The 57671-nt window shown below is 74.3% G+C and carries 45 protein-coding genes and 1 rRNA gene (1 of these 46 running past the window's edge); 35 read left to right on the forward strand and 11 right to left on the reverse strand.

From position 1 onward, the window contains the following. The 10 genes from rrf to AB0O82_RS26860 all read left to right on the forward strand — a co-directional run. Positions 1-87: ribosomal RNA gene (rrf, locus tag AB0O82_RS26815) — 5S ribosomal RNA — on the forward strand; the annotation flags it as partial. A 202-nt stretch (positions 88-289) separates the two neighbouring features. Further along, the gene (locus AB0O82_RS26820; protein WP_363586499.1) at positions 290-1699 is read left to right on the forward strand and encodes a histidine kinase; all 1410 of its coding nucleotides are present in this window, start codon (positions 290-292) and stop codon (positions 1697-1699) included. Continuing rightward, positions 1651-2316, forward strand: coding sequence for a response regulator transcription factor (locus AB0O82_RS26825; protein ID WP_063347646.1), 666 nt, complete (start codon positions 1651-1653; stop codon positions 2314-2316). Before AB0O82_RS26820 ends, AB0O82_RS26825 begins: the two co-directional genes overlap by 49 nt. Before the next feature lie 201 nt (positions 2317-2517). Further along, positions 2518-4095, forward strand: a complete 1578-nt coding sequence (locus AB0O82_RS26830; protein ID WP_363586500.1) for a DUF2637 domain-containing protein — start codon at positions 2518-2520, stop codon at positions 4093-4095. A 137-nt stretch (positions 4096-4232) separates the two neighbouring features. Continuing rightward, positions 4233-5522: an aldolase/citrate lyase family protein gene (locus AB0O82_RS26835; protein WP_363586501.1), complete on the forward strand. Its 1290-nt coding sequence runs from the start codon at positions 4233-4235 to the stop codon at positions 5520-5522. 165 nt (positions 5523-5687) lie between these two features. Then, positions 5688-6344, forward strand: a complete 657-nt coding sequence (locus AB0O82_RS26840; RefSeq protein WP_363586502.1) for a YigZ family protein — start codon at positions 5688-5690, stop codon at positions 6342-6344. Between the two features lie 124 nt (positions 6345-6468). Next, a complete protein-coding gene (locus AB0O82_RS26845) occupies positions 6469-6783 on the forward strand; it encodes a cupin domain-containing protein (RefSeq protein WP_363586503.1) in 315 nt (104 codons plus the stop codon). A gap of 270 nt (positions 6784-7053) precedes the next feature. Beyond that, complete coding sequence (locus tag AB0O82_RS26850; protein ID WP_363586504.1) at positions 7054-8961, forward strand: hypothetical protein; 1908 nt, start codon at positions 7054-7056, stop codon at positions 8959-8961. A gap of 114 nt (positions 8962-9075) precedes the next feature. Continuing rightward, the gene (locus AB0O82_RS26855; protein WP_363586505.1) at positions 9076-10791 is read left to right on the forward strand and encodes a restriction endonuclease; all 1716 of its coding nucleotides are present in this window, start codon (positions 9076-9078) and stop codon (positions 10789-10791) included. Positions 10792-11119: 328 nt separating this feature from the next. After that, positions 11120-11848, forward strand: coding sequence for a ZIP family metal transporter (locus AB0O82_RS26860; protein WP_363586539.1), 729 nt, complete (start codon positions 11120-11122; stop codon positions 11846-11848). Between the two features lie 79 nt (positions 11849-11927). Here AB0O82_RS26860 and AB0O82_RS26865 read toward each other — a convergent pair whose 3' ends face one another. Next, positions 11928-12560 carry a MarR family transcriptional regulator gene (locus tag AB0O82_RS26865; RefSeq protein ID WP_363586506.1) on the reverse strand — a complete coding sequence of 211 codons (633 nt, stop codon included), beginning with the start codon at positions 12558-12560 and terminating at the stop codon, positions 11928-11930. 167 nt (positions 12561-12727) lie between these two features. Here AB0O82_RS26865 and AB0O82_RS26870 point away from each other — a divergent pair, with 167 nt between their 5' ends. After that, complete coding sequence (locus AB0O82_RS26870; RefSeq protein ID WP_363586507.1) at positions 12728-13060, forward strand: DUF2218 domain-containing protein; 333 nt, start codon at positions 12728-12730, stop codon at positions 13058-13060. Here AB0O82_RS26870 and AB0O82_RS26875 read toward each other — a convergent pair. Both AB0O82_RS26875 and gabT read right to left on the reverse strand, forming a co-directional pair. Beyond that, positions 13033-13701 (reverse strand): phosphatase PAP2 family protein, encoded by a 669-nt coding sequence (locus AB0O82_RS26875; protein ID WP_363586508.1) that lies wholly within the window; start codon positions 13699-13701, stop codon positions 13033-13035. The two genes, AB0O82_RS26870 and AB0O82_RS26875, sit on opposite strands and share 28 nt — an antisense overlap. 490 nt (positions 13702-14191) lie before the next feature. Beyond that, positions 14192-15532, reverse strand: a complete 1341-nt coding sequence (gene gabT, locus AB0O82_RS26880) for a 4-aminobutyrate--2-oxoglutarate transaminase (protein ID WP_363586509.1) — start codon at positions 15530-15532, stop codon at positions 14192-14194. A gap of 240 nt (positions 15533-15772) precedes the next feature. On the opposite strand from gabT, the gene AB0O82_RS26885 reads away from it, so the two are divergent. The 3 genes from AB0O82_RS26885 to AB0O82_RS26895 all read left to right on the forward strand — a co-directional run bounded on the left by AB0O82_RS26885 (position 15773) and on the right by AB0O82_RS26895 (position 21245). Then, entirely contained in the window at positions 15773-17869 is a 2097-nt protein-coding gene (locus AB0O82_RS26885) for an ATP-binding protein (RefSeq protein WP_363586510.1), read from the forward strand. 153 nt (positions 17870-18022) lie between these two features. Beyond that, entirely contained in the window at positions 18023-19588 is a 1566-nt protein-coding gene (locus AB0O82_RS26890) for a PucR family transcriptional regulator (RefSeq protein ID WP_363586511.1), read from the forward strand. A gap of 214 nt (positions 19589-19802) precedes the next feature. Further along, positions 19803-21245, forward strand: coding sequence for an aldehyde dehydrogenase family protein (locus AB0O82_RS26895; protein WP_063347635.1), 1443 nt, complete (start codon positions 19803-19805; stop codon positions 21243-21245). 89 nt (positions 21246-21334) lie between these two features. On the opposite strand, the gene AB0O82_RS26900 is transcribed toward AB0O82_RS26895, so the two are convergent. After that, a complete protein-coding gene (locus AB0O82_RS26900) occupies positions 21335-22003 on the reverse strand; it encodes an NAD(P)-binding oxidoreductase (RefSeq protein WP_363586512.1) in 669 nt (222 codons plus the stop codon). Positions 22004-22087: 84 nt separating this feature from the next. Between AB0O82_RS26900 and dxr the strand changes: the two genes are divergently transcribed. From dxr to AB0O82_RS26925, 5 genes are all read left to right on the forward strand, one after another. Next, positions 22088-23317, forward strand: coding sequence for a 1-deoxy-D-xylulose-5-phosphate reductoisomerase (dxr, locus tag AB0O82_RS26905; RefSeq protein ID WP_350885642.1), 1230 nt, complete (start codon positions 22088-22090; stop codon positions 23315-23317). Between the two features lie 119 nt (positions 23318-23436). Continuing rightward, positions 23437-24741 (forward strand): site-2 protease family protein, encoded by a 1305-nt coding sequence (locus AB0O82_RS26910; RefSeq protein ID WP_363586513.1) that lies wholly within the window; start codon positions 23437-23439, stop codon positions 24739-24741. A gap of 143 nt (positions 24742-24884) precedes the next feature. Next, on the forward strand, positions 24885-26045 hold the full coding sequence (gene ispG / locus AB0O82_RS26915; protein ID WP_363586514.1) for a flavodoxin-dependent (E)-4-hydroxy-3-methylbut-2-enyl-diphosphate synthase: 1161 nt from the start codon (positions 24885-24887) through the stop codon (positions 26043-26045). Between the two features lie 157 nt (positions 26046-26202). Beyond that, the gene (locus AB0O82_RS26920; RefSeq protein ID WP_350885688.1) at positions 26203-27078 is read left to right on the forward strand and encodes a GNAT family N-acetyltransferase; all 876 of its coding nucleotides are present in this window, start codon (positions 26203-26205) and stop codon (positions 27076-27078) included. A gap of 70 nt (positions 27079-27148) precedes the next feature. Beyond that, positions 27149-27700, forward strand: coding sequence for a GNAT family N-acetyltransferase (locus AB0O82_RS26925; protein ID WP_063347629.1), 552 nt, complete (start codon positions 27149-27151; stop codon positions 27698-27700). A gap of 8 nt (positions 27701-27708) precedes the next feature. Here the strand turns inward: AB0O82_RS26925 and AB0O82_RS26930 are convergent, their stop codons facing one another. Beyond that, positions 27709-28632: an aminoglycoside phosphotransferase family protein gene (locus AB0O82_RS26930; RefSeq protein ID WP_363586515.1), complete on the reverse strand. Its 924-nt coding sequence runs from the start codon at positions 28630-28632 to the stop codon at positions 27709-27711. Between the two features lie 87 nt (positions 28633-28719). Then, positions 28720-29823 (reverse strand): ferritin-like domain-containing protein, encoded by a 1104-nt coding sequence (locus AB0O82_RS26935; RefSeq protein ID WP_363586516.1) that lies wholly within the window; start codon positions 29821-29823, stop codon positions 28720-28722. A 305-nt stretch (positions 29824-30128) separates the two neighbouring features. Here AB0O82_RS26935 and rimP point away from each other — a divergent pair, with 305 nt between their 5' ends. From rimP to AB0O82_RS26985, 10 genes are all read left to right on the forward strand, one after another. Next, positions 30129-30683 carry a ribosome maturation factor RimP gene (rimP, locus tag AB0O82_RS26940; RefSeq protein ID WP_350885651.1) on the forward strand — a complete coding sequence of 185 codons (555 nt, stop codon included), beginning with the start codon at positions 30129-30131 and terminating at the stop codon, positions 30681-30683. A gap of 57 nt (positions 30684-30740) precedes the next feature. Next, positions 30741-31751 carry a transcription termination factor NusA gene (nusA, locus tag AB0O82_RS26945; protein ID WP_063347626.1) on the forward strand — a complete coding sequence of 337 codons (1011 nt, stop codon included), beginning with the start codon at positions 30741-30743 and terminating at the stop codon, positions 31749-31751. A 145-nt stretch (positions 31752-31896) separates the two neighbouring features. Then, positions 31897-32145, forward strand: coding sequence for a YlxR family protein (locus AB0O82_RS26950; RefSeq protein WP_063347625.1), 249 nt, complete (start codon positions 31897-31899; stop codon positions 32143-32145). A gap of 249 nt (positions 32146-32394) precedes the next feature. Further along, positions 32395-35538: a translation initiation factor IF-2 gene (gene infB / locus AB0O82_RS26955; RefSeq protein WP_363586517.1), complete on the forward strand. Its 3144-nt coding sequence runs from the start codon at positions 32395-32397 to the stop codon at positions 35536-35538. Between the two features lie 167 nt (positions 35539-35705). Beyond that, positions 35706-36002, forward strand: coding sequence for a DUF503 domain-containing protein (locus AB0O82_RS26960; protein ID WP_063347622.1), 297 nt, complete (start codon positions 35706-35708; stop codon positions 36000-36002). A gap of 153 nt (positions 36003-36155) precedes the next feature. Next, complete coding sequence (rbfA, locus tag AB0O82_RS26965; protein ID WP_350885658.1) at positions 36156-36596, forward strand: 30S ribosome-binding factor RbfA; 441 nt, start codon at positions 36156-36158, stop codon at positions 36594-36596. Between the two features lie 2 nt (positions 36597-36598). Next, the gene (locus tag AB0O82_RS26970; protein ID WP_363586518.1) at positions 36599-37702 is read left to right on the forward strand and encodes a bifunctional oligoribonuclease/PAP phosphatase NrnA; all 1104 of its coding nucleotides are present in this window, start codon (positions 36599-36601) and stop codon (positions 37700-37702) included. A gap of 34 nt (positions 37703-37736) precedes the next feature. Further along, positions 37737-38666, forward strand: a complete 930-nt coding sequence (gene truB / locus AB0O82_RS26975) for a tRNA pseudouridine(55) synthase TruB (RefSeq protein WP_363586519.1) — start codon at positions 37737-37739, stop codon at positions 38664-38666. 295 nt (positions 38667-38961) lie between these two features. After that, positions 38962-42582, forward strand: coding sequence for a serine protease (locus tag AB0O82_RS26980; RefSeq protein ID WP_363586520.1), 3621 nt, complete (start codon positions 38962-38964; stop codon positions 42580-42582). 65 nt (positions 42583-42647) lie between these two features. Beyond that, positions 42648-43592, forward strand: coding sequence for a bifunctional riboflavin kinase/FAD synthetase (locus tag AB0O82_RS26985; RefSeq protein WP_363586521.1), 945 nt, complete (start codon positions 42648-42650; stop codon positions 43590-43592). Positions 43593-43647: 55 nt separating this feature from the next. On the opposite strand, the gene AB0O82_RS26990 is transcribed toward AB0O82_RS26985, so the two are convergent. The 3 genes from AB0O82_RS26990 to eccE all read right to left on the reverse strand — a co-directional run bounded on the left by AB0O82_RS26990 (position 43648) and on the right by eccE (position 48134). Beyond that, a complete protein-coding gene (locus AB0O82_RS26990) occupies positions 43648-45807 on the reverse strand; it encodes a MinD/ParA family protein (RefSeq protein WP_363586522.1) in 2160 nt (719 codons plus the stop codon). 129 nt (positions 45808-45936) lie between these two features. Continuing rightward, positions 45937-46704: a hypothetical protein gene (locus AB0O82_RS26995; RefSeq protein WP_363586523.1), complete on the reverse strand. Its 768-nt coding sequence runs from the start codon at positions 46702-46704 to the stop codon at positions 45937-45939. Next, a complete protein-coding gene (gene eccE / locus AB0O82_RS27000; protein WP_363586524.1) occupies positions 46704-48134 on the reverse strand; it encodes a type VII secretion protein EccE in 1431 nt (476 codons plus the stop codon). The genes AB0O82_RS26995 and eccE overlap by 1 nt, the downstream gene beginning before the upstream one ends. A gap of 179 nt (positions 48135-48313) precedes the next feature. On the opposite strand from eccE, the gene AB0O82_RS27005 reads away from it, so the two are divergent. The 6 genes from AB0O82_RS27005 to AB0O82_RS27030 all read left to right on the forward strand — a co-directional run bounded on the left by AB0O82_RS27005 (position 48314) and on the right by AB0O82_RS27030 (position 54239). After that, positions 48314-50029, forward strand: a complete 1716-nt coding sequence (locus AB0O82_RS27005; RefSeq protein ID WP_363586525.1) for a type VII secretion protein EccB — start codon at positions 48314-48316, stop codon at positions 50027-50029. 181 nt (positions 50030-50210) lie between these two features. Further along, complete coding sequence (locus tag AB0O82_RS27010) at positions 50211-50516, forward strand: WXG100 family type VII secretion target (RefSeq protein ID WP_350885676.1); 306 nt, start codon at positions 50211-50213, stop codon at positions 50514-50516. A 102-nt stretch (positions 50517-50618) separates the two neighbouring features. After that, a complete protein-coding gene (locus AB0O82_RS27015) occupies positions 50619-50915 on the forward strand; it encodes a WXG100 family type VII secretion target (RefSeq protein WP_363586526.1) in 297 nt (98 codons plus the stop codon). 100 nt (positions 50916-51015) lie between these two features. Then, positions 51016-52248, forward strand: a complete 1233-nt coding sequence (gene mycP / locus AB0O82_RS27020; RefSeq protein WP_363586527.1) for a type VII secretion-associated serine protease mycosin — start codon at positions 51016-51018, stop codon at positions 52246-52248. Between the two features lie 130 nt (positions 52249-52378). Next, positions 52379-52921, forward strand: coding sequence for a SigE family RNA polymerase sigma factor (locus AB0O82_RS27025; protein ID WP_363586528.1), 543 nt, complete (start codon positions 52379-52381; stop codon positions 52919-52921). A gap of 79 nt (positions 52922-53000) precedes the next feature. Further along, entirely contained in the window at positions 53001-54239 is a 1239-nt protein-coding gene (locus AB0O82_RS27030) for a hypothetical protein (RefSeq protein ID WP_363586529.1), read from the forward strand. Positions 54240-54309: 70 nt separating this feature from the next. Here the strand turns inward: AB0O82_RS27030 and AB0O82_RS27035 are convergent, their stop codons facing one another. Both AB0O82_RS27035 and eccCa read right to left on the reverse strand, forming a co-directional pair. Then, a complete protein-coding gene (locus AB0O82_RS27035) occupies positions 54310-55719 on the reverse strand; it encodes an APC family permease (RefSeq protein ID WP_363586530.1) in 1410 nt (469 codons plus the stop codon). A gap of 482 nt (positions 55720-56201) precedes the next feature. Beyond that, positions 56202-57671, reverse strand: partial view of a type VII secretion protein EccCa gene (gene eccCa / locus AB0O82_RS27040; RefSeq protein WP_363586531.1) — the final stretch only. Its footprint extends 2475 nt past the window's final position; 1470 of the gene's 3945 nt are visible here — the last part of the coding sequence; its start codon lies beyond the right edge, outside the window; it ends in the stop codon at positions 56202-56204.

Here is a 57671-nt window from a genome sequence, read left to right on the forward strand (position 1 = left end):
GGTTACATTCCGAACCCGGAAGCTAAGCCTTACAGCGCCGATGGTACTGCAGGGGGGACCCTGTGGGAGAGTAGGACGCCGCCGAACAATCATTCACAGAGAACCCCCATCCGGGAAACCGGATGGGGGTTCTTTGCATTTCCGGATAATCTCAACAATCCGCTCGGGCTATGTCCACCCGCAGGTGGTGCTAGGACCACCTCGCAATTGGGGTGGCATGGCCAGTGCCTGGAGCGGGTCGTTCGTGAACACTTGTGGAGGACGATCGAGACCGGCATCAGGAGTTTCCGTGGCAACAGCGAGTCGAACGAGCGGCGTGACCGTGCGCGCGCAGGCCGAGGCGGCCGTCGCGTCGGGCGGCCAGGGGCTGGTGCGGCTGGCCCTCCTGGTGGTGGGCGCGGTGCCGGGGCTGGTGCTGCCGGTGGGAGCGGCGGTGGCGGCAGGTGGGGTCACGGCCTCGGTCTTCCAGGATTCCTACTACCCGGTGGTCCTGTTCGGCCTCGCGGTGGCGGCCGTCGCCGGCGCCCTGGTGGCGGTCCTGTTCGTGCGCCGGACGGCGAGCCGGACGCGCCAGCAGCTGGAGCGCTGGTACGGCATCCGCCTGCCGGCCGTGTACCAGCCCCGGCCCGCGTTGGAGCTGGACGAACGTGGGCATTGGTGGACGGGCTACTCGTACCACCGTTCCCGGACGGTCGCGAAGTACGCGCAACTGCTGCACTGGGGCGCCCGGGACCGGACCACCCGGTCGGAGGTGGCCTGGCTGGCCATCAGCCCCGTCCTGGTGGTGGCGCTGGCGGGTCCGGTGGCCATTCTGATGGTGCTGGGCGTGGCCTGCATCCTGACGCCGCTGCCTGTGGACGGGTTCGGGCCGGTGCCCGCACGCCTGGTGTCGGTCCTGCTGAGCGCCGCGCTCGGGCTCGGCATGGTTGCGGTCGGGGTGCTCGTGGCGCCGTACGCGGTGCGCGGGTACGCCGAGGTGGCCCGCCGGGTACTGGACCAGGACGGCCGGGCGACGCACGCCCAGCTGACCAGGCGGGTGGCCGAGCTGACCGAGACCAGGGCGGACGCGGTCGGCGACCAGGCGGCGGAGCTGCGGCGGATCGAGCGGGACCTGCACGACGGCGCGCAGGCGCGACTGGTTGCGATAGGGATGACGCTGGGCACGATCGAGCACCTGATGGACACCGATCAGGCAGCAGCTCGGGAGTTGCTCTCCGAGGCGCGGCAGTCCTCGGCCCGGGCGCTCCAGGAACTGCGGGACCTCGTTCGCGGCATTCACCCACCGGTGCTCGCCGAGCGTGGACTGGGCGACGCCGTGCGCGCCTTGGCGCTGGACAGCGCCCTGCCGACCGAGGTGTGCGTGAGCCTGCCGGACCGTCCACCGGCGCCGGTGGAGGCGGCGGCCTACTTCAGCATCTGCGAGCTGCTGGCCAATGCGGCCAAGCACTCCGGGGCGGAGCAGGTGTGGGTGGACATCCTGTACCGGGCCGGGCTCCTGCGGATCACGGTGACGGACGACGGGGTGGGCGTGGCGGATCCGTCCCGGGGCACCGGCCTGCGCGGGATCGAGCGGCGATTGGGTACCTTCGACGGTGTCCTCGCCATCGACAGCACGTCGGGCGGTCCGACCACCATCACCTTGGAGCTGCCGTGCGAGTTGTCCTCGCCGAGGACCTCTACCTCCTTCGCGAAGGCCTGATCCGACTGCTGGAAGCGCACGGTTTCACCATCGCCGCGGCCGTGGAGACGGGCCCCGAACTGCTGGAGGCGTTGCTGACCCACCGGCCGGACGTGGCCGTGGTCGACGTCCGGCTGCCCCCGACGCTCACCGACGAGGGGCTGCAGGCGGCGCTGAAGGCCCGCAAGGAGATCCAGGGCCTGCCGGTGCTGGTGCTGTCGCAGCACGTCCAGCAGCTGTACGCGCGGGAACTGCTGGCCGACGGCACCGGCGGGATCGGATACCTGCTGAAGGACCGGGTGTTCAACGCCGACCAGTTCATCGACGCGGTCCGCCGGGTGGCGGCCGGCGGAACGGCGATGGACCCGGACGTGATCGCGAAGCTGATGCAGATCACCTCGCGTCGGCCCGGCCCGTTGCTGCGGCTGTCCCCGCGCGAGCGCGAGGTACTGGAGCTGATGGCCGAGGGCTGCTCCAACTCGGCGATCGCCGCCCGCCTGGCGGTCAGCGACGGCGCGGTGGCCAAGCACATCGCCAACATCTTCACCAAGCTCGAACTGGCCCCGGCCGAGGACGCCAACCGCCGGGTGCTCGCGGTGCTGACCTACCTCAACGGAACGGCCGGGCCGAAGGGCTGACGATCCGCCCGGTCCACGGCGGGCCGGTCGTCAGCCCCGGACGGTGACACGCCAGGCTGCGGAAACGCTGAAACAGGTGTACGAGTAAACTCCGGTGGGCCGAGCCCGGAGGTCGCTCAGCCGTCCGGCGCCCCGACAAGCGGGAACCGGCAGCCGAGGCAGCGTACGGCAGCAGCCGACATCCAGGGGTTGATAGACGTAATGGCACGCCCAACGCTCACCAAGGCCCATCGGGGCCTGCTCGGCCTGGTCGCGGCCGGCGCCTGCATCATTTCGGGCATCGGCTTCGCGGGCTCGTACAACGCGGTGCGCGAACTGGCCCAGGAGAAGGGCTTCGGGGCCTTCTCCTACGCCTTTCCGATCGGCGTCGACGCCGGCATCGTCGTGCTCCTCTCGCTCGACCTGGTACTGACCTGGCTGCGGATTCCCTTCCCGATGCTGCGGCAGACCGCCTGGGTGCTGACCGTCGCCACCATCGCCTTCAACGCGGCCGCCTCCTGGGGCGATCCACTTGGCATGGGGATGCACGCCGTCATCCCGGTGCTCTTCGTGGTCGTGGTCGAGGCCTCCCGGCACGCGGTCGGCCGAATCGCGGCGATCACGGCCGACCGGCACATGGACTCGGTCCGGGTGATGCGCTGGCTGCTCTCCCCGGTGCCGACCTTCAAGCTCTGGCGCCGGATGAAGCTCTGGGAGCTGCGCTCCTACGACGAGGTCGTCCGGCTGGAGCAGAACCGCCTGGTCTACCGGGCGCAGCTGCGCTTCCGGTACGGCCGCGGCTGGCGCCGCTCGGCGCCGATCCAGGCCCTGCTGCCGCTCAAGCTGGCCAAGTACGGGGTACCGCTGGACCCGACGCTGTTCGACCGTCTGGACGAGGAGGCGCGCGAGCGCGAGGCTCGGGAGGTTCTGGCGGAGAAGGAGGCGCTGGAGCTCCAGCGGCAGGACGGCCGCGCCGCCACGGCCATCGCCCAGGCCGAGGCCGCCGCGCCCGCGGCTCCCGTCGCCGCCGCCCCGGCTCCCGCTTCGGCCCGCCCGGAGCCGGTCCAGCAGCCGCAGCAGATACAGCAGGTCCAACCCCAGGCCCAGACCCAACCCCAGCCCGAACCGGCCCCGGCTCCGGTCGCCGTCGCGCCGATGTCCGCCGAGGTGGCCGCGCCGATGCTGGCGAAGCTGGCGGCCGTCCGGCTGCGCGCCGCGCAGGAGCCGGACGGAGTGGCGCAGGAGGCCCCGCAGCCGCACCGCGAGGAGCTGAACGTGTGGACCGAGCGCCCGGTGCGCACCACGGGCCACCCGTCCGACGCCGCCCCCGGCGGGCGGGTGCCCGGCCAGGCCTCGCCGTGGTTCAAGCCCCCGCGCCCGGTCGCCGAGGAGCCGGTCCTCCCGCAGCAGCCCCAGGCCCAGGTCGCTCAGGCGGCGGGGCTCGCCGCCGAGCCGCAGCCCCGCCACCCCGGGCAGCCCGTCCCGGCCGGGCAGCCCGCTCAGGCCGGGCAGCCCGTCCACGGCGAGGAGTTCGTCGCGGCCGAGCAGTTCCCCGTCCACGACGAGGAGTCCGCGCCCCGCTCGGCTCCGTCCCGGCTGGATCCGGACCTGGCCTATGACGCCCTGGTCAGCTACATGGACAACCACGAGCACCAGCCCGACCCACAGCGCCTCGCCGAGTGGCTGACCAAGCAGTACGGCGTCACCGGCAACCGCCCGGACGGCTCGGTCCACCCCAAGGACGTCGCCGAGCTCTACCCGCAGCTGCGCGACCGCTACGCCGCCGCCGGGAGGGACTGACCCGGGCCGCCTCGGCCGGACGCTCCGTCGAATGCTCCTCCGCCCACCGCTCGGTCGGCCATTGACGCCCGGTCCGACCGGAGCTACCTTCGCCTCAACAAACTGTTGAAGTGCTGGTCCGGCGTGGAGGAGTGCGGATGTCGCAGGTCGAGGTCGACGGTAACGGACCGACGGGCGGGGCCTCCTTCTCCGCCGCCGCCCGCGCCGCCGTGGAGGCGCTGCTCGCCCCGGTCGACGCCGACCTGGCGCGCCGCTACCCCGGCGACACCGGGACCAGGCAGCCGGTGCACACCGTCTACGTCCCGGCCGACGCCTTCGCCGTCGACACCGTAAGGGAGTGGGGCCGCCAGGCCCTGGAGGCCTTCGACACCCACGCCGGCACCCCCGCCGAGCTGGCCCGTGCCCTCGGCGTGGCCGACGACGAACTGCTCGCCGACGTGCACGCCCGGGTCCGCGCCAAGCTGGAGCGCGAGCCGGTCGAGGACCTGCGGATCGACTTCGAGGACGGCTACGGACCCCGCCCGGACGCCGAGGAGGACGCCGCCGCCGTCCGCGCCGCCGAACTGGTCGCCGCCGCCGTGGCCGAGGGCACCGCACCGCCGTACCTCGGCATCCGGATCAAGTGCATGGAGGCGGCCGTCCGCGACCGCGGCATCCGCACCCTGGAACTGTTCCTGGCCACCCTGCTGGCCGGCGGCGGCCTGCCGGACGGCCTGGTCCTCACCCTGCCCAAGGTGACCTACGCCGAGCAGGTCACCGCGCTGGTCCGGCTGCTGGAGGACTTCGAGCGCCGTGCCGGGCTGCCCGCCGGCCGGATCGGCTTCGAGATCCAGATCGAGACCACCCAGGCCATCCTCGGCCCGGACGGCCGGGCCACCGTGGCCCGGATGATCGAGGCGGCCGAGGGCCGCGCCACCGGGCTGCACTACGGCACCTTCGACTACAGCGCCTCCTGCGGCGTCAGCGCGGCCCACCAGAGCATGGACCACCCGGTCGCCGACCACGCGAAGGCGGTCATGCAGGTGGCCGCGGCCGGCACCGGCGTCCGGCTCTCCGACGGCTCGACCAACGTCATCCCGACCGGCTCCACCGAACAGGTGCACGTCGCCTGGAAGCTCCACCACGACCTGGTCCGCCGCTCGCTGGCCCGCGCCTACCACCAGGGCTGGGACATGCACCCGGCGCACCTGCCGACCCGCTACGTCGCGGTGTACTCCTTCTACCGCGAGGGCCTGGCGGCCGCCGCCGCCCGGCTGGCCGCGTACGTCGCCAAGGCGGGTGGCGACGTGATGGACGAGCCGGCCACCGCCCGGGCGCTCAGCGGCTACCTGCTGCGCGGCCTGGACTGCGGCGCCGTCGACCCGGCCGAGGTCACCGCGCTGACCGGCCTGGACCGCGCCCGGTTGGACGCCCTGGCCGGGCGCTGACCCCGCGACCGGCCGACGAAGCCCGGCCAGGGCCTGTGGCGTGTCTTGTGGGTCAGGCCGGGACCGACCTGACCCACAAGACACGCCCTAAGCTGGCGGTGCCGCCCCGGGACGCCCGGGGTGTGCGCCGCCAGCCGTCGCCGTTTCCGGGAGAACCACCGCGTCATGTCCGCCACGCCGGAACCGACCGCCAGGCCGTACCTCACCATCCGGCGGGCCGGCAGTCACGAGACCGAGATCAAGAAGTCCCGGTTCATCTGCCACCTCGCCCGGGTCGCCGACGAGGAGGAGGCGCAGGCCTTCATCGCCGGCATCCGCAAGCAGTACTGGGACGCGCGGCACAACTGCACCGCCTTCGTGGTCGGCGACGAGCAGCGCCGCGAGCGTTCCAGCGACGACGGCGAGCCCGGCGGCACCGCCGGGGTGCCGATGCTGGAGGTGCTGCGCCGACGCGGCCTGACCGACACCGCCGCCGTGGTGACCAGGTACTTCGGCGGCATCAAGCTCGGCGCGGGCGGCCTGGTGCGGGCGTACGGGAACGCGGTGTCCGAGGCGGTGGACGAGGTCGGTCTGCTGGAGCGGCGGCCGGTGGCGCTGCTCGCGGTGACGGCCGACCACGTGCGCGCGGGGCGGGTGGAGAACGACCTGCGGGCGGCCGGGTACACGGTCAGCGACCTGGCCTACGAACCGGCCGGGGTGCGGATCGAGGTGGGCGTACCGCAGCCGGAGGTGCCGGCCTTCCACGCCTGGCTGGCCGAGGCGACCGGCGGTACCGCCGTCGCGGTCCCGGCCGGCCGGACGTACGTCGAGGTGCCGGTCTGATGCCGGAGCAGACGGGCGGCGGCGCTTTCGGCCACCTATTCGGCCAGATCGCGGCCGATCCGTTTCGGAGCCTTGCGGGGCGTGCCTAGCCTGGTCCGGTCGTCGAGCAGGAAGCCGCCCCGAGATGCCCGTCGTCCAGACCGTCACCCTGCCGCCGGGGGCCAGCACCGGCTGGCACTACCACCCGGGCCGGGTGGACGTGGTGGTGCTGTCCGGGACGCTGACCCGGACCCTGCACGACGGCCGGGTCGAGGTCAGCCGGGCCGGGGACTCGCTGGTCGAGGAGGCCGGACCGGTCCACGTCCACGTGGGGCGCAACCTCGGGGACGAGCCCGTGGTGCTGATCGCGAGCTACGCCGCCCCGGCCGGTTGCGCGTTGGCGGTGCCGGTCGCGGAGCCCGAGTGGAGTCGCAGCGGTGCCCGGCCCGCCGAGGCCTGACCCGCCGATGTCCGAGCAGGGCCGCTCCGGTGCTGTCGCTCGTCGCCCGTCGCCTGTCGCCCGCCGCCCGGCGATGAGGGCGGGTCGGACCGGGAGCCGCGCCACGCGGTGCGCGGCTTGAGCAGATTCACCCGAACGTATTGACGTGGCCCGGAGTTGGAACTTCCGCTCCGGGCCGTGGCGTTTCCTGGGCAAGGATCCGGCCGAACCGGACGAATAACCCATCGATGGAGGACACCAGACCCCACCCCGCACCACGGAGGTATGCGCATGACCTCAGACCGCTTTTCGTCGCCCGCCGGCGCCGACCTGACCGGCCCCGCGACGCCCTACCGGATGACCGTCACCACCACCCTCCCGCACCGCGAGGCCGTCGCCCTGGCTGACGAGCAGCTCGCCGCCTGGCTGAAACAGGAAGGCTGCGAGGAGCCCCCGCCGGCTCCCCGCGCCCTCACCGGGCCGCCCCCGGCCGGATCGGCCTCGACGGGGACGGCTCCAAGCCGACCGGAACCGCCCGAACTGACGCCCCCTGGACTGACGACGTCCGGACCGGCGCAGTCCCGATCGGCCCCCGCCGCCGAGCGACTGCGCCTGGGCGACCGCGTCCTGCTCGACCGAGACCGGGGCCCGCTGCGCGGCGGCCCGGCCGCCGGCCGCTACGACCGCCGACGCCTGCGCACCCCGACCCCGCACGGCACCCAGCAGCTCACCCTGACCGTGGCCACCGGGGCCGACGGCCCCACCTGGGTCCGGCTGGAGGCCGAGACGCACAGCACCGGCAACGGCGTGCGGACCCCCTGCCGGGTGCCGGTGCCCGAACTCGCCCGCACCCTCCTGCCGCTGCTCGACGCCACCGACGGCCCGGCCGCCGTCCACCCGGCTCCCCGGGTGATCACCGCCGGCGAGGTCGACGGCCTGATCGACGAGCTCTGCGACCCGGAGCGCCGGCTGCCCGTCGTGGTCGCCAGCGTCCCGGTGAACCTCCCGCTCGACCGCTGGGTCGAGGACGTCGTCCGCCCGCTCTGCCACCAGCTGCCCGGCCTGGCCACCGCCTACGTCCTGGACCCGGGCGCCCGGACGGGGTTCAACGTCGCGCTGGAGTACCACAGCGTCTACGGCGGAGCGGTGCGCACCTACCTGCCCGAGGTCGACCCCGCCTCCCGGTGCGACGGCGCCCGGCACCCGGTGCTCGCCCGGGGGCGAATAGAGCAGGACATCCGCCGTGCGGCCGGGCTGCTCGCCCGCGAGCCGCGCCGGCTCGCCGCCGACCTGCCGCTGCCGCCCCCGCTGGCGGCCGTCCCGGTGCTGCGGGTCGCCCCGGCGCCTCCCCGCGCGGCCGTCAGCCCGGCTGGGGACCCGGCCGTCGCCCGCGCCGAGCTGGCCGCGCTGGTCCGGGAGGAGCAGCAGGACCGGGCCGAGCAGCAGGCCAGGGCCGACGAGCTGGAGCGGGTCCGGCGCACCCTGCGCCACGAGCGCCGGGACAACCGCGTGGGTCGGGAGAACCGGGACAAGCAGGACGGCCGCGAGGGTCATGAGGGCCGCGACCGTCCGGAGCTCCGCGAGCGCCACGACGGTCGGGACAGCCGGGACGGCCACGTACGGGCCGGCTCCCGCGCCCTCACCGGGCGCCACTGCATCCTCCAGGGCGCCGCCGGGCACTTCGCCGCCAAGCCGTCCGCCCGGCCCGCGAAGCCGGAGACCTTCACCGAACTCATGGCCAGGATCGACGAGTTCCCGCTGCTGACCTTCACCGGTGACCAGAAGAACGCGCTCGCCCTGGACGGGCTCCGGTGCTCCGGCGCAGGCTGGGCCCGGCTCGCCTGGGACGGGCTGACCGCCCTTCAGGAGTACGCCGAGGCGGCGGTCCGCGGCGCGGCCGGCGGCGACTTCAAACAGTGGTGCGAGCACACCCCGGAGGGCTGCCACCACTTCCCGCCCCGCAAGGCGGTGCGCGGGGAGTCCCGGACGGTGTTCAGTCACACCAAGTGGAAGCGCGAACGGATGCTGCCCGTCCCGGAGAGCGTGGACGCCTCCCGGCGCGCCTTCATGGGCGCACACCTGCGGATCGGCGGCGGCCGTACCGCGCCCCGGCTGCACTACCTCGACGACTGCTCGGGCAGTGGCCGGATCTATGTCGGCTACATCGGCCTGCACCTGACCAACACCCGGACCAACTGAGAGGCTGGGCTGACCACTGCCGCCCGTTCGGTGGACAATGTCCGGCAGGGGCGGGCCGCAGGGTCGCCGGCCGCCCCGGGCAGGCGCCGGACGAGCATGGGGGAACGACGACCGATGCAGCACTCAGCAGACGGCCAGCCCGACGGCACCGCCACCGTCCAGTTCCCCCGGCCGGGCTTCCTCGCCTCGGTCTTCAGAGAGCTCAACACCGACCAGGGGCAGGGCCTGGACCCGGACGCCGCTGGCCCCGGCCCGGCCGCCCCCGGTACGTCCGGTGACGTCATGCCCGATGACGGTGCGTCCGGTGGTGACGTGTCCGATGACGGCACGTCCGGTGGTGCGGCGTCCGGCGGCGGCCCGGCCGAGCCCGAGGAGTCCATCGCCGCCCACGGCCGGGCCGCCGCCCTGACCCACCACCGCACGCTCACCGTCCAGGCCGAGCACGACCGGCTGGCCGACCTGCTCCGGCGGGCCGCACTGCCCGTCTCGGCCATGGACTTCGAGAGCCAGCTGCGCCACTACGAGCCCCGCCCCTACCCGGCCGACGGGCCGGAGACCGGCAGTGAGGCCGAGCCCCGCTGGGCGGACTTCGCGCCCGCCGGGCCGGCCACCGCCGACCCCGACGGCGCCCCGGCCCGCCGCCTGCTCGACTCCGGCTACCAGCGCGAACTCGCCCAGGCCCGGCTGGCCCACCAGCGTTCCCTGCGCGAGTGGCGCACCCGCCGGGCCGAGGCCGGCAACCCAGCCGCCGACGAGTCCCGGCGCGTCCACGAGGCGGCCGAGGAGGCCCGGGCCCGCGCCGTGCGGGAATACAACGAGAGCCTGGAGGAGTGCCGGCGGGCCTACCGGCTGTCCGAGCCGGCCGCCGTGGAGTCTCTGCTGGAGCGGGCGCTCGCCGCCGCCGAGACCGCCACCCAGGACCTGCCCGCCCCCTGCCGGGCGGTCTTCCGCCCGCTCACCCGCACCGCCGTGCTGGACCTCGACCTGCCGCCGCTCGACCTGGTGCCCTCGCTCACCGGCTACCGGCTCGCCCCGGACGGCGACATCGTCCCGGTCCCGCGCCCGCCGGCGGACCGGGCCACCGACTATCTGCGCCTGGTCGCCCGGCTCGCCCTGCGCGCCCTCCAGGCCGCCGACGCCGTCGACACCGACGAGATACTCGCGGGCGTCGTGCTCAACGGCTGGCTGCGCGAGCCCGGCGCCGCCGAGCCGCTCTGCCTGGTCAGCGTGGACGCCGACCGCGACGCACTGGCCCGCACCCGGCTGCTGCCGCCCGCCACCCCGTACGAGGAGCGCGACGACGAAGGCGTCTACGCCGACGCCGAGCAGGACGAGGCGCTCGTCCGGCTGCGCCAGCTCGGCGCCGCCGTCACCCCGGACCCGTACGGCCGCGTGGGCGTGCAGCCCGCCGCGCAGGCGGGTGCCGCCGTACCGGCCGCACCCGATCTGTCCGCGAACGAGTTCGCCCAGCTGGTGCGCGACCTGCTCACCCGCGGCGGGCTCGCCGAGTGGAGCGTGCGGCTGCGCGGCCCGGCCGGACTGGTCGCCACCGGCGAGGGGGCCCCGGGCAGCGCTCTGCCCGGCCGCTGGGTGGTCTGGGCCTCCCGGGGCGCCACGCCGGTCAGCGCGGAGGAGATCGCCACCCTGGCCGAGGCCGTTCAGGAGGAGTCCGCCGAGCGCGGCCTGCGGCTGACCACCGGCCGCTTCGCCGACGAGGCCCTCGACCTCACCGGCGAGGAGAGCCACCGGCACATCCACCTGGTCGACGGCGACGGCGTGAGCGAACTCGCCCGCACCCACCTCGGCCTGCCCCTCGCCGCCGGCCGCTGACCCCACCTCCGGTCCCCGCCCCCACCCTCGTCCCCTTCCCCGTCTTCGCAGCTCACCCCGACGGACCGCCCGGCGGGCGAGCCCCCGCACCCGACCCGAGGCTGGGGAACGGGCACCGGCGGAGCAGCGGCACCCCGGGCGATCACCGTCGAACGGTCGTCCGATACGGTCGGCGGTCGGCCCGGCCACGGGCGGACCCCAGGGGGAGAGGAATGGGCAGAGCGCCCGGCAGACCACACGGCGGCACCCGCCGGCGCCCGCACGGCGGATCGACCCACCCGGAGGCGGCCCGGTGACCGCCGTCCTGGTCGCCGCCGGGGCGTTCCTGATGACCCTGATCGGCGGCTTCGTCGCCCAGCGAACCGGTGACCGCCGCCACCTCGTGCTCGGCTTCGCCGCCGGCCTCATGCTCGGCGTGGTCGCCTTCGACCTGCTGCCCGAGGCCATGCGCCAGGCACCGGACGAGGTACACGGCGTGCCGCAGGCGCTGCTGATGTTCGCGGTCGGCTTCCTCACCATCCACGTGGTCGAACGCGCGGTCGCCATCCACCGCGGCCACGAGAGCGAGTACGCCGAGCACACCCACGGCCACCAGCACGCGCACGCCCACCACGCCGGGCGCCAGGGCGTCGGCCTGACCGCCGCGCTGGCCCTGGTCGGGCACAGCGTGATGGACGGCTTCGCGATCGGCGCCGCCTTCCAGGCCGGCACCACGGTCGGAACGGTCGTCGCCATCGCCGTCGTCGCCCACGACTTCGCCGACGGCTTCAACACGTACACGATCACCCGGCTCTACGGGAACAACCGGCGGCGGGCGCTGGCGCTGCTCGCGGCGGACGCGCTGGCCCCGGTGTCCGGCGCCGCGATCACCCTGGCCTTCACCATCCCCGAGCACCTGCTCGGCCTCTACCTCGGCTTCTTCTCCGGGTTCCTGCTCTACCTGGCCACCTCCGACATCCTCCCGGAGGCACACAGCCCGCACCCCTCCCGCAGCACCCTGCTCTGCACCGTCGCCGGGGTGGGGTTCATGTGGCTGGTGATCGGCCTCGCCAACTAGGCCTGGCTCGGCAGGGCCAGGGCAGGACGGGACGGGGCCTGACGCGGCGGACCGCCCGGCGCCGCCGACCGCTCCCGCATCACCGCGCCGCGCCCGGGGGCGCCGTCCGCGGTGGTGGACCGGCTGCGAGGAAGCGGGCCTCGGCGGCGCGCAGCACTCGTAGCAGCACTTCCTGCTCGTCGGGACTGACCTCGCCGAAGTACTCCTGGGCCACCTCGTGCCGGACCTGCCCGATCCGTTCGACCGCTGCGCGGCCCGCCTCGGTCAGCAGGATCCGGACCGCCCGCCGGTCGGCCGGGTCGGGCCTGCGCTCGACCAGGCCGGCCTCCTCCAGCGCGTCGACCACGGTGGTCGCCGAGCGCGGGGCGATGTGCAGCCGCTCGGCCAGGTCGCTCAGCCGCATCGGGTGGTCCGGCAGCTCGCAGCCGGGCGCGTGGGCCAGGGTGTTCAGCGCCCGGGCCTGGCCGGGGGTGATGCCGTACGGCTCCAACTGCCGCCCGGTCTGCCGACGGATCCGCTTGATCGCCCTGGTCATCGTGTCGGCCAGCTCGGCGGCGGTGTCCGAGGCGGTGGCGTCTGAGGCGGTGGTGTCTGAGGCGGTGGTGTCCGAAGCCGTGGTGCCCGAGCCTGCGGTGTCCGAGGCGGCCGCCTCGGCAGGGGCGCCGGGCGGGCCGGGGGAGGGGTCCGCCGGGTCGGTCGGTGTGGTGGTCATCGGCGGTCTCCTCGGCAGGCGTCCGCCCCAGGGTATCGGCCGGTCCGGGGCCGGTGGCCGACAGCGGACGGCGCCCGGAGAAAAATGTTGAGCTTGGCTCAGTATCTGGGTTAGCGTAGCCCCAACTGAGGGGACCCTAAGTTCCCTCCCCGGATCCTGGAGGGCCCGTGCCCCGCTCCGAAGCCCGCGTCACCACCGACCGCCCCGTCCGCTACGCCAAGCAGCTCGCCGCCCACATGGGCCGCAAGATCGAGGCCACCTTCTCCGAGGAGACCGGCCGCGGCACCCTGGTCTTCGGCGCCGGCACCGCCACCCTGGAAGCCCGGCCCGACGCGCTGCTGCTCACCGTCGAGGGCGAGCGGGAGAACCTGCCCGGCCTGGAGGACGTCGTCGGCCGCCACCTCGTCCGCTTCGGCGCCCGCGACGAACTCGTCATCGAATGGCACCGCGACAACGGCGAGACCGGCCTCGTTCACCGCAACGACGACCCCGAGGCCTGACCGCTGCCCCCGCCGCCCGGCCGGGGCAGTCGCCGGGCCAGCCCCCACAGCACCAGGGCGGCCAGGCACCAGCTGGCCACCACGTCCAGCAGCCAGTGGAAGTCGCTCCACACCAGCCCCGCGCCGACGCCCACCGCCAGCAGCACCGCGGCCGCCGTCAGCAGGCGTGCCGCCCACGGTCCCGCCACCCGCACCAGCAGCAGCGCCGCCACCCCGTACGAGAGCGACGCGGTGGCGGTGTGCCCGGACGGGTACCAGCCCCACTGTTCCGGCGTCAGCGGATCACCGAGCGGGCCCGGCCGGGCGAACGCGGCCTTGGCCGGCACCACCAGCAGCGGGATCAGTCCGGCGGTCAGCGCCGCCACCGGCAGCGGCAGCCACCAGCACCCCGCCGCCCCCGTCCGGCGCCACCGCCACGCGGCCAGCACGCCGGCCGCCAGCAGCACCGGGATCGCGGGCACGCTGTCGCCCAGGTCGGACAGGATCCGGCCCAGTTGGTCCAGCAGTGCGCTGGGGTGGTCCCGGTGGGCGGTCCGGACGGCTCCGCGGACCGCGCGGTCCCATCCGAGCAGCGGGCCGTCCACCGCCACCTGCCACGACACCAGCAGCAGGACGACCGCCGCCGTCAGCGGCACGGCCACCGAGCGGGCCACCCGGCCCGGAACGCCGGACAGCCGCCCCGGAGCAGGGGGGAGAGCTCCGGGGCGGCTCTGATGATCGCCGTTCCGTGCGCCCCGGGGGGTGTGGGTCGGACGGTCGGTCGATCGGTCTTCGGTGGGTGCCACCCCTCCCGGGGCGGCCTGGTCGTCCTCGCGGCACGCATGCGGACCCGCCGTCGGGGGCGACCCCGCAGGCGGCTCCGCCCATGGCTGCGGCTCGCTGTCCATCTGCGATGACACTACGTCAACAGCCTTTCCGCGCCGAGCGCCTTCAGCGATTCCCCACATCATCTTCACCCCGCTCCGGGCGGCCCTCCGGGAGCCCCGACGACCTGGCCCGACCGGGCGGCGGGTCCGTCCGACCGGCCGGTGACAACCGAACGGCCCGCGAGGACCAGAGGTCCCCACGGGCCGTTCAGCGCTGTCCGGACAACCCTCCGGAGGGGGTTCACGACCTGACGGGCGACACCGCTCAGACGGCGGCGAAAGCGCCCTCCAGGATGTCCAGGCCCTCGGCCAGGAGGTGCTCCGCGATGACCAGCGGCGGCAGGAAGCGCAGCACGTTGCCGTAGGTGCCGGCGGTCAGCACCACCAGGCCCTCGGCGTGGCAGGCCTTCGCGATGGCCGCGGTGGCCTCCGCGTTCGGCTCCTTGCCGCCCGGCTTCACCAGCTCGACGGCGATCATCGCGCCGCGGCCGCGGACCTCGCCGATGATGTCGAACTTCTCCTGCATCGCCCGCAGGCGGCCCAGCATGATCTCGCCGATCCGCTGCGCCTTGCCGTTGAGGTCCTGCTCCTTCATCGTCTCGATGGCGCCCAGCGCGGCCGCACAGGCCACCGGGTTGCCGCCGTAGGTGCCGCCCAGACCGCCCGCGTGCGCGGCGTCCATGATCTCGGCGCGACCGGTCACCGCCGCCAGCGGCAGACCGCCGGCGATGCCCTTCGCGGTGGTGATCAGGTCCGGGACGATGCCCTCGTCCTCACAGGCGAACCACTGGCCGGTACGGCAGAAACCGGTCTGGATCTCGTCCGCGACGAACACGATGCCGTTCGCCTTCGCGTACTCCACGATCGCCGGCAGGAAGCCCTTGGCCGGCTCGATGAAGCCGCCCTCGCCCTGGATCGGCTCGATGATGATCGCGGCGACGTTCTCGGCGCCGATCTGCTTGTTGATGACCTCGATCGCCTGCGCGGCGGCCTCGGCGGCGCAGTTCTCCGCACCCGTCAGCCAGCGGTACGGGTAGGCCACCGGCACCCGGTAGATCTCCGGGGCGAACGGGCCGAAGCCCTGCTTGTACGGCATGTTCTTCGCCGTCAGGCCCATGGTCAGGTTCGTACGGCCGTGGTAGCCGTGGTCGAACACCACGACGGCGGTGCGCTTGGTGTAGGCGCGGGCCACCTTCACCGCGTTCTCGACCGCCTCGGCGCCCGAGTTGAACAGCGCGGTGCGCTTGTCGTGGTCACCCGGGGTCAGCTCGTTCAGCTGCTCGGCGACCGCCACGTAACCCTCGTACGGGGTCACCATGAAACAGGTGTGGGTGAAGGCGGCCAGCTGCTCGCTCGCCTTCGCCACCACGGCCTCGGCGCTGTTGCCGACGTTCGTCACGGCGATGCCGGAGCCGAAGTCGATCAGCGAGTTGCCGTCCACGTCCTCCAGCACGCCGCCGTTGGCACGGGACACGTACACCGGCAGGGTGGTGCCGACACCGGCCGCCACCGCACCCAGCTTGCGGGCCTGCAGCTCCTGCGACTTCGGACCGGGGATCGCGGTGACCAGGCGGCGCTCCTGCGGGAGCGGCGTTGCGGCGCTCATGGTGTTCTCCAGACTTCTCGGCTCGGTGCTTCGCAGGCTACGGCCGCCCTCCCCGGCCGGGCATGCGCCACTCGGTAGCACTGAGCCGTCCGACTTGTCCGGCACGGCCAGCGCGGGTGGTGCGACTACCAGCAGGCCCCGCTCCACTACATTGAGCGCGGGCGTGTCGCCGGTACGGCGGCATGGGTATGGCGGCACCGACGGCGATCGGGCCGGGCGGGCGAGGGAGCGGGGCCGTACATGGCGCACGACGGGGCACACCACCACACCGATCGGACCACCACCAGACCCCCGGCCCCCATGCCGCACCAGCGGCCCGGCACCCGCACCGACGGGGCCCCCGCCTTCGACCTCCCCACCTGGGCCGCGGCCCCGCGCCCGGAAGCCGAACCCGGCGTCTACCGGCTGGGCTACCGCCCCATCGACCCGGAGCGGGCGGAGGCGGCCCAGGTCGCGGCCTGGCCGCTGCTCCTGCGGGCGGGACTCAACGCGGTGGTGGGGTGGTTCGCCTATCTCTACGGCACGCAGCTTCTGATGTACGTGCTCGTGTGGTTCGGCGGACAGGCCGGCATCGGTCCGCTCGCGTCGCCGTCCGAGTCCGAGGCCATGTTCACGCTGTTGGTGGTCAACGCGCTCGTGATCGGCGTCGTCATCAAGCTCTTCGGCCGGATGGGCCGTTGGCCCGAGGTGTGGCGGCGGTACGTGTCGCCGTTGCTGTCGCGGGCGGTGACGCAGGAGCAGCCCGCGGAGGAGGGCGTGGCGGTGGCCCAGGTGGTGCGGCGGCTGGACCCGTGGGGCGGGCTGCGGCAGGGCGGGGCGGCCGAGGCGGCGGGGCGGCTGGAGCGGGAGGCGGTCGGGGACGTCGACTACGTGCGGATCCAGCGGGCGTGGGAGTCGGCGCAGGCGGATCCGGCGTTCGTGCCGGCCTTCGTCGAGCAGGTGGTGGCGCGCGGTGGGGCGGCCTTCGCGCACCCTTCGGAGTCGCGGGAGCTGGCGGACCGGGGTGAGCGGCACGATCTGCTGCTGGGCCAGGTCTGCCTCGGGACCGCCCAGGACGTGCCGAAGAACCCGCTGAGTCATCGGGCGGCCGGTTTCGCGCTGGATCCGGCGCTGCTGGGCACGTCGCTGCTGGCGGTGGGTCCGGCGGGGACGGGGAAGACGGCGCGGCTGGCGCGGCCGGTGGCGGAGGCGCTGTGTCTGCAGGCGCTGGCCGGCACCGCGTGCGTGGTGGTGGTGGGGGCGGCGGACGCGGATCTCGGCCCGGACGCCTGGTACGACGTGGTGATCGCGCCCGGTGATCCGGCGTCGGTGTACGGGCTGGACCTCTACGGTGCGGCGCAGGATCCGGACGAGGCGGCCGCCCGGCTGGCCGAGGCGCTGCTGCCGGACGAGTTGACGGCGCGCGCGGAGAACGCCCGGACGGCGCTGCAGCAGGTGGTGGGCCCGTTCCACGCCGCGTACGCCCGCTATCCGGGGGTGCGGGAGCTGCGGGCGCTGCTGGCCGGTGAGCCGGACGTGCTGGCGGCCCTGGTGAAGGCGCTCGGGGTGGCGGGCCGGCTGGCCGTGTACGAGCGGGACCTGGAGCACCGGGAGCGTCAGCGCGGCCGGGCGGACGATCCCGGGGCGCTGCTGGCGGACCGGCTGGCGCTGCTGGACCGGCCGGCCTTCGAGGGCGCCTTCGCGACGGACGGCACCGGGCGGCCCCCGTTCGCGATGCGGGTGCTGGACCATCCGTTGCGGGTGCGGGTGAAGCTGCCGGAGCGCAGCCATCCGGAGGCCGCGCGGATGCTGTCCCGGTTGGTGGTGGGGCAGTTCGTGCAGGCGGCGGGGGCCCGTACGGACCGTTCGCTGTTCGCCGGCCTGGTGGTGGACGACGCCTCGGCGGCGCTGGACGCGACCGCCGTGCGCGGGGTGCAGCGGATGCGGGGGGCGAACGCGGGCGCGGTGCTGCTGCTGCGCACGCTGGTGGATCTGCCGGAGGCGCTGCGGGCGCCGTTGTTCGGCGCGGTCGGCTGCCGGATGGCGTTCCCGGGGATCGCGCCGTGGGACGGCCGGCTGTTCTCGGAGGCCTGGGGGACGCACCTGGTGCAGGAGACCGCGGTGACCCACACGCCCGACACCTCGGGCGGCGTGGTGCGGCGGGCCGGGCGGTTGGGGCGGCGGGCGTTGTCGGGGACGGCGGCGCAGACGGAGTCGGTGACGACGCGGGACGTGGAGCGCTTGCGCTGGTCGCCGTCGGATCTGGCGCACGCGCTGCCGGCGGGGCACGCGGTGGTGTCGTTGACCGCGGTGTCGGGGGAGCAGGTGCCGCCGTTGCTGGTGGATCTTCGGGGCTGACGGGGCGAGGGGCGGAAGCTCGCCGTCACGGTGGATTCGGCAGTGCCGGTTGTCCGGAGCGTCCATAATGAGGGGGAGAGACTCTCACTTGTCCCATTGCCCTCTCCTCGCCCGGCCGCAACGGCGCGGTCAGGTCGATCCCCCGAAGGTGCCATGCCCCCCACACTCGCCTCCGTTGTCCGCAACAGTTCGCTCCATCTGACGGTCCTCGCCGGCGCGGACCACCTGGAGCGGCCGGTCCGCTGGGTGCACACCAGCGAGCTGGACGACCCGACGCCGTTCCTGGAGGGTGGCGAGCTGCTGCTCACCACCGGGATCAAGCTGGGCCGTACGGCGGCCCAGTTGCAGGCGTACGTGCACCGGCTGGCCGATGCCGGGGTGGTGGGGCTGGGCCTGGGGGTGGGGCTGTCGCATACGGAGGTGCCGCAGCCGCTGGTGGACGCGGCCGCGCAGCGGGGGCTGCCGCTGCTGCGGGTGCCGGAGCCGACGCCGTTCATCGCGATCAGCAAGGTGGTGTCCGCGGCGCTGGCCGCGGAGCAGTACGAGGCGGTGACGACCTCCTTCGAGGCGCAGGAGGAGCTGACCCGGGCCGCGCTGGGCAAGGACGGTACGACGGCGGTGGTGCGCCGGCTGGCGGCCCGGCTGGGCGGCTGGGCGGCGCTGTACGACGGCTCGGGGGCGCTGTCGGTGGTGGCGCCGGACTGGGCGGCGCGCCGGGCGGGGCGGCTGGCGGCGGAGGTGGACCGGCTGCGCCGGCGTCCGGCGCCGTCGAGCGCCGCGTTGCAGGGGCGGGCGCCGGGGATCGACACGGCGGACGAGGACTACGTGGTGGTCCAGTCGCTGGGGGCGGACCGGCGGGCCCGGGGCTTCCTGGCGGTGGGCACCGAGGACCGGATCACCCCGACCGAGCGGTACGTGCTGAACGCGGCGGTGGCGCTGCTGACCCTGACGCTGGAGCGCTCGCGCGAGCTGCGCCAGGCCGAGGAGCGGATGGGCGCGGCGCTGCTGCGGATGGTGCTGGCGGGCGAGGTGGCGACGGCCCGCCAGGTGGCGGTGGGGCTGTTCGGCGGTATGCCGGAGGGGACGATACGGGTTCTGGTGGCCGGGGCCGGGCCGAACGCGGAGGCCGCGGAGGCGCTCGGGGAGCTGGGGGACCGGGCCGAGCAGGCGGGTGCCCGGGTGGGCGAGAAGCTGCTGGTGGCGCGGGAGGACGGCGCGCACGGGGCGCGGCTGATGGTGCTGGCGCTGGACAACGGGGCGGTGCACCGGGCCTGTCTGGGTGCGGTGGAGGAGCACGAGGGCCTGTCGCTGGGCGTGTCGGCGCCGGCCGCGCTGGAGGACGCGGGGACGGCGCACGCGCAGGCCGAGCGGGCGCTGGCGGTGGCGCTGCGCGGTGGCCGGCGGTCGGTGGACCACGAGGAGGTCGGTGCGGGGTCGCTGCTGCCGTTGCTCGGCGAGGACGCGGTGACGGCGTTCGCCGAGGGGCTGCTGCGGCCGCTGCGCGAGCACGACCGGACGGCCCGCGGCGATCTGGTGGCCTCGCTGCGGGCGTGGCTGTCCCGGCACGGGCAGTGGGACGCGGCGGCGGCCGATCTCGGGGTGCACCGGCACACGCTGCGCTACCGGATGCGGCGGGTCGAGGAGCTGCTGGGGCGTTCGCTGGACGACACCGACGTGCGGATGGAGCTGTGGCTGGCGTTGCGCTCCGGCGAGGAGTAGGTCGCACCCGAGCCGCACAGAGCCGCACCGCACCGGGCCGCACCGGACCGGGCCCCGTCCGGGCTCAGCCCGGGAGGCCCTGGACGGGATGGAGCAGCGTCGGGGGCGAACGCTCCGAGTCGGCCAATCCGGTCGGTGCGCCGGCCCACCTACCCTCGGGTTCGGGTCCCACACCCGTGGGCCCGATGACGACGAGGAGAGGGCCGGTACCACGGTGACCACCACGTACGATTTCTGGCTGGCCGGCCGGCGGGCGAGCGGCGACGCCGACTTCGAGGTGCACAACAGCTGGGACGGCCGTCTGGTCGGCAAGGTGAGCATCCCGACCGAGGCCCAGGTCGAGGAGGCGCTGGACGCCGCCGTCGCCGCGCTGCCGGTGTTCGCCGCCACCCCGGCGCACGTCCGTTCGGCCGCGCTGGACCACGTGGCCAAGCGCCTGGCCGAGCGCACCGAGGAGCTCGCCCAGCTGATCACCGCGGAGAACGGCAAGCCGATCAAGTGGGCCCGTGGTGAGGTCGGCCGCGCGGTGTCGGTCTTCCGCTGGGCGGCCGAGGAGGCCCGCCGGACCAACGGCGAGACGATGCGGCTGGACACCGACCCGGGCGGCGTGGGCCGTTTCGCGGTGGTGCGCCGCTTCCCGCGCGGTGTGGTGCTGGGGATCGCCCCGTTCAACTTCCCGCTGAACCTGGTCGCCCACAAGGTCGCCCCGGCGATCGCGGTCGGTGCCCCGATCATCCTGAAGCCGGCCCCGGCGACGCCGCTGTCGGCGATGGTGCTGGGCGAGATCCTGGCCGAGACCGACCTGCCGGCCGGTTCGTGGAGCATCCTGACGGTGCCGAACGACCGGATGCCGGCGCTGGTGCAGGACGAGCGCCTGCCGGTGATCTCGTTCACCGGTTCGGACAAGGTCGGCTACCAGATCATGGACTCGGTGCCGCGCAAGCACTGCACCCTGGAGCTGGGCGGCAACGCCGCGGCCGTGGTGCTCGCCGACTGGTCCTCGGAGGCCGACCTGGACTGGGCGGCCACCCGGATCGCGATGTTCGCCAACTACCAGGGCGGCCAGTCCTGCATCTCGGTGCAGCGCGTGATCGCCGACGCGTCGGTGTACGACGCGCTGGTGGAGAAGGTCGTGGCCAAGGTCAAGGCCCAGGTCACCGGTGACCCGAACGACGACGCGACGGACGTCGGCCCGCTGGTGGACGAGAACGCCGCGAAGCGGGTGGAGTCCTGGGTGGACGACGCGGTCGCCAAGGGCGCCAAGGTGCTCGCCGGCGGGGGCCGCGAGGGTGCGACCTACGCGCCGACCGTGCTGGCCGAGCTGCCCGCGGACGCGATCCTGGCCAAGGCCGAGGTGTTCGGCCCGGTCCTGTCGCTGCACCGGGTGGACGGCGTGGACGAGGCCTTCGCGGCCGTCAACGACTCGGCGTTCGGCCTTCAGGCGGGCGTGTTCACGCACGACCTGCAGACCGCCTTCCGCGCCCACCGGGAGCTGGAGGTCGGCGGTGTGATCATCGGCGACGCGCCGTCCTACCGCGCCGACCAGATGCCGTACGGCGGCGTCAAGGACTCCGGCGTCGGCCGTGAGGGCGTCCGGTACGCGATGGACGACTACACGGTCGAGAAGGTCCTGGTCCTCAGCGGCCTCGACCTCTGAGCGAACCCGTGAGTGAGGGGCCCGGTCCGGTGACCGGGCCCTTCGCCCGTTCCGGGGCCCGGTCGGCCCAGCCGTCGTGTCCGCCCGTGTCAGCCGTTGTGTCCGCCCGCGACGGAGACGGCCTCCTCGACCGGGGTGTCGCCGGCGACCAGCTCCAGTGTCTGCCCGGCCGTGCCCGGTGCGCGCAGCAGCGCGGCGAGGACGGCGGCGACGTCGGCCCGGTCCACGGCGCCGCGCGCGACCGAGGCGGCGAGCCGGACCAGGCCGGTGCCGGGGCCGTCGGTGAGGCGGCCGGGGCGCAGCACCGTCCAGTCCAGGGCCGTGCGGGCCCGGACGGCGTCGTCGGCGGCGCCCTTGGCCCGCAGATAGGTCTCGAAGACCTCGTCGGCGGGGTGCTGGGCGTGGGCGTCGGCGCCCATCGAGGAGACCATCAGGTAGCGCCGGACGCCCGCGAGTTCGGCGGCGTCGGCGAGCAGCACGGCGGCGTCGCGGTCGACGGTGTTCTTGCGGGCGGCGCCGCTGCCCGGTCCGGCGCCGGCGGCGAAGACCACCGCGTCGGCGCCAGCGAGCAGTTCGGCGAGTCGCGGGGCGGTGGCGGACTCCAGGTCGAGCAGCAGCGGTTCCGCGCCGGCGTCGGTGAGGTCCCGGGCCTGTTCGGGGCGGCGGATGATCCCGGCGGGCCGCTCGCCGCGCGCGGCGAGCAGCCGTTCGAGTTTCAGCGCGATCTGTCCGTGGCCCCCGGCGATGACGGTACGCATGGCTCCGACGGTAGCCCGGGGCGCGGACCGGCGTCCTGTCGGGAGGCGTCCTGCGCGGGGCCCCGGGCAGGACACAATGGGCGCATGACTTCGCTCGCCCACCCGCAGCTGCGGTTCACGCCCACCGTGCAGGACCCTTCCGGCCCCCGGGAGCTGGTGATCCTCGGTTCGACCGGGTCGATCGGCACCCAGGCCATCGACGTGGTGCTCCGCAACCCGGACCGGTTCCGGGTGGTCGCCCTGTCGGCGGCCGGCGGCCGGGTGGAGCTGCTCGCCGAGCAGGCGCTGCGGCTGGGCGTGCACACGGTGGCGGTGGCGGACCCGGCGGCCGAGCCGGCGCTGCGCGCGGCGCTGGCGGCGAAGGCGGCGGGCGCTGCGCTGCCGGCGGTGCTGGCGGGGCCGGACGCGGCGACCGAGCTGGCCGCGATGGAGTGCCACTCGGTGCTGAACGGCATCACCGGGTCGATCGGGTTGCGGCCGACGCTGGCCGCGCTGAGGGCGGGCCGGGTGCTGGTGCTGGCCAACAAGGAGTCGCTGATCGTCGGCGGCCCGCTGGTGAAGGCGGTGGCGCGGCCGGGGCAGATCGTGCCGGTGGACTCCGAGCACGCGGCGCTGTTCCAGGCGCTGGCGGGCGGTACCCGGGCCGAGGTCCGCAAGCTGGTGGTGACGGCCAGTGGCGGTCCGTTCCGCAACCGGACGCGTGAGCAGCTGGCCGGGGTGACGCCGCAGGACGCGCTGGCGCACCCGACCTGGGCGATGGGCCCGGTGGTCACGATCAACTCGGCGACCCTGGTGAACAAGGGCCTGGAGGTGATCGAGGCGCACCTGCTGTACGACGTGCCCTTCGACCGGATCGAGGTCGTGGTCCATCCGCAGTCGGTGGTGCACTCGATGGTGGAGTTCACCGACGGTTCGACGCTGGCGCAGGCCAGCCCGCCGGACATGCGGATGCCGATCGCGCTGGGTCTGGGCTGGCCGGAGCGGGTGCCGGACGCCGCCCCCGGCTGCGACTGGACCAAGGCCGCGACCTGGGAGTTCTTCCCGCTGGACGACGAGGCCTTCCCGGCGGTGGAGCTGGCCCGCGAGGTGGGCACCCTGGGCGGTACCGCGCCGGCGGTCTTCAACGCGGCCAACGAGGAGTGCGTGGAGGCGTTCCTGAAGGGGCGCCTCGCTTTCACGGGAATCGTGGACACTGTTGCCAAGGTCGTCGCCGAGCACGGCACGCCCGTGCCGGGAACTTCCCTGACGGTCGAGGACGTCCTGCACGCGGAGGACTGGGCCCGCGCCCGGGCCCGCGAGCTGGCGGCGGGCTGACGGCGGCGGGTTGACGGCGTGGGCCGTTTCCGGCCGGGTGTACCCGTACCGGGTGTCCGGCCGGGCGTGACTGCGGTAAGACAAGACGACGAGCGGAGCGGCATGACGGAGGGCCAGCGGTGGCAATGGTTTTGACGGTGGTCGGCATCCTGGTCTTCGCGGTCGGGTTGCTCGTCTCGATCGCCTGGCACGAGCTCGGCCACCTCTCGACGGCCAAGCTGTTCGGCATCCGGGTGCCGCAGTACATGGTCGGCTTCGGCCCGACCGTCTGGTCGCGGAAGAAGGGCGAGACCGAGTACGGCTTCAAGGCGATCCCGCTGGGCGGCTACATCCGGATGATCGGGATGTTCCCGCCGGGTGCGGACGGCCGGATCACCAAGCGCAGCAGTTCCCCTTGGCGCACCATGATCGAGGACGCCCGAGAGGCCTCCTACGAGGAGCTCCAGGAGGGCGACGAGCACCGGCTGTTCTACACCCGCAAGCCGTGGAAGCGCGTCATCGTCATGTTCGCCGGGCCGTTCATGAACCTGGTCCTGGCGTTCGGCCTGTTCCTGACGGTCCTGATGGGCTTCGGCGTCTCGACGGCGGTGCCGACCATCGGCTCGGTCGCCCAGTGCGTGGTCAAGGCCGGTTCGCCGACCGACGTGTGCCCCGCGGACGCGCCCAAGACCCCCGCCAACGAGGTGGGGCTGCGGCAGGGGGACAAGGTCCTCTCCTTCGGCGGGGACCGGATCCGCGACTACGACCAGCTCCAGGCGGACATCCGGAAGTCGGCCGGCCAGCAGGTCGAGATCCTGGTCGACCGGGGCGGGCAGCAACTCGTCCTCAAGCCCGTCATCGCCGTCAACGACGTGCAGAAGTACGACGGCAACGGCGTGCCGCTCAAGGGCCAGACCGTGCAGGCCGGCTTTCTCGGCTTCACCCCCAAGCAGGGGGTCGTCCAGCAGAGCTTCGGGCAGTCCCTGGACCGGATGGTCGGCATGGCCGAGAACGGGGTGAAGTCGCTGGCCGCGCTGCCGGGCAAGATCCCCGGTCTGTGGAACGCCGTGGTCGGGGACTCCCCGCGTGACCCGGACTCGCCGATCGGCATGGTCGGCGCCGCCCGGGTCAGCGGTGAACTGGTGAGCATGGACCTGCCCGCCAGCCAGCGGGTGGCGATGTTCGTCAACCTGCTGGCCGGGATCAACCTCTCGCTCTTCCTGTTCAACATGCTGCCGCTGCTCCCGCTGGACGGCGGCCACATCGCGGGCGCGGTGTGGGAATCGGTCCGCCGCCGATTCGCTCAGCTGTTCAAGCGGCCCGATCCCGGGCCCTTCGACGTCGCCAAGCTGATGCCGGTGGCGTACGTCGTGGCCAGCGTCTTCATCGGCTTCACCCTGCTGGTGATGGTCGCCGACCTGGTGAACCCGGTGAAGATCAGCTAGAGCGTTCGGGTACGGCGGGTGTGCTGGGGTCCGGCGCCGTGCCGTACCGTGGAGGCCGGGTGCGCGATCGAGGCGCGCCCGGCCTCGGCCGTCCCACTGGCCGGGCGGTCGACCACACCTCAACCCCGGGGAACCCTGCGCACATGACCGCGATCTCGCTCGGTATTCCGTCCCTGCCGCTCAAGCCGCTCGCCAAGCGCCGTGTATCCCGGCAGATCATGGTCGGCAACGTACCGGTCGGCGGTGACGCTCCCGTCTCGGTGCAGTCGATGACCACCACCGTGACCTCGGACATCAACGCCACGCTGCAGCAGATCGCTGAGCTCACCGCATCCGGGTGCCAGATCGTCCGGGTCGCCGTCCCCACCCAGGACGACGCCGACGCGCTGCCGATCATCGCCAAGAAGTCCCAGATCCCGGTGATCGCCGACATCCACTTCCAGCCGAAGTACGTCTTCGCCGCGATCGACGCCGGTTGCGCCGCGGTCCGCGTCAACCCGGGCAACATCAAGGCCTTCGACGACAAGGTCGGCGAGATCGCCAAGGCCGCCAGGGACGCCGGCGTGCCGATCCGGATCGGCGTCAACGCCGGCTCGCTCGACAAGCGCCTGCTGGAGAAGTACGGCCGCGCCACCCCCGAGGCCCTGGTCGAGTCCGCGCTCTGGGAGTGCTCGCTGTTCGAGGAGCACGACTTCCGCGACATCAAGATCTCGGTCAAGCACAACGACCCGGTCGTGATGATCAACGCCTACCGCCAGCTGGCCGCCGCCTGCGACTACCCGCTGCACCTCGGCGTCACCGAGGCCGGCCCCGCCTTCCAGGGCACCATCAAGTCCGCGGTCGCCTTCGGCGCGCTGCTCGCCGAGGGCATCGGCGACACCATCCGGGTCTCCCTCTCCGCCCCGCCGGCCGAGGAGATCAAGGTCGGCAACCAGATCCTGGAGTCGCTCGGCCTGCGCCAGCGCGGCCTGGAGATCGTCTCCTGCCCGTCCTGCGGCCGCGCCCAGGTCGACGTCTACAAGCTGGCCGAGGAGGTCACCGCCGGCCTGGAGGGCATGGAGGTGCCGCTGCGCGTCGCCGTCATGGGCTGCGTCGTGAACGGCCCGGGCGAGGCCCGCGAGGCCGACCTCGGCGTCGCCTCCGGCAACGGCAAGGGCCAGATCTTCGTCAAGGGCGAGGTCATCAAGACCGTCCCCGAGTCGAAGATCGTCGAGACCCTGATCGAGGAGGCGCTCAAGCTCGCCGAGCAGATGCAGGAGGCGGGCGTCGAGGCCGGTACGCCGACCGTCGTCGCGGCCGACTGACCACACAGGGTCCGCGCGGTGCGCCGCGCGCAGTCTTCCGGAAGCGGGGCCGTCCGTTCGCGGACGGCCCCGCGGCCGTAGCCGGGTGGGGCCACGGAGTAGGGTGCGGCCAGATTCGTCTCAGTGAGGTGCTGTCTCGATGCTCGATCGAGGTGTGATGCTCCCCGGCTCGTTCCAGGCCGCCCGCGCCCTGGCCACCACCCGCGTGTTGGAGCCCCCCGACCTCGCGGACGCCTTGGAGATCCTCCACCGCGACCCGGTCGCCAACTCCTTCGTCGCCACCCGGGTCGAGGCCGTCGGTCTGGACCCCTGGCGGCTCGGCGGCGAGATGTGGGGCTGGTACGACGGGGACGGCGCCCTCGCCGCGCTCTGCTACGCCGGGGCCAACCTCGTCCTGGTCGACGCCGGGCCGGAGGCCGTCGCCGCCTTCGCCGAGCGGGCCCGCCGGCAGGGCCGCCGCTGCTCCTCGATCGTCGGCCCGGCCGGGGCCACCGCCGCCTTCTGGGCGCTGCTGGAACGCAGTTGGGGCCCGGCCCGCGAAGTCCGCGCCCACCAGCCGCTGTTGGCCACCGCCGTGCCCTCCGCCGAGATCGCGCCGGACCCGCTGGTGCGGCGGGTGCGGCGGGAGGAGATCGACGCGCTGATGCCCGCCTGCGTGGCGATGTTCACCGAGGAGGTCGGGGTCTCCCCGCTGGCCGGTGACGGCGGCCTGCTCTACCAGGCCCGGGTCGCCGAACTCGTCTCCGCCGGGAGGTCGTTCGCGCGTTTCACCGAGGACGGCGAGGTCGTCTTCAAGGCCGAGATCGGCGCCGTCACCGAGGGCGCCTGTCAGGTCCAGGGCGTCTGGGTCGCCCCCGGGTACCGGGGCCGGGGCCTCTCCGAGACCGGCATGGCCGCCGTCCTCGACCTCGCGCTGCGCGAGATCGCCCCGGTGGTCTCGCTCTACGTCAACGACTTCAACCTGCGGGCCCGGGCCGCCTACCGGCGGGTCGGCTTCCGTGAGGTCGGCGCGTTCATGAGCGTGCTGTTCTGAGTCCGCTCCCCGGGAGTTCGGTTCCGATCTTCGCCCGCGCCGGCGGCCCACGGGTAGTAACGTCCGAGGCATGGATCAGCTGACCGGGGTGACGATCGAGGCCATCGACCTTGCGGCCTGGGCGCCGCAGGCGCTGGAGGTCCAGGCGGTGGCGTTCGGCCTGACGGCCGAGGAGGTCGCGGTCCGGCTGCACATCGTCGGCCGGCACGCCCACCAGCCCGGGGTGATCGCGCTCGGCGCGATGAGCGGCGGCCGGCTGGTCGGTTTCGGCTACGGGATGCCCAACCAGCGCGACCACTGGTGGAGCACGGTGATCGAGCCCTACCTGGACGCGCGCGGCCACGACGCCTGGCTGGACGACGTGTTCGCCGTCACCGAGCTGCACGTGCTGCCCGAGTACCAGGGCCAGGGCGTCGGCTCCCGGCTGATCCGCACCCTCTGCGAGCGCTCCGGGCTGGAGCGCAGCATCCTCTCCGCGATCGACGCGGAGACCCCCGCCCGGCGGCTCTACCGGGCGCTCGGCTACCAGGACCTCGCCCGTGCGGTGCGCTTTCCCGCCACGGACCGGCTGTACGCGGTGATGGGGGCCCGGCTTCCGCTGCGCGGGCCGGGCGAGGCGTAGGGCTCGCCCTACAGCGCCCCGGCGAACTCCAGGTAGAGTTCGGCGTCCTCCCGGCGGCCGGCCGCCAGGGCCCGCAGGGCGAGGTCGACGGCCCGGAACAGCGTCCAGCCGCGCAGCCGTTCCCGGTCCACCTCCAGCGCGTCCGCGAGCTGGTGCAGCCGGCGGCGGACGGCCGCGGCCACGCCGGGGGAGCCGACCAGGGTGTCCGCCCGGTCCAGCGCCAGCCGGGCCAGGTCGAAGGCGCGCTCGCCGGCCAGCGGGCGCGGGTCGATCGCCAGCCAGGGCGCTCGGTCGGCGGCGAGCACGTTGCCGTGGTGGAAGTCCCCGTGGAGCAGGAAGGTCTCGGCGGCGGAGCCGGCCAGGCCGTCGGCGGTGTCCAGCGCCTCGGCGATCAGCGGCTCGGCCTCGGCGGCGCCGGGCAGGGCGCGGTGCCCGCGCAGCCGTTCCGCGGTGTCGGCGGTCCGGGCCGCGAGGGTCGGGAACGGGTGGTCCTCGGGCAGGGTGCTCCAGAGCCGGTGCAGCAGGCTGGTCGCCTCCAGCATCGCCTTCGCCTCGGCGAGCGAGCGCAGCGGGATGTCCCCGTGCAGCCGCTCCAGCAGTTGGACGCCCTCGGCGGGGTCGGTGTCCAGCAGCAGGACGGCCCCGCGCCCGGCCCAGTGGGCGAGCGCCGCGTGCTCCAGCGCGGTCTCGGGGGTCCGCAGGCCGGTCTTGAGGACGGCGGGGGAGAGGTCGTCGCGGTGGACGTAGGCGACCAGGCTCAGGCTGCCGCCGGGGTCGAGCACCCGCTCCAGGGTGAGGTCCCAGCGCGCCAGGTGGGCGGCCACCCGCGCGGGCAGCCCGGCCAGCCACTGCCGGCCCGGTTCGCCCTCGCTCGCCGCGACGCCGCGCGCCAGCCAGGCGGGGACGGTGATCTGCGGTGCTGCTCCCGACATGCCGGCCTTCCGGTTGACGCTCCCCCGTTGGTGTTACCCGTCCATTGTCGGCCATGAACGGGAAACCGCAGGTCAGCGCTGCGGGCCCTAGGGACTGGTGGCCGTGGGGGTGGGGAGGGGCTCGGGGATGCCGGGGAAGGCGGGGTCGGCCGCGCCCCAGCGGTGGGCGCGCAGGGCGCTGTCGCGCAGGGCGTCGGCGGCGGTGCCCCGTTGGGGGCCGGGGACGGCGGCGACCAGGTCGGCGTAGACGGTGGTGAGCCGGGTTTCGAGGTGGGCGGCGAGCTTGGTGGCGCCGGCCGCGTCGGTGACGGCGAACGGGAGCTGGTAGCCGCCGGCGGCGGCGGCCGGGGTGGCGCCGAGGGAACCGATCAGCCGCTGCCAGGCGTCCCGCCGGGCCTCGTGGGCGGCGTAGGCGGTGCGGGCGTCGGTGCGCTGCTGGTCCTCGGGGAGCCGGGCGCCGACCACGCCGTAGCCGTAGACGGCGGCGTGTTCGGCGCCGAGGGCGCCCTGGAGGGCGGTCACCGCTGCTGCGGCGGCGGGGTCGGCCGACGGGCCGGCGGAGGGGGGAGCGGTGGGCTGGTCGCTCGGGGGCGCGGTCGGCGCCTCGGTGGGGGTGGCGGCAGGGGGCGGGGCGACCGGCGGGGTGGTGTCGCCGAGGGCGACGGCGTGCAGCACGTCGGAGGCGGCGACCGAGGCGAGCAGCCGGGCCAGCGGCGGCCGGGCTGCGGCCAGGTCGGTGAGGCGGGCCTGGGCGGTCTGCCGTTCGAGTGCGGCGAGCGCGGCGGGGGTGCCGACCGGCGTTCCGCTCGCTGCCCCGCTCGCTGCCCCGCTCGGCGGCGCGCTCGGTGTCCCGCCCGGGCCGGCCGAGGACGTGGCCGGGGACGCCGGGGGGATGGAGGCGGCCGGCAGCCCGTAGGCGAGGGCGGCGCGGTGCTGGGCCACCTCGGCCCGGAGCGGCTGCAGCACGGCGGCCTGGGCGCCGCCCGGGCCGGCGAGCAGCGCGTCGTAGCCGGCCAGCAGCGTGTCGGTGGCGGCGATCGAGCGCAGGATGACCGGTTCGTCCGGGTTCGGCAGCGGGCCGCGGTTGCCGGGCGTGGTGTCGTTGCCGCCGTGGGAGCCGGTGCAGGCGGTGAGGGCGGTGAGGGCGAGCAGCCCGAGAGCCAGGAACGTCCGTCGGCTGGGCGGCTGCATGGGTGTCACTCCGGGGCGTGTGCGGGAGGGCGGCCTCCCCGCCTGCCCTTCGTAGGCGTGAATGATTACAGAATCCCCACGATTCCGGGCGGGGATTCGGATCCAGGGACGCCCCGGGAGCGGGTGTGAGCTTGCTCGCAGTGGGTGGCGTGCGCCCGGTCGGGGGTGGTCCGGAATCGGTGGTTCGCGGCTTCACCGGCTAGGCTTTGGGCCGAGCTGCCGTGACCCGGTGTGCGCCGGACCGGCGCCGGAGGGTGCGGAGCGACCTTCTGACAACAGCAGACGCGGCCGAGGAGTCCACCCGGATGAGCACCACCCACACCGACCGGCTGCGCGCGTTGCTGGAGCCGCTGGCCGTGCAGGCCGGTCTGGACCTGGAGGACGTCAAGGTCACCAAGGCCGGCAGCCGCCGCCAGGTGCAGATCGACGTCGACACCGACGGCGGCGTGGACATGGACGCCATCGCCGAGTTCAGCCGGGTGGTCGGTGAGGCTCTGGACGAGTCGGACCTGATGGGCGACGAGCCCTACCTGCTGGAGGTCGGTTCGCCGGGCGCTGAGCGTTCGCTGGACCTGCCCCGGCACTGGCGTCGCGCGGAGGGCCGACTGGCCAAGATCCACCTGGTCGACGGCGGGGAGATCGTCGCCCGGGTGCTGGAGGCGGACGAGGACGGCGCGCTGGTCGAGGTGCAGCCGGTGAAGGGTCGCGGCCGTCCGAAGGAGCGCCGGCTGGCGTACGCCGAGGTGGATCGGGCGCGCGTGCAGGTCGAGTTCAACCGCAAGGACGACAAGCTCCTCGACGAGGCCGCGGACTACGCGGACGACGACGCCTCCGAGGAGGGGGACGACGGTGCGCTGTGACCTGCGCACCGCCCGGACCATGACGAACGTGACGAAGAAAGACGAGGAGGCGTAGCCGTGGACATCGACATGAGTGCCCTGCGCACGCTGGTCAACGAGAAGAACATCCCCTTCGACCTGCTGGTCGAGTCCATCGAGTCCGCCCTCCTCACCGCGTACCACCGCACCGAGGGCTCGCGCCGCCGCGCCCGGGTGCACCTGGACCGCAAGTCCGGCCACGTCACCGTGTGGGCGACGGAGGACCCGGCCGAGCTGGACGAGGGCGTCGAGCCCAAGGAGTTCGACGACACCCCGAACGGCTTCGGCCGGATCGCGTCCAGCATCGGCATCCAGGTGATGATGCAGCGCCTGCGCGACGCCGCCGACGACCAGACCTTCGGCGAGTACGCGGGCAAGGAGGGCGACATCGTCACCGGTGTCGTCCAGCAGGGCAACGACCCGAAGAACGTGCTGGTCGACATCGGCAAGCTGGAGGCCATCCTGCCGCCGCAGGAGCAGGTCCCGGGCGAGGACTACCGGCACGGCACCCGGCTGAAGTGCTACGTCGTGGCGGTGCGCCGCGGTGTGCGCGGGGCCTCGGTGACGCTGTCGCGGACGCACCCGAGCCTGGTGAAGAAGCTGTTCGCGCTGGAGGTCCCGGAGATCGCGGACGGCAGCGTGGAGATCGCGGCGATCGCCCGTGAGGCCGGCCACCGCACCAAGATCGCGGTCTGGTCGCGCCGGGCCGGGCTGAACGCCAAGGGCGCCTGCATCGGCCCGATGGGCAGCCGGGTGCGTGCGGTGATGGGCGAGCTGCACGGCGAGAAGATCGACATCGTCGACTGGTCGGAGGACCCCCGGGAGATGGTCGCCGCGGCGCTGTCCCCCGCACGGGTGACCAGCGTGGAGATCGTCGACCTGGCCCAGCGTTCCGCCCGGGTGATCGTGCCGGACTACCAGCTGTCGCTGGCGATCGGCAAGGAGGGGCAGAACGCCCGCCTCGCCGCCCGCCTCACCGGCTGGCGGATCGACATCCGGCCGGACACCGAGGGCCAGCCCGAGGACGGCGGTCGGGACACCGACCGCTGAGCGCGGCGCTGACCGGCCGTTCGCCCCGTCAAAGCCCCCCGCCGTTCCGCCCGGGATCGGCGGGGCGGCGCCATGTCCCTTCGGAGGGGTAGACTTGCCTTCGTCTGGCCGGACGCACGTCCGAGCACGCCCGGAACGCACCTGCGTGGGCTGCCGCAAGCGAGCGGCCAAGCACCAGCTGTTGCGTGTCACGGCGGTCGAGGGCGTCTGCGTCCCCGACCCCCGTGGCGCACTGCCGGGCCGGGGCGCTCACCTGCACCCCGATCCGGCCTGCCTCGACCTCGCGGTTCGCCGTCGGGCGTTTCCCCGGGCCTTCCGCCTCCAGGGGACGCTCGACACGGAGCGGCTCCGCGAGTTCATCGGGGAGCGGACCGTCGACACCCCGGCGCCCTGAGTCCCTCAGGCCGCCCGGTGGGGCGACGCCCGCAACGGCCGCCGCTCAGTGCGGCGGGAGAACCACCGCAACAAGCACGGTTCGCGGGCAGCCGCGTGCCGTGTCACCAGTCAGGTACCTCGCGATGTGGAAGTAGGTCGAGATTGCGATGAGCTCTCGATGAGTACGCGATGAGTACGCGATGGGTACGCCCATGAAGTAGCGACGGTCCGGCGGACGAGACACCCCGGACTCATAGACAGGAGTGAAGTGGCTAAGGTCCGGGTTTATGAACTCGCCAAGGAACTTGGCTTGGAGAGCAAGGCCGTCATGGCCAAGCTCACCGAGCTCGGTGAGTTCGTCCGTTCGGCGTCCTCGACGATTGAGGCGCCGGTCGTACGTAAGCTGACTGACGCGCTTGGTGTGGCCCCCACCGGTGGTGGTTCCGCTGCCAAGCCGGGCCCGCGCAAGAGCGCGGCGCCCCAGCCCGCGGGTGGCTCCGCCGCCGCGGGTGCACCCAAGCCGGGTGCTCCGACCCCGGGTCCGCGCCCCAGCGCGACCCCTGGTCCCCGTCCCACCCCGGCCGCGGCTCCCGCGGCCCCTGCGGCCCAGGCCGCGCCCGCCGCCCCGGCGGCCCCCGCCGCCGCGAAGCCGGCGGGTGGCCCGACCCCGGGTCCGCGCCCGGCGGCGCGTCCCGCCGCTCCGGCGGCCCCGGCCGCGCCCGCGGCCGAGTTCTCCTCGCCGGCTCCGGCCGGTGACACCCCGCGTCAGGCTCCGCAGGCCTCGCAGGCTCCGCAGGCCCCGCAGGCCTCGCGTCCGGCCGGTCCCGCCGCCGGCGGTGCCCGTCCGGGTCCGCGTCCGGCCGGCCCGCGTCCGGGCAACAACCCGTTCACCTCGGGCAGCGCGACCGGTATGGCCCGCCCCGGCGACCGCCGGCAGGGCGCGCCGGGTGCGCGTCCGGCCGGTCAGGGCGCCCCGGGCGGCGACCGTCCGCGTCCGGGCGGCGACCGTCCGCGTCCCGCCGGTGCTCCCGGTGCCGACCGTGGCGCCCCGCGTCCCGGTGGCGACCGTCCGCGTCCCGCCGGTGCTCCCGGTGCCGACCGTGGCGCCCCGCGTCCCGGTGGCGACCGTCCGCGTCCCGACGGCATGCCGCGTCCGGCCGGTCCGCGCCCCGGCGCCCCGTCCCCGTCCGGCATGCCGCGCCCGAACCCGGGCATGATGCCGCAGCGTCCGGCTCCGGGCCCGCGTCCGGGCCCCGGCGGCCGTGGCCCCGGTGGCCCCGGTGGCCGTCCGGGTGGTCCGGGTGCCGGTGGCGCCCGTCCGGGCTTCCAGGGTCGTCCGGCCGGTCCGGGCTCGCGTCCGGCCGGTGGCGGCGGCTTCGGCGGTCCGCGTCCCGGTGGCGGTGCCCCCGGTGGTGGCGGCGGCTTCGGCCCGCGTCCCGGTGGTTTCGGTGGTCGTCCCGGCGGCCCGGGTGCCCGTGGTGGCACGCAGGGCGCCTTCGGTCGTGGCCCGGGCGGTCGCCCGGCGCGTGGCCGCAAGTCGAAGCGGGCGAAGCGCCAGGAGTACGAGGCCATGCAGGCCCCGTCCGTCGGCGGTGTGATGCTGCCTCGCGGCAACGGCCAGACCGTTCGCCTGTCGAGCGGCGCCTCGCTGATGGACTTCGCGGAGAAGATCAACGCCAACCCGGCCGCGCTCGTCTCCGTCATGTTCAACCTCGGTGAGATGGTCACCGCGACGCAGTCGGTCTCCGACGCGACCCTCGAGCTGCTGGCCGGCGAGATGGGCTTCATCCTGGAGATCGTCAGCCGCGACGACGAGGACCGCGAGCTGCTGGAGTCGTTCGACATCGACTTCGGTGCGAACGAGGGCGACGAGGACCAGCTGGCCCCGCGCCCGCCGGTCGTCACCGTCATGGGTCACGTCGACCACGGTAAGACCCGCCTGCTGGACGCCATCCGCAAGTCCAACGTGGTGGCCGGCGAGGCCGGTGGCATCACCCAGCACATCGGTGCCTACCAGGTCGTCACCGAGGTGAACGGCGAGCAGCGCCCGATCACCTTCCTCGACACCCCGGGTCACGAGGCGTTCTCCGCCATGCGTGCCCGTGGTGCCAAGTCCACCGACATCGCGATCCTGGTGGTCGCGGCCAACGACGGTGTCATGCCGCAGACGGTCGAGGCGTTGAACCACGCCAAGGCCGCGGGTGTGCCGATCGTGGTCGCCGTCAACAAGATCGACGTCGAGGGCGCCGACCCGACCAAGGTCCGCGGTCAGCTGACCGAGTTCGGTCTGGTGGCGGAGGAGTACGGCGGCGACACCATGTTCGTCGACATCTCCGCGCGCCAGGGCCTCAACATCGAGCAGCTGCTGGAGGCCGTGGTCCTCACCGCGGACGCCTCGCTCGACCTGCGGGCCAACCCCGAGCAGGACGCGCAGGGTATCGCCATCGAGGCCCACCTCGACAAGGGCCGCGGCGCCATGGCGACCGTGCTCGTGCAGCGCGGTACCCTCCGCGTCGGCGACTCGATCGTGGTCGGCGACGCCTATGGCCGCGTCCGCGCGATGCTGGACGAGAACGGCAACAGCCTCGCCGAGGCCGGCCCGTCCCGCCCGGTGCTGCTGCTCGGTCTGACCTCGGTGCCCCGCGCCGGCGACAGCTTCATCGTCGTCGACGAGGACCGCACCGCCCGTCAGATCGCCGAGAAGCGCTCGGCCCGCGACCGCAACGCCGCCTTCGCGCAGCGTCGGGTCCGGGTGTCCCTGGAGGACCTGGACAAGGCCATCGCCGCCGGCGAGATCGAGCAGCTCAACCTCATCATCAAGGGTGACGTCTCCGGTTCGGTCGAGGCCCTCGAGGACGCCCTCGTCAAGCTGGACGTGGGCGAGGAGGTCGAGCTCCGCATCCTGCACCGCGGTGTGGGTGCGATCACCGAGTCCGACGTCAACCTGGCGATGGGTTCGGACGCCATCATCATCGGCTTCAACGTGCGCGCCGAAGGCCGTGCGCGTACCGCGGCCGACAAGGAAGGCGTGGACGTCCGGTACTACTCGGTCATCTACCAGGCGATCGAGGAGATCGAGAACGCCCTCAAGGGCATGCTCAAGCCCGAGTACGAGGAGGTGCGCCTCGGCTCCGCGGAGATCCGCGAGGTGTTCCGCTCCTCCAAGTTCGGCAACATCGCGGGTGTCATCGTCCGCGAGGGCCTGCTGCGCCGCAACGCCAAGGCCCGCCTCATCCGCGACGGCAAGGTCGTGGTGGAGAGCCTCACCATCGAGGGTCTGCGCCGCTTCAAGGACGACGCGACCGAGGTCCGCGAGGGCTTCGAGGCCGGTGTCACCCTGGGGTCGTTCAACGACATCAAGGTCGAGGACATCATCGAGACCTACGAGATGCGCGAGAAGCCGCGTTCGTAGTCGGTGAAAGCCGGGGCCGGTCGACGGGTGGTATTTCCGTCGACCGGCCCCGGTCTCGCTGTGTAGGGTCCGGGGTAGTCGAGATGCAGCAGCGTTCAGACGTAGCACCGGCAGCCCGGTTCCGGGCTGCCCCCCGAGGCCTTCCAGGTCGGCGAGACCTGTCATACATGTTCGTGGGAACACTCACCTTCGACCTGCTGTTGGGCGACGTCCACTCGCTCAAGGAGAAGCGTTCGATCGTGCGGCCCATCGTGGCCGAACTGCAGCGCAAGTACAGCGTGTGCGCTGCCGAGACCGGGAACCAGGATCTGCACCGCAGGGCCGAGATCGGCCTCGCGGTGGTGGCCGGCGATGCCGGGTACGTCACCGAGATCCTGGACAGCTGTGAGCGGTTGGTCGCCGGCCGCCCCGAGGTGCAGCTCCTCTCCGCGAGGAGGAGGTACCACAACGACGACGACGAATGAGAGCCGTGGAGACGATCGGCGGAAGTCGCCGTTCTCACACGGATCAGGACCCAGAGCGCCCGCAAGGCCGGGCGCGGGCCGGTACTTTGGGGCGTGGGCCCCGAAGGGTGCGTAGCTCACCCGAATGCCGGACCCACTGCACGAGGAGGCAACGTGACCGACACCGCAAGGGCGCGCAAGCTCGCCGACCGCATCCAGGTGGTCGTCGCCCAGACCCTGGAGCGGCGGATCAAGGACCCGCGACTGGGGTTCGTGACCATCACCGACACCCGGGTGACCGGGGACCTGCGCGAGGCCACCGTCTTCTACACCGTCTTCGGCGACGAGACCGAGCGCGAGGCCACGGCCGCCGCGCTGGAGAGCGCCAAGGGCGTGATCCGCTCCGAGGTCGGCAAGATCGGGGTGCGCTTCACCCCGACGCTGACCTTCGTCGCGGACGCGCTGCCGGACAACGCCCGGAACATCGACGACCTGCTCGACCGGGCCAAGGCCATCGACGCGGCGGTGCGCACCACCGCCGCGGGCGCGACCTACGCCGGCGAGGCGGACCCGTACAAGGTTCCGGCGGCCGAGCGTGACGACGAGGACGAGTAGTCATGGCGGGTGAGCCGGCGAAGGCCGCCTCGCGAGCCGGTTCGACCACGGGGGCGTCTTCCACCAGCACGGTGGAGGACGCCCTCGTGGCGCTCCCGGGGCCGCGCACCGAGGAGAGCGGTTTCGAGCTGCTCTGGCAGCAGGTGGTGGCGGAGATCGGGCGGGCCCGTTCGATCGACCTGATCTGCCACATCTGCCCGGACGGCGACGCCCTGGGCTCCTCGCTGGCGGCTGCGCTGGCGCTGCGCGGGCTCGGCAAGCGGGTGCGGGTCTCCTTCGGCGACGACCCGCAGATCGTGCCCGAGTCGTTGGCCTTCCTGCCCGGCCAGGAGCTGATCGTGCCGGCCGTCGAGGTGCCGGACGTCCCCGAGCTGGTGCTCTGCTTCGACGTGGCCGCGGAGAGCCGGCTCGGCCTGCTGCACGGCAAGGCCTTCGCCGCGCCGGTGCTGGTGGTGATCGACCACCACGCCTCCAATCCGGGCTTCGGCACCCACCAGCTGATCGACCCGACCGCGCCGGCCACCGCCGTCCTGGTCGACGAACTGCTGCGCCGGCTCGGCGTCGAACTCGACCAGGACCTGGCCACCTGCCTGTACACCGGCGTCGCCACCGACACCGGTTCGTTCAAGTACCGGGCCACCACGCCCGCCACCCACGAACTCGCCGGGCGGCTGCTGGCCACCGGCATCCGGCACGACCTGATCTCCCGGCAGCTGTGGGACACCTCCTCCTTCGGCTACCTCAAGGTGCTCGCGGGCGCGCTCGACCGGGCCGTCTACGAGCCGGACGCGGCCGGCGGGCTGGGCCTGGTGTGGACCTGGGTGCCGTACCAGGACCTGGTGCTGTTCAGCGTCACGGTCGAGGAGATCGAGGGGCTGATCGACATCCTGCGCCGCCCGGCCGAGGCCGAGGTGGCGCTGGTGCTCAAGCAGGACCCGGACGGCACGCTGCGGGGCTCCTCGCGTTCCAAGGGTGCGGTGGACGTCGCGGCCGCCTGCGCGGAGCTGGGTGGCGGCGGGCACGTCTTCGCGGCCGGGTTCAGCGCCCGGGAGGACGTGGCCGCGGTGGTCGAACGGTTCCGGAGCGCGCTGCGACCGGTACGTTGATCATCTCTTGACCGCTTTTTAGAGAAAGAACTTGATGAAGCGCAAAGGCACCGGCCCGGACGGCCTGGTGATCGTCGACAAGCCCGAGGGCATCACCTCCCACGGGGTCGTCGCCAAGCTGCGATGGCTGGCCGGGACGCGGAAGGTCGGGCACGCCGGCACGCTCGACCCGATGGCCACCGGCGTACTGGTGATCGGCGTCGAGCGGGCCACCCGGCTGCTCGGCCACCTGATGCTCACCGCCAAGACGTACGAGGCGACCGTCCGGCTCGGCCAGACCACCGTCACCGACGACCGGGAGGGCGAGGTCACCGCGTCCGCCCCGGCCGACGGGGTGACCAGGGAGGCGATCGACGCCGGGATCGCCGCGCTCACCGGCGAGATCATGCAGGTGCCCTCCAAGGTCAGCGCGATCAAGATCGACGGCAAGCGGTCGTACGCGCGGGTGCGCGAGGGCGAGGACTTCGAGCTCGCGGCCCGGCCCACCACGATCCACTCCTTCACCGTGCACGGGCAGCGCGCGGCGCTCGCCGAGGACGGCACGCCGGTGATCGACCTGGACGTGACCGTCGAGTGCTCCTCCGGCACCTACATCCGGGCGCTGGCCCGTGACCTGGGCGCCGGGCTCGGCGTCGGCGGCCACCTCACCGCGCTGCGGCGCACCAGGGTCGGGCCGTACTCGGTGGAGTCGGCGCGCACCCTGGAGCAGTTGGAGGCCGCGGTCACCGGCGAGTCCCCGACGGGGCTGCAGGTGCTGCCGATCGGGGAGGCCGCGGCCGCCGCCTTCCCACGCTGGGACCTGGACGAGTCGGCGGCGGAGAAGCTGTCGCACGGTGCCCGGCTCAAGGCGCCCGGGCTGGGCGTGGACGGGCCGATCGCGGTGTTCGGGCCGGACGGGCGCTTCCTCGCGCTGGTCGAGGAGACGGACGGGCAGGCGAAGCCGGTCGCGGTCTTCGTCGGCTGACGCCCCGCAGCGCACGCGTCACCCCCGTCGGGAGTCTTCCGGCGGGGGTTTCGCTCGTTCGGGGGGCGTCCCGGGAGGGGCTTCGCTCGTTCAGGGGGTGTTCCGGCGAGGTCCGGGGGTTCGTTCCGGCGAGGGAGGGGTCACCCGCCCGGGGGAGCGCGCGAGGTGAACGCCCGTGGTGAGCGGCGCAGGCGCGGTGGGGCCGCCTCCCGGGCGGGCAGGCTCCCCGGCGGCGAGCAGGTCGCCGTGACGAGCCCGCCCCCGGGCCGTCCGGCCTGCGGGGAGGGCAGTGCGAATGCCGGGATTCCTGGACGGCGACGGCGTGGCGGGAGATCCGGGGCGGTACCTGCTGCGGATCCGCGACCTCAACGGGCGACTGCACGGCTTAGGGTTCGTCGCCGACCCGCAGGGCACCGTCCTCACCGCCCACGAGAGCGTCACCGGCCTGGACCGGATCGTCCTGCACACCCCCGGCGGGCAGACCAGGGTGCTCGGCCCGGACGCCGTCCTGCCGCTGCCCGAGCACGGGCTCGCCCTGCTGCGCACCGACGCGGTCGGCGGGCTGCCCGTGCCGCCGCTGCCCGTCGCGGCCCTCGGGGCCGGGCGCGCGGTGCTGCTGCCCGCGCTGGCCGGCGAGGACGGGCGGGTGGTGGCGCTGCGCTGCGGTCTGCTCGGTGCCGCCGGTGCCGGGTGCGGCGGGGTCGGCGGGGTGCTGCTGCTCGACCCGCCGGTGGTCGCCGGCGTCGTGGTGCCGGCCGGTTCGCCGGTGCTGGACGCCCGCAGCGGCGCCGTGGTGGCCCTGGCCGTGCCCGCGCTGCGCGGGCCGCAGCACGGCGGCGCGCTCCCGGCGGTGCCGGCCGGCGGCGGCGCGGTCGCGGTCGCCCCGGCGCTGGCCGAACTGCTGGCGCGCAACGGCGCGGCCGTGCCCGGCTACGGGCCCGCGCTCAACCTGGCCGGCGTGCTGCGGCTGACCGCGGCCCAGCTGGCCGCCGCCGGGGCCGGCCCGGGCCGGGTGGCCGGGCTCGCCGCCGACCGGGTCGACCGGCCCGACGGACTGGCCGGGGACGAGCCGCAGGCCACCGTCACCGCCCTGGTCGGCGCCCCCGGCAGCGGGCGCTCCACCGAACTCGCCGCCCTCGCCGCCCGCCGCGCCGGCGGCGCCCGGCCGCTGCCCACCCTCTGGCTGCGCGGCGCCGACCTGCGCGCCGAGGACCGCTCGCTCGCCGCCCCGGTGGAACGGGCGCTGGCCGCCGTCGCGGCCGAGCTGGGCATCCCGGCGCCCGCGCCGGAACCGGTGGCGGCGCTGTGCGCGGCGGCCGGGCGGCCGCTGCTGGTGGTCCTGGACGGCCCCGAGGAGGCCCCGGCGCCGCTGGACCCGCGCTGGCTGCGCGGCGCGGGGGACTGGCTGACCGGCTGCGGGGCGCGGCTGCTGACCGCCTGCGGCGAGGAGGCCTGGGTGCGGCTGGCGGCCGAGAAGTGGGGCAGCGGCACCGGCCACGCCCGGTACCCGGACCCGCCGGAGCCGGGCGGCGACCTGGCCAGCGCCCCCACCGTCCGGATGGACGGCGGCGGCCCGGGCGCCCCCAGCCTCGCCGGGCACCGGCTCGGCCCGCTCCCCGCCGAGGCGGCCGAGCGGGTACGCCGCCGCTACGGGCTGCCGCCGGGCTGGCCGGCCGACGCCGACGCGCGGCACCCGCTGGCCGTCCGGCTGGCCGGCGAGCTGTGGGCGGAGGGCCTGCGCGGGGAGCCGGCCCGCCGGGGCGAACTGTTCGCCGCCTACCTGGACCTGCGTTGCCTGCGGGTGGCCGGGCGGCTGGTCGAGGACGGCCGGCAGCGCCGCCCGGGCGCCCACCGCCGGAGCTCCGCTCGCCCGGCCGGGCCCTCCCACGGGCGGGTGCGGCGGCTGGCGGCCGCGGTGGCCGGACGGGTGCACGAGGCGGCCCGGCGGATGCTCGGCGCCGGGCCGGGCGGCCTGGGCCGGGCCACCTTCGAGGAACTGTTCCCGGCAGCCGGCGGCTGGGCCACGGCCGTCCTCGCCGAGGGCCTGTTCGTCCCGGCCGGGCCCGGATTCCGGTTCGCGCACGGGGAGTTCGCGGACTGGCTGCAGGGCCTGCACCTGGACCTGGACGCCGCGCTGGGGCTGCTGCTCGGCGAGGCCGCGGACACGCCCTCCTCACCCGCGAACGGGCTGGAGGGCGCGCCAGCGGAGGGCTCCCCGCGCGGCGTCCCCCGGCACCGGATCGGCCCGGTCGCCGCCGCGCTGCGCCGACTGGCCGAAGCCTGGGGCGCACCCGCCCTGGACCCCTGGCTGCACCGGCTCTGGCGCGCCCTGGACCTGCGCCCGCCCGGCAGCGAACCGGCCTGGTGGGCGGGCCGGCTGCTCACCGCCGGGCTGGCCGCCAGCCCCGATCCGGCCGAACACCTGGCGCTGCTCGACCAGTTGGCCGGTCGGATCGCCGAACGGGCGGTCGCCGAGGGCGGGTTGGACGCGCTCCCGGCGGACGGGCTCGGCTCGTTCGGCCCGGCGTTCTGGACCGGCCTCGGCCTGCCCGCCGAGACCGAACTCGCGCTGCTGCGCCGCCTGGTGGCCGCCGACGGGCCCGGGCAGCCGTTCCTCGGCGCGGTGGCCGAACGGCTGCGCGCCGACCCCGTCGCGGTGTTCCCGCTGCTCTGCGCCTGGTTCGACGATCCGCGCGGCCTGCCCGGCCGCCCCGGACACACCGTCGCCGACCTCGCCCACGACCTGCTGCACGCCCACCGCCGGCTCGCCCTGGACGAGTTGGCCGACGCCCTGGCCGACGCCGCGCACCCGAGGGCGGACGCACTGCTCACCGTGCTCGCCACCGAGGAGCCCTCCGCGCTCTGCCGGGCGGTGGACCGCTGGAGCCACGACGGGCGACCCGAGCGGCACGTCGCCGCCGCCGTGCACGCCCTGCACGCCGCCCCGCACGCCGTCGGCGCCGCCGCCGGACTGCTGCGTTTCACCGCGCTGACCCTGCTCGCCCGCGAGGACGAACCGGGCCTGCACGGCGCCGCCCTCGCCCTGCTGGTCGGCGACCCGGCGACCAGGGCCGAGCACCTCCCCGCCGCGCTGGCCCTGCACCGGGCGGGCGGCGACGCCTTCCTCACCCCCAGGGCGCTGGCCCCCGCCCTGGAGAGCGACCCGGAACCCGTCCTGGCCGCGCTCGCCGACCGGCTGGCGGCCCCCGGCGCAGCCGCCGCCGAGACCCTGCGGGTGCTCGCCGACGCCCGCACCCCGGTGGCCACCCGGCGGGGCGCCGAACTGGCCGCCCGGCTGCTGCGCGAGCACCCGGCCCTGGCCGGCCCGGTCGCCGTCGACTACCTGGGCCGCCGCCTGGAGCGCGCCGCGACCGGCGGCCCGGCCGCCCGGCTGGAGCTGCGGGTGCTGCTCGGCGGCGCGCTGGCCGCCCGGACGGCGGGCGTGCGGAGGCCGTTCGCCCAGGTGCTGTCCGTCCCGGTGGCCGACCCGGCAGCGGACGCGCTGCGCTGCGAACTGCTGGACACCCTGCTCGCCATCGAGACCGACCCGGCGGTGCTGACCGCGGCCGTGGAGCGGCTGGCCGAGCACTGCGCGGCCGAGAACCCGGCCCGGGCCCGCGCGGTGCTGGCCCGGGCGACCCCCGGCCTGCCGCGCGCGGACGAACTGCTGGTGCGCTGGGCCGGCCGCTCGGCGGCGTTCGCGCAGCTGCTCGCCCAGTGGCCGCGGGACGCCGCCCCGACCGCGCCGGACGGTCCCCGGCTGGCCCGGATGCGGGCCCTGGCGGCGGCCGGCCGCGACCCGCAGTACGCGGCCGCCGAGGCGGAGCGGACCGTGCCCGGGCGCGCCGCGCACCCGCCGGTGCGCCCAACCCGTATTCCGGTGCCGGAGCAGGAGCAGGCGCATGGCACGCTATAGGGGTTCGGGTTTGAGCGTTTGAGCGTACAGAGGGTACGCGCCGTACGGAACAAGGAGCGGTCAGGGTGCAGCGCTGGCGTGGCTTGGAGGAGATCCCCGCTGACTGGGGACGCAGCGTCGTCACCATCGGCTCGTTCGACGGGGTGCACCGCGGGCATCAGCTGATCATCGGTCGGGCGGTCGAGCGGGCCCGCGAACTCGGCCTCCCCGCAGTGGTGGTGACCTTCGACCCGCACCCGCGCGAGGTCATCCGCCCGGGCAGCCACCCGCCGCTGCTCGCCCCGCAGGCGCGCCGCGCCGAGCTGATCGCGGGCCTCGGCGTGGACGCGGTGCTGGTGCTGCCGTTCACCCCGGAGCTGTCCCAGGAGTCGCCGGAGACCTTCGTCCAGCAGGTCCTGGTCGACGCCCTGCACGCCCGGGCCGTCATCGAGGGCCCCAACTTCCGCTTCGGGCACCGGGCCGCTGGGGACGTCGCGCTGCTCACCGAGCTGGGCCGCTCGGCCGGCTTCGACGTCGAGGTGGTCGACCTCCAGGTGAGCGGCGCCGCCGGGGCCGGCGAGCCGTTCTCCTCCACCCTGACCCGGCGGCTGGTCGAGACCGGCGACATGGCCGGCGCCGGCGAGGTGCTGGGCCGCCCGCACCGGGTCGAGGGCGTGGTGGTGCGCGGCGCGCAGCGCGGCCGCGAGCTCGGCTACCCCACCGCCAACGTCGAGACCGTGCCGCACAGCGCGATCCCGGCCGACGGCGTGTACGCGGGCTGGCTGACCGCCGACGGCGAGCGCATGCCCGCCGCCATCTCGGTCGGCACCAACCCGACCTTCGACGGCACCGCCCGCACCGTCGAGGCGTACGCCATCGACCGGGTCGGCCTGGACCTGTACGGGCTGCACGTGGCCGTGGACTTCCTGGCCTACCTGCGCGGGATGGAGAAGTTCGACTCCATCGACGCGCTGCTCGACCGGATGGCCGACGACGTCAAGCAGGCCCGCGAGCTGACCGACGGCGTCTGAGCACTGCCGCAGCACGGGGAAGGGCCCGCCGACCTGGTCGGCGGGCCCTTCGGCGTCACTGCGGGGGCTGCGGCGGGTGGCCGTAGCCGGGCGGCGGCTGGTAGCCGTCCGGCGGGGACGGCGAGGTGGGCTGGGACGGCGGGGCGGGCTGCGGCGGCTGGCCCTGGGCGGGCGGGTAGCCGTAGCCCGGGCCCGGCTGCGGGGCCGGCTGCTGCTGGGCGCCCGGCTGCGGCCAGGCCGTGGGGGCGGGCGGCTGCTGCGGGTAGCCGTAGCCGGGGGGCGGCGGCGGGGCCTGGCCGGGCTGCGGCGCCCACGGCGCCCCGGGGGCGGGCTGAGCGGCCTGACCGGCCTGACCCGGATACGGCTGTGGCTGCGGTTGTGGCTGCGGCGGGTACGGCGTGGCCTGCGCCTGCTGCTGCCACCCGGACTGCTGGGCGGCGGCCTGCTGGGCCCGGACGATGTCCTCGCCGACCAGGGTGGCCAGCTCGAAGTAGGCCTCGCGGACCTTGGGCCGCATCATGTCGAGGTTGACCTCGGCGCCGGCCGCCAGGCTCTCGTCGAACGGCACCACGATCACCCCGCGGCAGCGGGTCTGGAAGTGCGCGACGATGTCCTCGACCTTGATCAGCTTGCTGGTCTCGCGCACCCCGGAGACCACCGTGATGCTGCGTTGCACCAGGTCCGCGTAGCCGTGCGCGGAGAGCCAGTCCAGGGTGGTCGAGGCACTGGAGGCGCCGTCCACGCTGGGGGTGGAGACGATGATCAGCTGGTCGGCGAGGTCCAGCACCCCGCGCATCGCGCTGTACAGCAGGCCGGTGCCGGAGTCGGTCAGGACGATCGGGTACTGGCGGCCCAGCACGTCGATGACCTGGCGGTAGTCCGAGTCGTTGAACGTGGTCGAGACCGCCGGGTCGACGTCGTTCGCCAGGATCTCCAGGCCCGAGTTGAGGTCCTGCGAGGTGAACTGACGGATGTCCATGTAGCTGCGCAGGTGCGGGATGGCCGTCACCAGGTCGCGGATGGTCGCGCCGGTCTGGCGCTTGACCCGGCGGCCCAGGGTGCCGGCGTCCGGGTTGGCGTCGATCGCGATCACCTTGTCCTGGCGCTCGCTGGCCAGGGTCGCGCCGAGCGCGGTGGTGGTCGTGGTCTTGCCGACCCCGCCCTTGAGGCTGATCACGGCGATCCGGTAGCAGCTCAGCACCGGGGTGCGGATGATCTCCAGCTTGCGCGACTTCTCGGCGGCCGCCGCCTTGCCGCCGAACTGGAACCGCGGCTGCTGGCGCTGCTGCTTGGGCTGGCTGCGCAGCAGCCGGTCCGAGGACAGCTCGACCGCGGCGGTGTAGCCGAGTGGCGCACCGTGCGCCACGGGCGGCTGCGGGGCGGCGGAATGCGGGAACGCGACCGGCGGCGGTGCGACGGCGCTCTGCGGCGGCCACGGCTGCACCCCGCCGGACTGCTCGTGCGGCGAGCCCGGCAGCAACGGCTGGTACTCGTGCGGCTGGGGCTGGGCCGACTGCGGGTAGGCGGGGGGCTGCGGCCAGCCGCCCTGGCGCGGATCCACCGGCGCGGACAGCGGGGCCGGCTGCTGCGGCTGTGCGGGCTGCGGCTGGGCGGCGGCCTGCTGGGCGGCCCACGCGGCGGCGGACTGCGCGTCCTGCGGCGGCAGCGGCTGCTGCGGGGGCAGGTGCTGCGCGGGCGGCTGCGGGTACGTCTGCGGCGGGACCGGCTGGGCGGGCTGCGCCGGCGGCGCGGCCGAGACCGGGGCCGGGTGCGGCGGCTGCGGGGCCGGGGCGGGCTGCGGCTGCGCCGGGACCTCCGCCGGCCAGCCCGGGGCGACGGCCGGTGGCTGTTCGAACGCGGGGGCGGGGGCCTGGGCAGGGGCGGACGCCGGGAACGGGACGTGCTGCGCCTCGGCCTGGACGGGCTGTGCGGGCGGCACGGGCGGCACGGGTACGGGCTGCGCGGGCACGGGCGCCTGAGCCGGCGTCGGGGCCTGGGCGGGCACCGGCGCCGGAGCGGCGGCCTGCGGAGCCTGCGCCGCCGTCGGAGCCTGCAGGACCGGGGCCGGGGCCGTCGGAGCCTGCACCGCCGGGGCCGCCGAGGCGTCCGTCTGCACGTACCAGGACGGGGGAGTGTAGTCGGGCGCGTCGGACCAGTCGTCGTCGTCCTCTGCCGCGTTGTCGCCGACGTAGACGCCGTCCCGATCGCTGCTCACTAGGGCTCCCTCGTGTTCGCCGCCGCTTGTTCAGCGGTGCCGTTGCCGCATCAAAGACTAGGCCGTGCGGCAACCCCCGTTGAAGGCGGCGTCGGATCCGGAGCGGCCCCCCGGGCCCGGCGCCGCCGCTCAGTCCATCCGGCGCGGACCGCCGAGAACCTGCTGCTCGGCCTGCCCGGCCACGGCCCGCACGTACTGGCGCCGCATCCGGGTGGCCCACAGCGTGAGGTCGTCGCCGAGGGTGGGCAGCGCGGCGACGTCCTCCGGCGGGAGCGACAGCACCCGGCCGGTCAGCTCCGCCTCCTGTGGGGAGACCCGCTGCACGCCCACCAGGTCGGCCGCGTTGAGCACCCGGGCCGCGTTCGGGCCCAGGTACGGCAGCAGGGTCAGGGTGGTCTGCCAGGGCGCGGCGGAGAGCCGGCTGCGCGGCGGGCGGGCGCCGAGGTCGCGCACGACCAGGACCGGTGAGGCCACCGAGGCGCCCTGCGGGCCGAGTCGGCCGACCTGGTGGACCGTCACGCACGGCTGCCCGCCGCCCGCGGCCTGCGCCAGCGGGCCCCACAGCTGCCCGCGCGCGGTCTCCACCGCGACCCGGGCGCCGATCGCGGCCGCCCGCAGCGCGATGACCTGCGCCGTCCACACGCCGCCGACCAGCACCAGGTCGTACGCGCTGGGCCGGAACAGGCCGAGCACTGCGGGCAGCCCCTGCGGGTCGACGCCGATCACCACGCCGTCGTCGCCGACCGGGAAGGCCAGCGCCCCGAGGTCCGCGGCGTCGAGCACGTGCTTCTCCCGGCGCGGGCCGCGCAGCCCGAAGCCGGGCAGGATCCGGGACCGCGCCCGGGGCCGTTCGGCGCCGTGCTGCGGGCCGGGGGCCGGATAGGTCTGGTACGCCATCAGGACGCTCCTCCCAGCGGCAGGGTGGCGAGCACCCCGGGGGCCTGCTCCAGGTCGAGCCGGACCAGGCCGAGTCCGGCGCCCTGCGCCCGCGCCTCCACCTGGCGGCCGACCTGCGTCACCTCGCTCTCGCTGCGCCCGGTCACCCGCAGGTGCCCGCTGACGGTCACCGAGCCGCCGGTGCCGCGCCCGGCGGTCAGGCTGAAGGTGCTGGCCAGCGCGGGGGAGCCGGTGACCAGGTTGACCAGGTCGGGTGCGGCGATCCGGCCGGGCGAGCCGCCGGGGCGGCTGAGCTGCGGCCAGCGGGAGATCCAGTAGGTGCTGTGCCAGCGGTCGTCGATCCGCCAGAACCGGCTGCCCTCCTGGGTGCGGCGGGTGGTGCCGCCGCCGCTGCCGGTGCCCTGGCGCCCGGCCACCGCGAGCGGGTTGGCGCAGGTGGAGATGGCCAGCGCGGCGATCAGCTCGCGCTCGTCCAGCACGGTCGCGTTGAACCCGGCGCTGTTGAGCCGCCCGGCCAGCTGGTCGGTCACCCGTTGCAGCGCCTTGCGGGCGCCCTCCTCGCCGCCGCCGCGGGCCCGGACGGCGGCCGCGGCGCGCTCCGGGTCGAGCTTGAGCGCCACCCAGGTCAGCCGCAGCCCGGGGGTGGCGGTGCCGTCCGGCAGCTCGCGGTAGGCGCGGGCGGCCAGCGACTGCTCGGGCAGGTGCGGGGCCGGGGCCGGCTGGGTGTGCTGGACGAGCTGCACCGACTCCAGGGTGATGTCGTCGACCTGGAGCGCCGAGCAGATCACGTCCAGGGGCAGCGGCAGCGCGGTGCGCACCGGGCGCAGCGGCTGGTCCTTGGCCTGGACGAGCAGCACCGAGCTGAGGAAGGTGCCGTCGCCGACCATGCCGGTCTCCCGGCGGACCGGGCGGCCGCCCAGGTCGGCCTCGGTGGCGTGGGTGCAGGTGCGCAGCGCCGGTTCGAGTTCCAGGGCGGGGGCCAGTGCCGGGTCGGTGCCGGCCGGCGGCAGCGTGCCGCGGGCCTGCCGGCGGCGGGACTTGAGGGCGGCGCGCACTCGTAGCAGTTCGGGGATGGTCCGGCCGCGCAGCGGGATCACGGCGAGCACCACCAGGACCAGCGCGACCGCGCCGAAGCCGGCGGCGACCGGCCGGCTGATCGTCCAGCCCACCGCGACCAGCGCGGCCGCTACCTCGACCAGGACGAGCTGTTGGAGTCTCAGCCGCCCGCCGAGCAGCCCGGGCCGGGGGTTGATCCGGAGCAGGACGGGCCCGCGACCGCCTTCGTCACGGCCGCTGCTCTCGCCGACGGGCGGCAGTGGCTGCCCGGGCGCGGTCCCGGGCGCGGGGCCGCCGCGCTGCGCCCGGCCGGAGCGGCGCGACCTCCCGCCCGTTGCCGGTCCGCGGCGTCCTGGAGCGGTCTGGCTTGGCATCCCCCGGGTGACCCTCTCTGATCAGTTGCCGCGGCCCGGCTGGCCGGTGCGCGGACCGTACCCGTACCGTACTCACCGTCTGCTGCCGCATCGTAGAGGGTTCGTACGGGTTCCCGCCCGGCGGGTGCGGGGGGCGGTGCAGGCCGGTCCGACAGTGTCTGACGAGGGGGACGACGAGGATGGCATCGCGCCGGGACGAGCTGAACGCGTACACCTTCGCCCGCAAGCGCACGGTGGGGGCGTTCCTGCTGCCCGGTGGCGGCGGCAGCGACGAGGACGCGCCGCGCCCGGTGAAGGCGGTGCTGCCGAGCGTGCTGGTGGGGGCGGTGATCGTCGCCGGGTTCGGGTTGTGGGGGGTGTTCAAACCGAGCGCGCCGCTGCACTGGGACGACGGCAAGAACGTCGTCCAGGGCAAGAAGTCGACCACCCGGTACGTGGTGCTGACCGACCCGGACGGCCGGACCAAGCGGCTGCACCAGGTGCTCAACATGTCCTCGGCGCGGCTGGTGCTGCCGGCCGACGCCAAGGTGGTGGTGGTCGACGACGGGGTGCTCGACAGCTACCCCAACCACGGCCCGACGATCGGCATCCCGTACGCGCCGGACAAGCTGCCGACGAGGGACAACGCGGACAAGCCGATGAAGTGGTCGGTCTGCGACCGCCCGGGCTCGGACGACAAGCAGGAGACCGTCAACCAGGCGGTGTTCGTGGCGGCGGGCCCGGACGCGGCGGCGCTGGCGGGCAAGGACCGGATGCTCGGCCAGGACCAGCTGCTGCTGGTGCAGCAGGCGGACGAGCAGCAGGTATCCGCGCAGCCGGCGCCGGGCCAGCCCGCGGCCAGGCCGGGTGACGCGAAGGTGTTCCTGGTCGACGCGCAGGGCCGCAAGCACGGCATCGGCTCGCCGCAGGCGGACGACAAGGAGCGCAAGTCGCTGATCACCGCGGTCTTCGGGCCCAACGCGGTGCCGCAGCGCGTCAAGCGCGAGTGGCTGGACACCCTGGTGACCGGCAGCCCGATCACCTTCCCGAAGGTCGACGGGGTGGCGGACAGCCCGAACCCCAACTCCTCGGTGGAGCTGGGCAACCAGGCCGACCGCCGGATCGGCCGGCTGGTGCACTACCAGGACCGCCACTACGTGGTCGGCAAGGACCGGCTCTACCTGGTGACGCCGTTCCAGGCGGAGCTGATCCGGCAGAACCCGGACTACCAGGACCTCTACAAGTACGACGGCGACAAGCGGCCGCGCAGCGACGAGATGACCCCGGCCGACCACGCCAAGCTCGGCAACGACGTCCGGCTGCCGAGCACCGGGGACGACTGGCCGCTGAAGTCCGGTGCGCCGGCCAACAACTGGCAGGACCGGCAGGACGCGCGCCTGGTCGTGTGCAGCACCTTCGACGGCGTCGCCGAGGACGGCCGCACGCCCCGGCGCAGCGTCTGGGCCGGGACGTCCTACCCGGCGCCGTACAACAACGGCGCGGGCGCCGCGTACGTGACGCCCGGGCACGGCCTCTTCTACCGCGCGCTGGACAACGCGGCGGGCGGTTCCGGCACCGACTTCCTGATCACCGAGACCGGTCTGCGCTACTCGGTGCCGGCCAACGGCGACGGTGGTCGCGGCGCCACCACCCCGCCCGGCGCGCAGCCGGGTGCGGGCGGACAGCCGGGCCAGGGCGCGCAGCCGGGCCAGGGCGGCGCCCCGAAGACGCCCACCCCGCAGCCGGGCGCCACCACGCCGGACCAGCAGCCGCCGCAGGACGAATCGGGCGCCAACCAGGCCCGGTTGGGCTACAAGGAGCTCCAGCCGCTCCCGGTGCCGCACGAGTGGTCGGACCTCGTTCCGGCCGGCCCGCCGCTGACGGCGAAGAGCGCCGCCCAGCCGCAGAACGCCTGATCGACCAAGCCCGGCAACGGAATTGGCCTCAGTGTCATGGTCTGGTAACTGCGCCGAGTTCGGTGTTGGGTGAGCTGCGTGTGCCGACTACAGTGCTCCTGGACATCACTAGGGTGATGGGACGGTCGGGCCGCGCTGCCCTCCGTACACGCAATGTCTGTCTCATGGGGGATGGTGGAGCATGGCTCAGGGTCAGTTCACGATGACGGCTCAGGAGATGCTGGCTTTCGCCAAGCGGATCGAGGACGCGATCGGGAAGATCGAGGCTGAGCGGCAGAAGCTCATCAGCACGGTCGATGGCATCACCGGCGGCTGGCAGGGCCAGGCGGCGAACGCCTACAAGGCCTTGCAGGACCAGGTCAACACCGACATCGCGAAGCTGAAGGAGTCGCTCACCGCGATCCAGCACGCGATCGAGCTGACCACCAAGCACTACGCGAGCACCGAGGAAGAGCAGAAGGCGCTGTTCTCCAACGCCCAGGGCTGATCAGCCGCACCGCGCTGATCACCGTTCTGTTCCGACCTTCCGCTCGGTGGGGCGCCCGCGGCTGAGCGCGGGGTGCTCCGCATCCTCGTCAAGGGAGACATCGTGTCCGACCACATCCTCGTCAACTTCGAGACCGTCCACCACGCGGCCGAGGAAGTGCGCGCCTCGGCCGGTCGCATCGACCACCTGCTGAACGACCTCAAGGGCGACGTCAACCGCATCGCGTCCAGCTGGCAGGGCGCGGCCCAGCAGGGCTACCAGGCCCACCAGACCCAGTGGGACGCGCGCGCCGCCGACCTGCAGAAGGTCTGCACGCAGATCGCCTCCTCGCTGGACGGCGCCGCGCAGAGTTACCGGACGACCGAGAACAACAACGCCAAGCTGTGGGGGAACAGCTGACCACGCGTTCCCCAGCGGGAACGTGAGGGGGCGGGTGCTCGGACTCCGGGCACCCGCCCTTCGGTGCGCGGCACGGGTGGACGACATGAGGGGTGGCAGGGTGTCCGGACGCGGGTACCGGAAGGCGGCCGCGGCACTGGCCGCGCTCGCCGTGCTGGGTGGCCCGCTCGCCGCCCCGGCGCACGCGGACAGCGGACCAGGGCTGGCCGCCGCGGGCGACTGCCCGAAGAACGCGCCCGACGTGCCGACCGTGCCGTGGTCGCTGCAGCGCCTGCTGCTGGACGAGCTGTGGCAGGGCGGTCGGACCACCGGCGCGGGGGTGACCGTCGCGGTCATCGACACCGGCGTGGACGACCAGAACCCGCAGCTGGCGGGCAAGGTCCTGGAGGGCTCCAACCTGGTGGTGAACCGGGAGACCAAGGAGAAGGTCCCGGGCAGCTCCAAGGAGGACCCGGTCGGCCACGGCACCAAGGTGGCCGGCATCATCGCCGCCCGCCGTTACGACCGGACGGGCTTCGTCGGGCTCGCCCCCGACGCCACCGTCCTGTCGATCCGCCAGAACGACAGCGACGGCAACGGCGACGTCTCCACCCTGGTCCAGGCCGTCAACGAGGCGGTCAGGGCCAAGGCCAAGGTCATCAACATCTCCCAGGACGTCCGCGGTGCCGGCGCCGCCGGCTTCGGCGGGTACCAGGAGCTGAAGGCCGCCGTCCAGGCCGCCGAGGACAGCGGCGTCGTGGTGGTCGCCTCCACCGGCAACGACGGCAAGGAGGGCGACACCTACCCCGGCGCCTTCCCGACCGTGCTCGCCGTCGGCGCCTCCGACCGCAACAACGAGCGCGCCCCGTTCTCCCAGTACGGCTCCTTCGTGAAGGTCGCCGCACCCGGCGTCGACATGCTCTCCACCGTCCCCAGGGGCGGCCAGTGCGTCGACAACGGCACCAGCTTCTCCGCCCCGTACGTGTCCGGGCTCGTCGCGCTGCTGGTCGGCGCCCACCCGAACTGGAAGCCGGCCCAGGTGCGGGCCTGGATCGAGCAGACCGCCCAGCGCACCCAGCGCGATCCGGACCGGTTCGTCGGCTGGGGCGTGGTCGACCCGGTCAGGGCCGTCACCAAGGCCCCCGAGAGCGCGCCGTTCACCGCCACCCCGGACGCCCCCGTCCGACTGGCCGCCGCCCCGATCGTGCCCCGGCCGGTCGGCCTCGGCGAGACCCAGGCCGACCGCGACGGCCGCACCGCGACGTACGTCCTCGGCATCGGGGCGCTGCTGGTCGCGCTGCTCATCGGCGGCGGCGTCGTCCTGCGCGACCTGCGCCGCAGGTCCGCCGACTGATCCGTGTGCGCAGCACCCGCCCGGTGCCCGGGGAGTGCGCGGAAGAATCCTCCGGAACGGCTGTAACGTCGTGGGCCGCTCACCGCATCCAAGGAGTGTCGGGGAGCGGGGACACGGGGGAGTGGCGGGCATGGGGTGGATCGGGGCGGGCCGGGAGGCCGAGGACGCCGGGTTCCTGGAGCTGGTGTCCGGCCGCACCGGCCACCTGTACCGCTCGGCCTGCCTGCTGACCAGCGGCGACACCCACTACGCCGAGGACCTCGTCCAGGAGGCCCTCAGCCGGATGTACGTGCTCTGGCGGCGCAGCGCCTGGACCGGCGGCCGGAACCGGATCGACAACCCGGCCGCTTACACCCACACGGTGATGGTGCGCACCTTCCTCGCCCAGCAGCGCCGCCGCTCCAGCACCGAGCGCCCCATCGGGGCGGTGCCCGAGTCGGAGGCGCGGGAGGCGGACGGCGCGCTGCGGATGACCCTGCTCGACGCCCTCGGCCGGATGCCGCCCAAGGACCGCGCGGTCCTGGTGCTGCGCTACTGGGAGGACCGCAGCGTCGCGGAGACCGCCGAGGTGCTGCGCTCCTCCCTGGGGGCGGTCCGTACCCGCACCACCCGGGCGCTGGACCGGCTGCGCGGCCTGCTCGGCGACTCGCTGGCCGAGCTCGCCGCTCGCTGACCACTGCTCGTAGTCCGTGACGCAACCCGTGACGCAACCCGTGACGCAATTTCGTGACGCAAGGAGACGGTGACCACCCATGTCCGAACCGGACAAGTTCGAGGACGATCTTCTCTACGCCCTCACCCGTACGGGCGAGGGCTTCCGCACCGAGCCGTCCGACCTGCTCGCGGGCGGGTACCAGCGCGGCCGCCGACGCTGGCGCCGCCGCTCGACCGCCGCGGTGGTGGGCGGCGCGGCCGCGCTGGCCCTGGTGGGGACCGGCGCGGTGTACCTCACCGGCTCCTCGCCGCGCCCGAGTGCGGTGCCCGCGGCCGCCCCGAGCACCGCCGGCGGCAGCGGGAGCGGCTCGGCGGCCCCGGTCGCGGCGGCCTCCTCCGCGGAGCCGGGCGAGGTCACCGGCGAGGATGTGCTGGCCACCCTGCGGGGCCTGCTGCCGGGCGGCCGGACCAGCGACGAGAACGCCGGTCAACGCCAGGGCGGCACGCTGGTCTTCGACGATGGTCGGGGCAGGGCCGCGATGGCGGTCTCGGTCAACCGGGTCGGGGCCGGCAGCCCGGTCCTGACGGAGAACGGCTGCCCGGACCGGAAGCTCGTCCCGTACGACGCCTGCACCAGCGCGGGCCTGCCGGGCGGCGGCAAGCTGACCCTGTTCCAGGGCTACGAGTACCCGAACAAGCAGGCCGGCACCAAGAGGTGGTCCGCCTGGCTGGGCGGCGCCGACGGCCGCGTGATCGAGCTGACGGAGTGGAACGCCGAGGCGGAGAAGGGCGCACCGGACAGCCGTCGGACGCCGCCGCTGTCGCCGGAGCAGCTGAGGGCGGTCGTCACCGACAAGGCCTGGGACGGGATCATCGCCAAGTTCCCCGAGCCGCGGTCGGAGCCGGGGCCGGACAACGGCAAGGAGTACGGCAAGGACGAGATCCTGGCGATCGTCGCCAAGCTGCTGCCGTCCGGGCTGACCGAGACGGAGACCGGGGGACAGCCTGGCTACGCGGACTTCGTGGTCGACGACGGCAAGGGCAAGTCCATGGTGCAGATCAACGTGCAGGACTGGTCCCGCGACGACAAGACCAAGGAGGAGCTGTTCGGCAGTGCCCGGGCACAGCCGGACGGCACCAGGGTGGTGGTCGGCAAGCGGGGCTCCAACCCGGGCATGTGGACCGTCGACACCCTGCACGCGGACGGCCTGCGGGTGGTGATCAGCGCGTTCAACAGCGGCACCCAGCAGACCCCGGCGACCCGCAGCACCCCGGCGCTGAGCAACGACCAGCTGGAGGCGATCGCCACCGCGCCGGTGTGGAAGCTGAAGAAGTAGCGGTGCGGACGTGGCAGTGCCCCGGGCGAGGGGGAGCCCGGGGCACTGCCGTGTGGGGGAGGGGTGGGGGTCAGGGCTGCTGGTCCTCGGGGAGGCTGATCACCCAGCGGGTGTCCTGGCGGGGGCGCAGGTAGAACAGCCAGTAGAGGGTGGCGGCGGCGGTGATGCCGCCGGTCCACAGCAGGGGCTCGGTGTCCAGCTGGGTCATCACGTAGACGAGGACGGCGATCAGCACCACCGGGACGGCCGGCCACAGCGGCATCCGCCAGGCGGCGGCGTGCTTGTGGTGGGCGCGGCGGGAGAGCAGCGCGGCGATCGCGACCAGCAGGTACATCCCGGTGACGGCGACGCCGGTGATGTTGCTGAGCAGTGCGCCCTTGACGAAGCAGAGCGCGGCGCCGGGCAGGCCGACGGCCAGGGTGGCGACCCACGGGGAGCCGAACCGGCCGAGGGTGCCGAAGGCCTTGTTGACCGGCTCGGGCCAGGCCTTGTCACGGGCGGAGGCGAACAGGACCCGGGAGTTCTGGATGACCATGACGATGCCGGCGTTGATGATCGCCAGCGCGACGCAGAGGCTGATGAAGGTGCCGACCGCGGAGTTGCTCCAGGCGGTGACCATGCCGGAGATGTCGCCGGAGCTCAGGGTCTGGAGGTCGGGGGCGCCCATGGTGATGGCGACGACCGGGACCAGGATGACGGCGGAGGAGATGCCGAGCGTCCACAGCACGGTGCGCGAGACGTTGCGGCGGGGGTTCTCCAGCTCCTCGGAGAGGTAGACGGCGGTGGAGAAGCCCTGGGTGATGAACAGGGCGATGCCGAGCGCGCCGACGATGGCGCCGATGCTCACCGTGGTGGTGGCGCCGCCGTCCCCGGTGACCACGCCGTGCAGCAGGCTGGGGGCGTCGCCGTTGGCGTGGGAGAACCCGAGCACCGAGACGACGCCGGCCGCGATGACCTCCAGCACCAGGAAGACGCCGGTGATCCAGGCGTTGGCGCGCAGGTCGAGCAGGCCGGCCAGGGTGGCGGCGAGCATCACGGCGGCGCCGGTCATGGCCTTGTCGAGGTGCAGCACGGGGGCGAGGTAGTCGGCGGTGCCGAGGGCGATGACCGAGGGGACGATCATCACGACGATCAGCGAGAGCACGAAGACCAGCCAGCCGGCCAGCCGCCCGGCGAGGGTGCCGACCATCGCGTACTCGCCGCCGGCGCTGGGGATCAGGGTGCCGAGCTCGGAGTAGCAGAACGCGACGGCGACGCACAGCACGGTGCCGATGGCGATGGCCAGGGCGGTGGCGCTGCCGATGCTGGAGAACAGCTCCGGGACGATCACGAAGAGCGTGGAGGCCGGGGTGACGCAGGACAGTGTGAGCAGGGTGCCGCCCACCACGCCGATCGAGCGCTTGAGTTGCTGGGGCGCGGCGGCGGCGGTGTCGGCCGTCGCGGGGGTCGCGGCGCGTGGCGGGCGAAGCGTGTCGGTCATGTGGCTTCCGATCGGCTCTGTGCGGTCCTGTGGGTGGGAGCGGTATCGCCTCCGCTGGCTGTCTGCTCGGGGTTCTGGTGGGGTCGCTCCTGGGTCGCAATGGAACCTGGGCGTATTGATTGCGTCAATGGCCGAAATGCTTCGGAATCCGTTGCGCGGAAGGGCATAGACATGCGATCCGATGATCACGTACGGTCATTGCGAGCTTTGCCCGACTTGTTACCTCTGCCACATTGCAACTGAATCCAAGGTGAACAGAGTGTTGCAAGCCACCTTTCAAAGGTGTCCGTGGAGTCGGACGGCGATACGCCCAGGCGCCCCCCTGTGTGGCCGCAACCCCCGGGCGGGGTGCGGGAACCGCAGCCCCGCGCCGGAAAGATCTAGGTAACGTTTCGACACCTGGGACGCGAAAGGGGCCGGGCTCCCGTGAGCCCGACCCCTCGATCACTGTCCGTAGCCGCCGGCGCGGTGCGCCGGTGCCGTCACACCAGCGGCAGCCAGCCCGTCTGGACCATCTGCCCGCCGGTCGCCCGGCGCGACACGTACACCCCGCGCCCCGGCGGCAGCGGCATCGGCTTGACCGTCCCCAGCAGCGCGCCCTCGTCCCGGTTGCCGGAGAGGATCACGCCCTGCCCGCCCAGCTCGCGCATCCGCTGCAGCACCGGCTCGTACAGCGAGCGGCCGGCGCCGCCCGCGCTGCGGGCCACGATCACCCGCAGGCCGATGTCCCGGGCGAACGGCAGGAACTCCGCCAGCGGCGCCAGCGGGTTGCCCGAGCCCGTCGCGACCAGCTCGTAGTCGTCCACGATCACGAACATGTCCTTGCCGCTGTACCAGCTGCGGTTGCGCAGCTGCTCGGCGGTGACGTCCGGGCCGGGCAGGCGGCGCGCGCAGGCCCCGCGCAGCATGTCCACGATGGCCGCCATGGCCGGCTGCGCGGCCGCGTACTCCACCAGGTACTCCGGCGGCACGGCGCCCAGCAGCGCGCGCCGGTAGTCGCCGACCACGATGCCCGCCTGGTCCGGGGTGTACCGCTCGGTGATCTGCTTGACCAGCATCCGCAGCAGCGCCGACTTCCCCGACTCGGTGTCGCCGAAGACGATGAACAGCGGGTCGGTCTCGAAGTTCACGAAGGCCGGTGCCAGCTCGGCCTCGTCCACGCCGAAGGCGATCCCGCGCTCCGGGCGCTCGAAGCCCTTCGGCAGCGAGTTCCCGTCCAGGACGGCCGGCAGCATCCGCACCTGCGGCGCGCGCGGCCCGGTCCAGGCCCCGTCGACGGCGGCGACCAGGCCGGCCACCCCGTGCTGGAGGTCGTCCACCGCGCAGGAGCCGTCCAGCCGCGGCAGGCCGGACAGGAAGTGCAGCCGCTCCGGGGTGATGCCGCGCCCGGCCAGCGGCGGGACGTTCTGCGCCACCCGGCGGTCCACCTCGGACTCCATCGGGTCGCCGAGCTTCAGCTCGGTCCGGTTCTGCAGCAGGTCCTTCAGCGCCGGGCGCACCTCCGCGTACCGGGCCGCGGTGATGACCAGGTGGACGCCGTAGCCGAGGCCGCGTTGGGCGATGTCGCCGATCACCGGCTCCAGCACCTCGAACTCCTGCTTGAAGGTGTTCCAGCCGTCGATCACCAGGAACACGTCGCCGAACGCCTCGTCCGGCAGCTGCCCGGCCGCCCGGCGGGCCCGGTAGGTGCCGATGGTGTCGATCCCGGCGGCCCGGAACAGCTCCTCGCGCCGGTTCAGCACCCCGTGCACCTCGGAGACCATCCGGCGCACCTTGTCGACGTCCAGGCGCCCGGCCACCCCGCCGACGTGCGGCAGCCCGGCCAGCGACTGGAAGCTGCCCGCGCCGAAGTCCAGCAGGTAGAACTGCACCTCCCGCGGGGTGTGGGTGAGCGCGAACGAGGCCACCGTGGTGCGCACCACCGTCGACTTGCCCGAGCGCGGGCCGCCCAC

This window comes from Kitasatospora sp. NPDC088264 (assembly GCF_040685715.1).
Lineage (GTDB): Bacteria > Actinomycetota > Actinomycetes > Streptomycetales > Streptomycetaceae > Kitasatospora.

What these genes read in the sequence shown, in the direction of transcription:
- AB0O82_RS26830 (WP_363586500.1), top strand. Translation starts at nt 2,518, where the DNA reads ATGGCACGCCCAACGCTCACCAAGGCCCATCGGGGCCTGCTCGGCCTG.
- AB0O82_RS26835 (WP_363586501.1), top strand. Translation starts at nt 4,233, where the DNA reads ATGTCGCAGGTCGAGGTCGACGGTAACGGACCGACGGGCGGGGCCTCC.
- AB0O82_RS26840 (WP_363586502.1), top strand. Translation starts at nt 5,688, where the DNA reads ATGTCCGCCACGCCGGAACCGACCGCCAGGCCGTACCTCACCATCCGG.
- AB0O82_RS26845 (WP_363586503.1), top strand. Translation starts at nt 6,469, where the DNA reads ATGCCCGTCGTCCAGACCGTCACCCTGCCGCCGGGGGCCAGCACCGGC.
- AB0O82_RS26850 (WP_363586504.1), top strand. Translation starts at nt 7,054, where the DNA reads ATGACCTCAGACCGCTTTTCGTCGCCCGCCGGCGCCGACCTGACCGGC.
- AB0O82_RS26855 (WP_363586505.1), top strand. Translation starts at nt 9,076, where the DNA reads ATGCAGCACTCAGCAGACGGCCAGCCCGACGGCACCGCCACCGTCCAG.
- AB0O82_RS26860 (WP_363586539.1), top strand. Translation starts at nt 11,120, where the DNA reads ATGACCCTGATCGGCGGCTTCGTCGCCCAGCGAACCGGTGACCGCCGC.
- AB0O82_RS26865 (WP_363586506.1), bottom strand. Translation starts at nt 12,560, where the DNA reads ATGACCACCACACCGACCGACCCGGCGGACCCCTCCCCCGGCCCGCCC.
- gabT (WP_363586509.1), bottom strand. Translation starts at nt 15,532, where the DNA reads ATGAGCGCCGCAACGCCGCTCCCGCAGGAGCGCCGCCTGGTCACCGCG.
- AB0O82_RS26885 (WP_363586510.1), top strand. Translation starts at nt 15,773, where the DNA reads ATGGCGCACGACGGGGCACACCACCACACCGATCGGACCACCACCAGA.
- AB0O82_RS26890 (WP_363586511.1), top strand. Translation starts at nt 18,023, where the DNA reads ATGCCCCCCACACTCGCCTCCGTTGTCCGCAACAGTTCGCTCCATCTG.
- AB0O82_RS26900 (WP_363586512.1), bottom strand. Translation starts at nt 22,003, where the DNA reads ATGCGTACCGTCATCGCCGGGGGCCACGGACAGATCGCGCTGAAACTC.
- dxr (WP_350885642.1), top strand. Translation starts at nt 22,088, where the DNA reads ATGACTTCGCTCGCCCACCCGCAGCTGCGGTTCACGCCCACCGTGCAG.
- ispG (WP_363586514.1), top strand. Translation starts at nt 24,885, where the DNA reads ATGACCGCGATCTCGCTCGGTATTCCGTCCCTGCCGCTCAAGCCGCTC.
- AB0O82_RS26920 (WP_350885688.1), top strand. Translation starts at nt 26,203, where the DNA reads ATGCTCCCCGGCTCGTTCCAGGCCGCCCGCGCCCTGGCCACCACCCGC.
- AB0O82_RS26925 (WP_063347629.1), top strand. Translation starts at nt 27,149, where the DNA reads ATGGATCAGCTGACCGGGGTGACGATCGAGGCCATCGACCTTGCGGCC.
- AB0O82_RS26930 (WP_363586515.1), bottom strand. Translation starts at nt 28,632, where the DNA reads ATGTCGGGAGCAGCACCGCAGATCACCGTCCCCGCCTGGCTGGCGCGC.
- AB0O82_RS26935 (WP_363586516.1), bottom strand. Translation starts at nt 29,823, where the DNA reads ATGCAGCCGCCCAGCCGACGGACGTTCCTGGCTCTCGGGCTGCTCGCC.
- rimP (WP_350885651.1), top strand. Translation starts at nt 30,129, where the DNA reads ATGAGCACCACCCACACCGACCGGCTGCGCGCGTTGCTGGAGCCGCTG.
- AB0O82_RS26960 (WP_063347622.1), top strand. Translation starts at nt 35,706, where the DNA reads ATGTTCGTGGGAACACTCACCTTCGACCTGCTGTTGGGCGACGTCCAC.
- AB0O82_RS26970 (WP_363586518.1), top strand. Translation starts at nt 36,599, where the DNA reads ATGGCGGGTGAGCCGGCGAAGGCCGCCTCGCGAGCCGGTTCGACCACG.
- truB (WP_363586519.1), top strand. Translation starts at nt 37,737, where the DNA reads ATGAAGCGCAAAGGCACCGGCCCGGACGGCCTGGTGATCGTCGACAAG.
- AB0O82_RS26980 (WP_363586520.1), top strand. Translation starts at nt 38,962, where the DNA reads ATGCCGGGATTCCTGGACGGCGACGGCGTGGCGGGAGATCCGGGGCGG.
- AB0O82_RS26995 (WP_363586523.1), bottom strand. Translation starts at nt 46,704, where the DNA reads ATGGCGTACCAGACCTATCCGGCCCCCGGCCCGCAGCACGGCGCCGAA.
- eccE (WP_363586524.1), bottom strand. Translation starts at nt 48,134, where the DNA reads ATGCCAAGCCAGACCGCTCCAGGACGCCGCGGACCGGCAACGGGCGGG.
- AB0O82_RS27005 (WP_363586525.1), top strand. Translation starts at nt 48,314, where the DNA reads ATGGCATCGCGCCGGGACGAGCTGAACGCGTACACCTTCGCCCGCAAG.
- AB0O82_RS27010 (WP_350885676.1), top strand. Translation starts at nt 50,211, where the DNA reads ATGGCTCAGGGTCAGTTCACGATGACGGCTCAGGAGATGCTGGCTTTC.
- AB0O82_RS27025 (WP_363586528.1), top strand. Translation starts at nt 52,379, where the DNA reads ATGGGGTGGATCGGGGCGGGCCGGGAGGCCGAGGACGCCGGGTTCCTG.
- AB0O82_RS27030 (WP_363586529.1), top strand. Translation starts at nt 53,001, where the DNA reads ATGTCCGAACCGGACAAGTTCGAGGACGATCTTCTCTACGCCCTCACC.
- AB0O82_RS27035 (WP_363586530.1), bottom strand. Translation starts at nt 55,719, where the DNA reads ATGACCGACACGCTTCGCCCGCCACGCGCCGCGACCCCCGCGACGGCC.